Genomic DNA, 41319 nt, shown 5'->3' with positions numbered 1-41319 from the left:
TCAATCTCGAAAACGATCTGATGTTTAAAGGATAACGAATAGTCTTTTTGGGTACGCTTTTGGTAACCCGATTTGATAATGCTTCTCATAACGATTCTTTTTTGTATCGCTATTTCAGGACTAGACAGGCTAAAGATAAAAAAAGTCCTGCCAACTGCTGGCAAGACTTCTTTAGTTTATTTAGCTTGGAAATTCTTATTTAAAGGTAACCGAACCATATTCTGTTTTAATTGACACATTTGCCGAACCGCCATTGCCAACTTTTCCAGTGTATTTTTTGGTTTCATCATCTTTACTTACCTGGGTAGAAGATACATTAGAGCCGTATTTAAAACCTGCATAAGAAGTTGAAAGGTTAAAGTTGGCATTATAATTATTGGCAAAACCTAAACCAACACTTACATATTCGCCATTAAAAGTAAAGTTTTTGCAAGCTGGCGTAATCTCAGCAACAGATAGTCTGTTGTAATCCATATCGATATTTGCATCGCCATTTAAGTTGCCCAAACTAACATTGGTATATTCCGTTTTTAAGGCAAGTTTGCCCACATTCGCAATGGTTAAACTGCCATATCCCTGTTGAATTACCGTATTGCCCTTAATTGTATTGATGTTGATTTTCGCATATTCAGTATGTAATAACAAGTTGCCACCGATATTGCCAACCGTTAATCCCGATCCATATTCTACTTTAATATCCGCCGATTTTCTGATTGTATTAATATTTACCGGAACATATTCCGCAGAAATTTCGATTGTACCTACCGAACCAATGTTTACGCCACCACCATATTCGTGTTTTACTACCGCTGCGTTTAAATCCTGAACAGTAGTTTTACCATACTGAACATTAATATAATTGTTGGCATTACTTAGGTTGCCAGCGGTAAGGTTTCCATATTGAACCTTTAATGATGTCGGTCCTGAAAAATCGCCTAAATCAACATTGCCGTATTGTTGTAATACTGTTAGTGGATTAATTGCAGGCATATACAAAGTGTAACTTACCTTAACCTCTCTTCTCCATGTTGTTACCCCATTTTTAACACTGCGCCCATACCTACCGTTCTTTTCGCCCATATTTGTTTTAATGGAAACCACATCACCTGTTTTATTGGCGTCAATTGATACATCATCAATTAATTTTTGGGCATCGCTCTCTGAATTGCTATAAGCTTTGATATCAATATCAACACGCACCTCTTTTTTATCCCAGGTTTTAATTACAATAGCTCCATACTGATTGTTCAAATTAACTTTATCATTATTGTCTACGCTAAAGCTTTTACTGAAAGATTTGGATTTTTCCGCATCACTACCTGTCTGTACATCTTGTGTTACTTTAACCGATGTATTTACTGAAGCAACGGTTACCGTATTAACTGCATAACTTTCTGATGGATTATTAACCGCAGCTACTTGTTGGGCATAGGTTTTTACGGCGATGAAAGCCATTATGGCTAAAAATATTTTTATTGTTTTCATGTTTGTTAATTGTTAAATCACTTACCTAAAACCTGCCGGCTGGCTTAAGTATGTTGTGGGTGAGCGTAATTAATCTCGAGTCTTCAAGATATTCTGTATTCTTTATCTTTCTGCTTAATTTATATTTGGTTAACCCTTTTATAATCGTCAACCTGGTTTATAATCATTAGTTGTTGTTTCAACAGCTGAAGCTGGATCTCTCTATTTTTAACCATTGCTTTTACCACATAAAGTTGGTTTGGCGTAGTTGGTAGTTCAGCTTTCAAGCGTTCGTAATCTTCATCAAGCTTTCTTAAATCGGCTGTAAATTTTTTGTATAAATCTGGATTTGCAGAGGCAAAAATGGCTAAGCTATCTCTCTTTTCGGTGATTAAGCCAGCATAATGGCCTTCCTTCTGCGCATAAGCCGAGTTTACATCAGCGATTTCTAAATCTCTGTTTTGCATTCTTCCGGCGTGCAGCCAAACTAAACCGAAAACAACTACTATAGCTGCCGCAGCGCTCATCCATAAATATAGCTTTACTGGCTTTTTTTTCTTTTTTTTGTCTAATTCAAGCTCAATCTTTGCCCAAAGCCCTGCCGATGGTTCAAATGCATCAAACGACTTGCGATTTTCTTTAACAAAGGTTTCTAATCTATTATTCATCTCTCATCCCTTTCTGTTCTAAAATATTTTTTAACTTCTTTTTTGCCCGCATATATTGTGTGCGGCTTGTGTTTTCACTTATTTTTAAAATGTGCGCAATTTCTTCATGGTCGTAACCTTCCAGTAAATACAAACTTAAAACAACCCTATAGCCATCTGGCAATTCGGTAATTGCGTTTCTAATTTCATCGGCCTGCAACTTTACTTCATATTCATCGGCACTAATCTCATCAGGCATTTCCGAAATCTCATCTGTCCCTACGAATTCAAACTTGCGCTTGCGGAGGTAATTGATCGATTTATTAATCACAATCTGTTTCAGCCACAATCCGAAAGTGGTTTCCTGTCTAAAATCAACAATTCTGGTAAAAGCATCTAAAAACGATTCTTGCAAAACATCTTCGGCTTCTTCTTCATAATTTAAAATGCGCAGGGCAACATTATACATTGCCTTTGCATACAGCTTGTACAATTCAAACTGCGCAGCCCGGCTTCCCTGCATGCACTCTTTTACTAATTCTAGGTTTTTATCGATGTATACCGCTTCCAAAATTTTGATGATTCTGATTATAAGACAGGTAAGATTTTAAAACGTTGCATCAAGGTAGAAAAAAGTTTAAATTAATTTTAAAACGTTTCTACTTTTTGCTTTAGTGTAAACTTAAACCTTTCAAATGAAGAATCTGTTGTTATGGAAAATATCGGTACACTTCATCATAAATTTGAAAACCCTAATGCAAACAATTAACTTCACACTATGGAAATCGATTCAATAATTTCAACCGTAAACGAGGTACATAAAAAGGCAGATCGGGCTTTAGAAAACAGAGATGCCAACCTCTATATGCAGTATTTCGATGAAAGTTTGAAGTATGCTAATGCTGATGCATCAAGTTTTGATAAAAAAGAGTTTGCCCAAAATCTTGAAAAATATTTTAAAAGTATAAAGGATTATAAAACCAGCCATTATAGAATAAAATCCTCTTTTGAGAATGATATTTTTACCGAAAAAATAGCCCGAAAATCAGTTATTATAAAACCGAATTTACTCGTCTTCTCTAAAAAAGAAACCATCCAGACCGAAGAAGTTTATCATTGGAAAAATATAAACGGCGAATGGAAAATAGTTGCGGTTGAAGTGGTGTTGGAGGAGAAATATTAATTTAATTACCAGAAAAGCTGTTAAAGCTTAAACTTATTCATTTCTTCCACTTGCTTGCCGATGTGTTTTTGCCGTCTAAAGCATATTTTGGCATTCAACAAATTTCCCTGAATCTTCTTCTCTAAACTTTAAAACAAATTCGGTATTTTTGCCGCTTAATTTAGATTACTATATATGTTAAGAACAGTAACTTGTGGTGCATTAAGCCTTCAAAATTTAGGCGAAAGTGTTACGCTGTGTGGTTGGGTACAAAAATCAAGAGATTTAGGCGGTATGACTTTTATCGACATTCGCGATCGTTATGGTATTACACAACTTGTTTTTAATATGGATGATAATCGCGAACTTTGCGAAGCAGCACGTTTATTGGGTCGCGAGTATGTAATTAAAACAACAGGTACCGTTGTAGAGCGCAGCAACAAAAACCCGAAAATGTCTACAGGAGATATTGAGATAAAAGTTTCTGCCTTAGAAATTCTTAATGTGGCAAAGCTACCTCCATTCATGATTGATGATGAAACCGATGGGGGTGATGAGTTGCGCATGAAATATCGTTACTTAGATTTACGCCGTAACCCAGTTCGCAACAACTTGGTACTTCGTCATAAAATGGCACAATCGGTTCGCCGTTATCTTGATGCTCTAGACTTTATCGAAGTAGAAACACCGGTTTTAATAAAATCTACACCAGAAGGTGCAAGAGACTTTGTTGTGCCAAGCCGTATGAATGCAGGCGAGTTTTATGCTCTGCCACAATCGCCACAAACCTTTAAGCAATTGCTTATGGTTTCGGGTTTCGATCGGTATTTCCAAATTGTAAAATGCTTTAGAGATGAAGATTTAAGAGCCGATCGCCAGCCTGAGTTTACTCAGATTGATTGTGAAATGTCTTTTATCGAACAAGAAGATATCTTAAATACTTTTGAAGGATTAATTCGTACTTTATTTAAAGAAGTGCGCAATTACGATTTGCCGGAAGTACCGCGTATGCAATATGCAGATGCAATGCGTTTGTATGGTTCTGATAAACCAGATACCCGTTTTGCCATGGAATTTGTTGAGCTAAACGATTTGGTTAAAGGCAAGGGATTCCCTGTTTTTGACAATGCAGAACTCGTTGTCGGTATTAATGCAAAAGGAGCTGCAAGTTATACCCGTAAACAATTAGATGAATTAACGGATTTCATCAAGCGTCCTCAAATCGGTGCTACAGGATTAATTTATGCCCGCCATAATGATGACGAAACTATTAAATCTTCGGTAGATAAATTCTTCAACGAAGAAGATTTAAAACAATGGAGTGAAGCCTTCAAAACGGAAAAAGGAGATTTACTTTTAATCTTGGCAGGTTCTACAGATAAAGTTCGCAAGCAATTAAACGAACTTCGTTTGGAAATGGGTAACCGTTTGGGCTTACGTGATAAAAACCTATTCTCGGCACTTTGGGTTCTTGATTTTCCACTTTTAGAGTGGGATGAAGAAACTGAACGATACCATGCCATGCACCACCCATTTACTTCTCCAAAACCTGAAGATATTGCCTTGTTAGATACGGATCCGAAAAATGTTCGTGCCAACGCATACGACATGGTAATTAACGGAACTGAAATTGGTGGCGGGTCTATACGTATTCACGACAGAGAATTACAGGCCTTGATGTTTAAGCATTTAGGTTTTAGTGCCGAAGAAGCTCAGAAACAATTTGGTTTCTTAATGGATGCCTTTGAGTTTGGTGCACCTCCACATGGTGGTATTGCTTTCGGTTTCGATCGTTTAACTTCAATTTTTGCTGGCTTAGATTCTATACGTGATGTTATTGCTTTCCCTAAAAACAATTCGGGTAGAGACGTTATGATTGATAGTCCGAGTACAATTGATGATAAACAACTTAAAGAACTGAAAATCAAAACAGATTTATAATTCAATAGCTTATTTGCCCTTCATTACAAAAGGCAAATAATACGACATAAAAAAACCACTTGATGCATAATCAAGTGGTTTTTTTTATTTATTGGTTACTGCCTTGCTGAAAGAATCTTAAGAATCTGATTTATTCAACAGTTACAGATTTAGCCAAATTCCTAGGCTGATCTACATTGCAACCCCTCATTACCGCAATATGATAAGATAAAAGCTGTAATGGAATAGTTGCTAATAAAGGTAAAAATGCTTCATCAGAATCTGGAATCTCTATGCAATAATCGGCCATTTTCTTCACTTCAGTATCGCCTTGGGTTACAATTGCAATTACCTTTCCTTTTCTAGCTTTAACCTCTTGAATATTGCTTATTACTTTTTCATACGATGAGTTTTGTGTTGCAATAAATACAACAGGCATTTCCTCATCAATTAAAGCAATAGGGCCATGTTTCATTTCTGCCGCCGGATAACCCTCAGCGTGGATGTAAGAGATTTCCTTAAGCTTTAGTGCACCTTCTAATGCAACTGGGAAACCACTGCCTCTTCCTAAAAACAAACAATTTCTAGAGTCTTTAATCTTGGAAGCTACCTCTTTAATCAAATCGTTAGATTCTAGGGCAATTTGTATTTTATTTGGAATATTATCCAATTCGGTTAATAACCCTACTAATTTAGACTGCGTTATTGTTCCTTTTTGCTGAGCCATGTAGAAAGCCATCAAGGTAAGAACAGTTACCTGTGCTGTAAATGCTTTTGTAGATGCTACACCAATTTCTGGTCCGGCATGAGTATAAACGCCTGCATGGGTTAAACGAGGAATAGATGCTCCGGCAACATTACAGATTCCGAAAATGGTTGCACCACGTTCTTTAGCCATTTCTATCGCAGCCATTGTATCTGCAGTTTCGCCAGATTGTGAAATCGCAATTACCACATCTTTTTCGGTAATAATTGGATTGCGGTATCTAAATTCTGATGCATATTCCACTTCAACAGGAATTCGAGCGTATTCCTCAATTAAATATTCTCCAACTAAACCTGCATGCCACGATGTTCCGCAGGCTACAATAATTATACGGTCTATATTTTTTAGTTTTTCTACAAACTCTTTTATCCCACCCAATTGCACTTTACCTTCTTCCGGATAAATACGGCCACGCATACAATCTCTAATCGATCTTGGTTGTTCGTAAATTTCTTTCAGCATAAAATGATCGAAACCACCTTTTTCAAGCATTTCCAATTTCAATTCAAGCTCTTGGATTAATGGCGTTTGCACCAGGTTATCCAACCTTTTAACCAAAAGATCATCTTTGGTTACCAATGCAATTTCGTTATCATTTAGATAGATTACGTTTTTGGTATATTCAATAATTGGAGTTGCATCAGAAGCAATAAAATATTCGCCTTTTCCAACACCAATTACCATCGGACTTCCTTTACGGGCAGCAATCAAACGATCTGGATTTTCCCGATCCATAACAACAATGGCATAGGCACCAGTAACTTCTTTTAAAGCAAGTCTAACTGCTTCTAGTAAATCGATTTGTTCAATTTTCTGAATTTCTTCAATCAAGTGAATTAAAACTTCCGTATCGGTATCGCTTTTAAACTCATGGCCACGAGAAGAAAGTTCTTCTTTCAATGTCGCGTAATTTTCGATAATCCCGTTATGAATAATCGAAAGCTTATCGTTATTTGAAGTATGTGGATGCGAATTCCTATCTGATGGAACACCATGTGTAGCCCAGCGGGTATGCCCCATTGCAATAGTACCGGTTTTATCCTTATCTGCTGCAAATTCTTCTAACGCGGCAACCTTGCCAACTTTTTTATAAATATGTTGACCATCGGCATTCATTAATGCAATACCAGCACTATCATAGCCTCTGTATTCTAATCTTTTAAGACCTTTAAGTACTATCGGCCAAGCCTCTCTATAGCCTATATAACCTACAATTCCACACATAAAATTTATATAAATTAAAAACGCACGAATATACTAAACAAACGTTTGTTTAGCATGCCAATTAAAATTTTACGTAAAATAATTTTTACAAACCATCTTAAACGAAAAATTCACCTAAAGTATTAACAATAGGTGAATTTTATGATGAGTTTTTAGTGAAGATTAATTTATCTTACTGTAATAGATATTAAGCTTTACCTTATTTGTTGTATTTACACCTGTTCCAATAACTGATCTTTCTGCTGAAGTTGCAGTTGGAGATACCTGAAATACATCTAGAGATGTTGGACCGATAAAAGTTCCGTAATCTGTTAATTTTTTATCAATCAAATCCTGCACGTAACTGGTTACAATAAAAATATATCTGTTTTTTAATGAATCATAATAACCTCCAAAAATACCATCAGATAAACCTCTTTTATCGCCTCCAGTTGTTGTAAGTGGATCATGATCAGGAATATTTACAGGCTGTTCTGCAATATCCCAACGGTATAAAGAAAGTCTTTGTGCCGGTCCAAATGGATAAGCGTAAGTCCCAGCGCTAAGATCTACAACCAGCTCAGCCTTGTTTATGATTGATTTTCCATAAGTGCTGGTAAAGTTGGCAAGATTTGGAAATGAGATTTTGGTTCTCACACCAACTAAGCCCTGAGTATAAGTAACCGTATAAGGTGTTGGGTTTGCGGTAGTTGGTGGATTATCCAGCTGCGTTTTAATTGGTGTTCCTGTGTAGTCGTGTTTAATGTTCGCTGTAATTGCACCAGAACTTGTGTTTATCGGCCAATTAACTGATGTGGTATCAATGCCACTAGATGAATTTGTACTTTTGTACACCAGCTGTAAGTAAGAATTTACACTAGAAAAATCTATAAATGCGATACCACCTGTACCTGTTGATGTGCTTTTATTAATTTCTGCATAAAGTCCTTTAAAGTAATCTACGAATTTAGCATTAGTAGTTGTTCCTGTTGTAGGCAGGCTTAATATTGTGCTTTGAATAAAGGCTTTGTTCAAAGGAATTCTAATTTCTGCTTTTACAGTTCTTAAGGTATCTGTTTTGCCTTTAAGGATGTTAAAGGTTTTTATTGGTGTATTTGGATAAATCTTACTTCTAAAATTGCCTAACAATAACGAATTATGTGCCTGAACATCAGAGCTTTTGTAATTGGTAATTTTATTTGTTAGCTGATATACATCGATACTATAAATAGAATTAGTAGTATCTCCATAAAATTTAATTTTAGGACTTACCAGATTGGTATCAATTCTCAAAACCAAAACCGCTGAATCTAAAACAGGAGAAGTTCCAAAATCGTAACTTAATGAATATGGAACAACCGTCATGGCAACACTCGATTCCGTTTTACCGAAAACCGGATCAACCATATAACCTAAAGGATGACGCGTTAACCCAACAGTATTTACGGCGTTGTCAAGAACAGTTTGAGATCTAACATCGCTGTTAACCAACGTTCCTTGTATTGCTTGGCTTGGATCTACATCTAAACCAATACTATCGGGGTTTTTACAAGATGCAAAAAGAAAAAGACCTATCAACAGGGTTAATAAGTCTTGTTTTGTAAATTTCATATTTAAAAATAATAATACCTAATTAAGCAACAGAAACCAATTCATCATTTGAAATTTCTTCATAAAAAGTATAGAAGTTTTCAAAATTTTCGGTTAAGTTATAAGCTAAAGTTGGCTTATTGGAATCTTTAACAAATTTTAACACATCTTCGTTAAGGTTTTCATCTGCTAATACAACTGCATCTGAATGGGTTACAGCACCGATATGCATGCTATTGCAATCTGCCGCTTCGAAAGCTTTAGTATCTGCTTCAGTCATGTTTGCCATAACCGCTTTCTTAGAAAAGTTTGCATTTAATTGCTCACTGAAACAATCTTCATAAATAGAATAAACTACTTTAGAATTTTTGAAAGTTGGATCGTTTTTATAAGTTGTTTTAATGTAAGCTGGAACTAAAGAGCTCATCCAACCATGACAGTGAACGATATCTGGAGCCCACCCTAATTTTTTAACCGTTTCTAAAGCGCCTTTACAGAAAAAGATTGTACGTTCATCATTGTCATCAAAGAATTTTCCGCTAGCATCTCTAAATACTTGCTTGCGTTGGAAATATTCTTCGTTATCCAAGAAATAAACCTGCATGCGGGCAGCTGGGATGGAAGCTACTTTAATAATTAAAGGGTTATCGTTGTCATCGATAATGATATTCATTCCAGACAAGCGGATTACTTCGTGTAAACGATTTCTTCTCTCGTTGATGTTACCAAATTTAGGCATCAAAATGCGGATCTCGAATCCTTTATCTTGCATTGCTTGTGGTAATTGACGAGTGATTTCAGAAATTTTAGTAAGCTCGAGGAAAGGCGACATCTCGTGGGTAACAATCAGCAGCTTCGTTTTTGCCATCTCCATATTTTAAGAAAATATTTAAGTTAAATAAAAGATAATGAGCTGCAAAGATACTAATAATAATACTATTTATCAATATCGCAAGCATTTGTTTGGTTTCGTTTAGATTAATTTACACCTTTACGGCTTTAATTTAAATTGTCCGAATTGGAAATATTTAAAACGAAAACAGCGCTTAGAGCTTTTTTAGAACCTTTAAAAGCCTCAGGACTTAAAATTGCACTTGTACCTACAATGGGTGCTTTGCACAATGGTCATATTTCATTAATTAAACTGGCGCAACAAAATGCAGATGTTATTATATGCAGTATTTTTGTTAATCCGACCCAATTTACCGATCCAAAAGACTTAGAAAAGTATCCGCGACCGATAGAGCACGATCTTGCCATGCTTGAAGAAGCAGGTTGCAATGGTGTTTTTATGCCTGATGTTAAAGAGATGTATCCCGAAAAGGAAGATTGGCATATTGATTTGGGGAAAGCCGAATTTCTATTGGAAGGCGAATTTCGCAGAGGGCATTACCAAGGTGTAACCCAAATTGTAAATAAGCTTTTTGATGCCGTTAAGCCTGATGTGGCGATGTTCGGACAAAAAGATTTTCAGCAGGTGCTGATGATTAAAAATATGCTCAAGCATTTTAATCTACCAATAACCATCATTACCTGCCCAATTATAAGAGAGGAAGATGGGCTGGCAATGAGCAGCCGAAATATTCATCTTTCCGAAAAAGACCGTAAAAATGCTTTAGTGTTAAGTAAGTCACTTCAATTTGTAATCGATCATTTTAATGAGTACTCGCTTTCCCAACTGGAAGAAAAAGCTGAAGCATTATATGCTGGTATTGAAGGCGTAGAACTTGATTATTTTACAATAGCCAATGGCGAGACGCTAGAACCTGCCAAATCAAAAGAAGAGGGTAACTTAGTTGCACTTGTTGCGGCCAAAGTTGGTACAACTCGGCTAATCGATAACATGATCATTAAATAAATGAATTTTGACTGAGTGAATGATATAATTTTACTATTCTCTTATTTCAACGATCAATCATTCTCTAATTCATTATAACTTTATTACTAACTTTGCCAAATGATTATCACGATATTAAAATCGAAAATACACCGTGTTAAGGTTACACAAGCCGAATTAAATTATGTTGGCAGTATTACCATTGATGAAGATTTAATGGATGCAGCCAACATTATCGCAAATGAAAAGGTGCAAATCGTTAATAATAATAATGGCGCACGCTTCGAAACCTATGTAATTAAGGGCGAACGTGGAACTGGAACAATCTGCTTAAACGGTGCTACCGCACGTCTCGCACAACTTGGTGATATATTAATCATTATGTCTTACGGTTCTTTACCGATAGATGAAGCCAAAAAATATAATCCAATACTTGTTTTTCCTGATGACAATAACCATTTGTTAAAATAGCAATTTGACATTCGACCTCAAAACGGCTCTTAAATACATCATCCTATTGCTAATTGGGGTGGGGGTTTTATACTTAGCATTTAAAGGTCAGGACGTAGGAAGAATTTGGTTAGAAATTAAAACCGCCAACTTCTTTTGGGTTATTTTTTCTTCGATAATTGTTTGGCTTGCTCATGTTTTAAGAGCTTTGCGATGGCAAATGCTTTACAAATCAATTCAATATAAAGTAAGTTTTTGGAATGCCTACCATGCCGTTATGATCGGTTACCTTGCTAACTTGGCATTGCCCAGATTCGGCGAAATTGGAAGATGTTCAGTAATTCATAAAGCAGAAAAAGTTCCAATGTTTGCCTCGATTGGTACCGTAATTACCGAAAGACTATTTGATGTGTTGGTCTTGTTAATAACAGCACTGGCTTTGCTGATATTTCAATATGATGTCGTTTCCGATTTTCTTTACAACACTATTTATCTAAGCCTTGCAAATAAAATACAATCACTAAACTATTTCTGGATAATAGGTATTGTCTTACTGTTTCTTTTGGCGGTTGGCATTTCGGTTCACTTTCTTCGAAAAAAACTAAATAAGAAGTTCTTAAGAATTTTTGTGAGTTTGCGTCAGGGATTTGGATCTTACAGTAAACTCAAAAACAAGCCCCTCTTTTTATTATATACATTTGGCATCTGGCTATTCTACTTTTTGTCTATGTATGTGGCATTTTATTCGATAGAATCTACCTCATCTTTAGGTTTAAGCGCTGCTTTTGCTGCAATTGTGTTTTCCGGTTTTGCAATGGTTGCTCCAGTACAAGGTGGAATCGGCGTTTTTCATTGGATGGTTGGCCAGTCTCTGGTTTTGTATGGTTTAGCTTTTAAAGATGGATTGGCCTATGCAACCATCATTCATTCTTCACAAGTATTGCTTATTTTAATTCTAGGCAGTTTGAGTTTATTTTTTGTGCTGACGAAAAAGAAAAGACATTAATTAAATATTACTTAAGCGTTTTTTACATGCTTTCTGTTATATCTTTTTGATAAAAAATACTAAAAAAGACGTTGCTTCCGTCGTTAGCGCATTTGCCAGCAAACCATAATTAGATAAGGCCTCAAAATAAATTACTATGCAACCATAGCAATTTCAATCTATAATGCTACATTTGAATAACTAACCTTTTATACATAAATGTTATGCATTTTGAATTAAGTGAAGAACAAATAATGATTCAACAGGCTGCTCGTGATTTTGCACAGCAAGAATTAAAGCCTGGCGTAATTGAAAGAGACGAACATCAAAAATTTCCGGCAGAGCAGGTAAAAAAACTTGGCGAACTTGGCTTCTTGGGGATGATGGTTGATCCAAAATATAATGGCAGCGGTTTAGATGCCATATCTTATGTGCTGGTTATGGAAGAACTTTCCAAAATCGATGCATCGGCTTCAGTGGTGGTATCTGTGAACAACTCTTTGGTGTGTTATGGCTTAGAGCACTATGGCAGCGAGGCACAAAAAGAAAAATATTTAAAGCCGTTAGCATCAGGAGAGAAGATTGGCGCATTCTGTCTGTCTGAGCCAGAAGCAGGTTCAGATGCCACTTCGCAAAGAACTACAGCAGAAGATAAAGGCGACTATTATCTGCTTAACGGAACTAAAAACTGGATTACCAATGGCAGTACGGCATCAACCTACTTAGTTATTGCTCAAACCCATCCAGAATTAAGGCATAAAGGAATTAACGCCTTCATTGTAGAAAAAGGTACTGAAGGTTTTACAATTGGCCCTAAAGAAAATAAGCTCGGTATCAGGGGATCAGATACACATTCTTTAATGTTTAACGATGTTAAGGTACCTAAAGAAAATAGAATTGGCGATGATGGGTTTGGTTTTTCATTCGCGATGAAAACCCTTGAAGGCGGTCGGATAGGAATTGCTGCACAGGCATTGGGCATTGCACAAGGCGCTTTCGAACTTGCAACCCAGTATGCAAAAGAGCGTAAATCATTTGGGAAACCTATTTCAGAACATCAGGCTATTGCTTTTAAATTGGCCGATATGGCAACTCAAATTGAGGCTGCCCGTTTATTGGTTTATAAAGCTGCTTGGTTAAAAGATCAAGGCTTGCCTTATACACAAGCCGGATCAATGGCTAAACTTTTTGCTTCAAAAGTAGCTATGGATGTTACTATTGAGGCCGTTCAGGTTCATGGCGGCTACGGATTTGTAAAAGAGTATCACGTAGAACGTTTAATGCGTGATGCAAAAATCACTCAAATTTATGAGGGAACTTCGGAGATACAAAAAATGGTGATTTCTAGGGAAGTGATCAGATAGTCTTGAGTCGATTTAGTCATCGGATGAATATAGGCATGATGCAGATATTCATCCGATGACTGGATTAGTCGTCGAAGTAAATCGTCTGAAGTCCATTTCGCTCATTACTTCGGACTTCGGGGTCCTGACTAAGAAAACTATTCTTTCTCTCCGACAATTGCGCCGAATATTGCTTTGATCAAAGCCACAACAATTGCCAAAAATGCAGCGGCTAAAAAGCCCGATGTATTAAAAGAAGTCATCATGCTGTCTACCAATAAAATCATTAAAACGGTAATAATGAATGAAACCAACCCTAAGGTTAAAAAATTTACCGGAAAGGTTAATAATCTTAAAATAAAACCAATGGTAGAGTTTGCCAAAGCAATTAATACTGCTGCAATAATTGCGCTTCCGTAGCCCGCAACCTCAACGCCCGGAACAAGTTTGGCGCCGATAAAAAACGCTAATCCCATTAAAAGGATTTCGATAATAAATCTCATAATTGTTTAGTTTTGTAAATGATTAAATGTGTTGTTAAATACTTGTTTATTGTTGTTGTCGCCATACTTGCGATTTCTTGCTCAAATACAAACAGCAAGCCAGTAATAAAGTTTTCGGGAGATAGTTCATCAATAATAATTAAAAATATTGATCAGGCAAGTTTCTTTCAGGTCAAAAATGCCATTAAGGCAAATCCCGATTCGCTAAACCTAATTTCTGTTCTGTTAACACCTGGCGATAAGGATAGTTTACAAGTTGAAGAAGAAATTAATGGAAAATTCAGTGTTACTGGAGACTCAATAGTTTTTAAGCCAAAAACCCCATTTCTAAACGGTAAAAGTTATTTGGTTGAAAGTTATGTTGGAGTTAATTATGCAGATGCTAAAAAACTCCTTACAAACGGCATTAAGCACAACTTACAGCCACAACAACAAATACTTACGCGTTGATTTGTACGATAATAATTGATTCAACTGTTTGATTTTTTAGAAAAATTTAGTACATTTGCATCGTAATCGAAGAAAAGAGAAGGGGACAGTGTCCCCTTTTTCTATGAAATCAGGTTAAAATATGCAGGTAGAAAAGAGAGTTGCAACCCTTGTAGAGGAAAAAATTGCAGACAGACCAGAGCTTTTTTTGGTTGAAGTGAAAATGTTGCCAAACAACAGGTTGATTATTCATGTTGATGGAGACGAAGGAATAAGCATACAGGATTGTGTGGCCATTAGCAGGCATGTTGGTTTTTATCTAGAAGAAGAAAATACAATTGAGCAAGCCTACAATTTAGAAGTTTCTTCGCCTGGCGTTGGAGAGCCTTTAAAACTTATTCGCCAGTATAATAAAAATATTGGACGTACGGTAAGTATTAAGCTCGCTGGCGGACAAAAGAAAGAAGGAAAGCTTTTAGAGGTTACCGAAAATAATTTACTGATCGAAGAATCGGTTAAAGAAAAAGGAAAAAAAGCAACTACAATACAAACAGAGGTAGCTTTTAATGATATATTAGAAACAAGTGTATTAATAAGTTTTAAGTAATACGATTAATGAGCGAAGGCTACTAATCTATTTAATCATGGTAAAAAATGAGTACTACAACAATTAATTTAATCGACTCTTTCCAAGAGTTTAAAGATTTCAAAAATATAGATCGCCCAACGGTGATTAGTGTGTTGGAAGAAGTTTTCCGTAGCATGTTGCGTAAAAAATACGGAACAGATGAAAACTGTGATGTAATTGTGAATCCTGACAACGGGGATTTAGAGATCTGGAGAACAAGAAAAGTAATGGAAGATGGATTTTCTGAGGATGACGATTTGGAGATCGAACTTGCTGAAGTGTCTAAATTAGACAGCACTTTAGAAGTTGGTGATGACTATATCGAACAAATTACTTTAGAAAGTTTTGGTCGTAGAGCAATTTTAGCCGCTCGCCAAACTTTGGTTTCTAAAGTATTGGAATTAGAGAAAGACGAAATCTTCAAAAAATATAAAGATAGAGTAGGTGAAGTTGTAACAGGCGAGGTTTACCAAGTTTGGAAAAAAGAAACTTTGGTTTTAGATGATGAAGGTAACGAACTTTTGATGCCTAAAACTGAACAGATTCCTGCTGATTATTTCAAAAAAGGAGATTCTGTAAGAGCGGTAATCTCAAAGGTTGAGATGATTAACGCTAATCCAAAAATTATCATTTCAAGAACAGCACCAGAGTTTTTACAACGTTTGTTTGAACAGGAAGTTCCTGAGATTTTTGATGGATTAATTACCATTAAGAAAATCGTTCGCGAACCGGGAGAACGTGCTAAAGTAGCTGTAGAATCTTACGATGACCGTATTGATCCAGTAGGAGCATGTGTGGGTATGAAAGGATCTCGTATTCATGGTATCGTTCGCGAATTGAAAAACGAAAATATTGATGTGATTAACTTCACAAATAACATTTCATTATACATTACACGTGCTTTAAGCCCGGCAAAAATTACCTCTATTAAATTAGATGACGAAACTAAACATGCTTCGGTTTACTTAAAACCAGATCAGGTTTCGTTAGCAATTGGCCGTGGCGGACACAACATTAAACTAGCTGGTAAACTAACCGGTTATGAAATTGATGTGTACCGTGAAGCTGGTGAAGAAACAGATGAAGATGTGGATCTAGAAGAATTCTCAGATGAGATTGATAGCTGGATTATCGACGAATTAAAGGCTATCGGTTGCGATACTGCTAAGAGTGTTTTAGCACTTACAGTAGAAGATTTGGTAAAACGCACCGACCTTGAAGAAGAAACCATTAAAGAAGTGGTTCAAATTTTGAAGTCAGAATTTGAATAAGTGGTGTAATTGCCAAATAAACACTACTTTTGTATTAAATAAAAAACAATAACAGGAGCTAAATGTCAGACGACAAACCAATCATTTTAATTAAAGCTATTAAAGAACTTAATATAGGCATGGGTACGGCCGTTGAGTTTTTAAACAAAAAGGGATTCTCTGCCGAGAAGAGCCCTATGTTTAAACTTACGGGAGACATGTATAATGCCTTGTTAAAAGAGTATCAGGGAGATAAGATCGTAAGAGAAGAAGCCAAACAAATAGTGATTGGTAAAATACGTCGTGACGAGCCTGAAACTGAAAAGCCAGTAGAAGCGCCGAAGAAGAATACCGATTTTGAGAAAGAAGAGATTTTAATAAAAAATGCTCAATCGTTCGCACCTCCGGTAGAGAAACCAAAGGTAGTTGAGGCACCAAAAGTAGAAACACAAGCTCCAGCGGCAGCAGAGCCAGTGGCGGAAACTAAGGCAGAAGATAAAGCTGAAGACAATGGAAGACCGGGTGTTAAAATTGTAGGAAAGATCGATTTAAATGATCTTAATTCAAAAACTCGTCCTGCTAGGAAAGAAGATGCACCAGTTGCACCGCAAGCTGTAACTCCGAGTGTAAAAGCCGAAGAGCCAGCTAAACCAGTAATTGAACAGCCAAAAGCTGAAGAAAAACCTGTGGAAGTAAAAAAAGAGGAAACTCCAGTTGCACCACAAGTTACAACTCCAGTTATAAAAGCCGAAGAGCCTGCTAAACCAGCAGTTGAACAACCAAAAGCTGAAGAAAAACCAGCTGAGGTGAAACCAGTTGCTCCAGCTAGTAACGAACCTGAAGTTATAAAAGCACGTACAGTTAAACTTACTGGCCCTAATATTATTGGTAAAATTGTTTTGCCTACTACTCCAGATAGAAGAAATGGTCCAGTAGCATCATCTAGCGATAGTGAAGCGGCAAAACGTAAGCGTAAACGTAAAAAAACGCCTGGTACACCAGGACAGCCAGGTCAACATAGTGGACAAGGTCAGCAAGGCCAAAACCCTCAGGCTGGTCAAGGTCAAGGAGCACCAGGACAACCTCGTACACCTTACCAAGGTAACAGACCTGCCGGTGGTGGTACTCCATACCAAGGTAATAGACCCGCTGGTGGTGGTGGAACTCCTTATCAAGGCAATAGAAATAACAACAACAATAACAGACCAGGTTTCCAAAATAGAAATGCTACACCAAGCGGACCGAAAGAAGAACCTACTGAAAAGGAAATTCAAGATCAGATTAAAGCAACACTTGCTCGTTTAAGTGGAGCAGGTAAATCTGGTAAATTTGCTCAACGTGCTAAATTACGCCGTCAAAAACGCGATGATGTAGCAACTTCGGCAGAAGAAGCAGCAAACGAACTTGAATCTCAATCAAAAATATTAAAAGTAACAGAGTTTGTTACGGCTAACGAATTGGCGAGCATGATGGATGTACCAGTTACCAAAATTATTGGTACTTGTATGAGTCTTGGCATGTTCGTTTCAATTAATCAGCGTTTAGATGCTGAAACCTTAACCATTGTTGCTGATGAGTTTGGTTACGAAATTCAATTCGTTAAACCAGATGAAGATGAAGAAAATGTAATTGAAGAAGAAGATGATGAGGCAGATTTAATCGAAAGAGCTCCGGTTGTTACGATTATGGGTCACGTCGATCACGGTAAAACATCATTGCTGGATTATATCCGTAAAGCAAATGTAGTTGCTGGTGAAGCAGGCGGTATTACACAGCACATAGGTGCATATATGGTAACTACACCAACAGGCAAAAAAGTAACTTTCTTAGATACTCCTGGTCACGAAGCCTTTACGGCGATGCGTGCTCGTGGTGCCAAAGCTGCGGATATTGCCATTATTGTAATTGCTGCGGATGATGCGGTGATGCCTCAAACAAAAGAGGCCATTAACCATGCACAGGCTGCAGGTGTACCATTGGTGTTTGCTTTTACGAAGGTGGATAAACCAGGTGCTAATGCAGATAAAGTACGTGAGCAGTTATCAGTAATGAATATCTTGGTTGAAGATTGGGGTGGTAAATATCAATCACAGGAAATCTCAAGCAAAAGTGGCTTAAATGTAGATTTACTTTTAGATAAAGTATTATTAGAAGCTGAATTATTAGAACTTAAAGCGAATCCAAATAAGAGAGCAACAGGTACTGTAATTGAATCAGCATTAGATAAAGGCCGTGGTATTGTAACTACTGTATTGGTTCAGGCTGGTACGTTAAGAGTGGGAGATCCAATCTTGGCGGGTAGTTATAGCGGTCGTGTTAAAGCTTTAACCAATGAACGTGGTGCAAAGGTAGAATCAGCAGGTCCATCGCAACCGGTACAGGTTTTGGGTATGCAGGGAGCGCCAACAGCAGGTGACCGTTTTAACGCTTTGGAAAGTGAAACTGAAGCACGTGATATTGCAAACAAACGTATGCAGTTACAGCGTGAACAAGGTTTACGTACTCAAAAACACATTACCCTTGATGAGATTGGCCGTCGTTTAGCGATTGGTAACTTTAAAGAACTTAACATTATTGTTAAAGGTGATGTGGATGGTTCGATCGAAGCATTGGCCGATTCATTATTGAAACTATCAACTGAGCAGATCCAAATCAACATTATTAGTAAAGGTGTTGGTCAGATTTCCGAATCAGATGTATTGTTAGCTTCGGCTTCTGATGCGATTATTATTGGTTTCCAGGTTCGTCCATCAACTGGTGCACGTAAATTGGCTGAGCAAGAGCAAATAGATATCCGTTTATATTCGATCATTTACGATGCAATCAATGAGATTAAGTCGGCAATGGAAGGTATGTTGGATCCAGAATTTGAAGAGAAAATCGTGGCTAACGTTGAAATCCGCGAAACTTTCAAAATCACAAAAGTGGGTACCATTGCAGGTTGTATGGTATTGGATGGTAAAATTACCCGTAACAGCAAAATCCGTATCGTTAGAGATGGTGTAGTTGTTTACACAGGTGAATTGGCTTCGTTAAAACGCTTTAAGGATGATGTTAAGGAAGTCAATAAAGGTTACGAGTGTGGTTTAAACATTCAGAACTTTAACAACATCGAAGTTGGCGATATCGTAGAAGCTTACGAACAGGTAGAAGTAGCAAGAAAACTTTAATCGTTTTCTAACTTATAAATGGAAAGGGTCTCAATTAATTGAGACCCTTTTTTGTTGCTTCTATTTTATCGATCATAAAAAAAGGGAACAGATTACATCTATTCCCTTGGGATATTTTAAATGGTCTATTAAACCGTCATTACATCTTTTTCTTTAGCCTCAGCATGCTTATCCACTTTAATGATATACGCATCTGTAAGTTTCTGAACTTCACCTTCTCCAGTTTTTATTTCATCATCAGAAACACCGTCACCTTTTAACTTTTGAATTTTAGTGTTTGCATCCTTACGGATATTACGAACAGTTATTCTGCCACGTTCAGCTTCTTCTTTAACTTTTTTTACCAAATCTTTTCTGCGTTCTTCTGTTAAAGGCGGTACTACCAAACGGATTACAATACCATCATTTTGTGGATTGATACCAATGTTTGCAACCTGAATTGCTTTTTCGATGGGTACTAAAAGTGATTTTTCCCAAGGCTGAATAACAATTGTTCTTGCATCAGGTGTATTTATGCTCGAAACCTGAGATAACGCGGTAGAAGCGCCATAATAATCTACAAAAATACCATCTAACATTCCTGCTGATGCTTTTCCAGCTCTAATTTTCGTTAATTCAGATTCACAATGATCGATTGCCCTATCCATTGCAGATTGAGCATCCATTAATTGTAATTGTATGAGGTCGTTCATAATTGTGTGTATTTCTACAAAAATAATAAATTTTTTTATGGTTATTTAACCAAGGTTCCGATAGGTTCGCCGTTTGCAATTTTCATAAAATTACCGTGCTTGTTCATATCAAACACAATAATTGGAACTTGGTTTTCTTCGCAAAGTGTAAAGGCTGTCATATCCATTACGTTTAAGCCTTTAGCGTAAACTTCTTTGAAGGAGATTTCTTCGTATTTAGTGGCTAAGGGATCTTTTTCAGGATCTGCAGTATATATTCCATCTACGCGTGTTCCTTTTAATACAGCATCAGCTTTAATTTCAATTGCCCTTAATGCAGCTGCAGAATCTGTTGTAAAGTATGGATTTCCGGTGCCAGCACCAAAAATAACTACTCTTCCTTTTTCTAAATGGCGAACAGCTCTTCTGCGTATAAATGGTTCACAAATCTGTTCCATTTTAATCGCAGTGAGTAAACGGGTTTTAATGCCCACTTTTTCTAACGCATCTTGTAAAGCCATTGAATTTATAACAGTTGCCAACATGCCCATATAATCGGCCTGCGCTCTGTCCATCCCACTTTTTTCGGCACTTAAACCTCTAAAAATATTTCCACCGCCAATAACGATTGCTATTTCTAACCCTTTATCGTGAACATCTTTTATGTCTAAGGCATATTGCCTAACACGTTCATTATCAATACCGTACTGTTTTTCGCCCATTAGCGATTCACCGCTGAGCTTTAATAGGATGCGTTTGTATTTCATGACCTCAAAAATATTAACAATTTTTTACTTACGGGCTATCCATTTTAACAATTGATGTAAATATTTAGTTTGATATTAAATCGCCCTTAAATATTGTATCGGTAATATTGAGTTTATCATCCAGCACGAGTAAATTGGCCTGCGTTCCAAGTGCTACTTTTCCGAAAATTTTATCTTTACCGATTAATTTTGCAGGGTACTCAGTAGCCATTTTCAAAGCATCAATTAAACTAATATTGCAATGCTCAACACAGTTTTTTACAGCCATTAACATTGTTAATGATGAGCCCGATAAAGTGCCGTCAGGCATTACATACTTATCTCCTACAAGTTTGTGTTGATATGGGCCAGTTGAACACTCGGTAACGGCATCGGTAATTAAAAATATCCTTTCTTTTAATAATTTCTGACTAAATTTTACCACGTCAAAACTTACATGCCGATTATCTACAATAATACTGGCCATAGCTTTATTGTGATTAAAAACTGCTGTAGGAATACCTGGTTCTCGATGATGAATTGGATTCATGGCATTGAAAAGATGTGTGGTTGTTTGAATGCCTTTGTTGTAAGCGGAAATTGCCTCATCAAACGTTGCATTGCTGTGTCCAAGAGAAACAACAACATTGTGGTCTAAAAGATATTGAATCACATCATCATCTTGAAGTTCTGGGGCGATTGTCATCATTTTAATTACACCATCTCCGAAATCCAATAAAGCCTTAATCTCATCTAAAGAAGCTTTTCTGACAAACTCTGGAACGTGTGCCCCTAAACGTTTAGGATTTAAAAATGGACCTTCTAGATGGAGACCTAAACAGTTTTTTGCATAAGGCCGATGTTCTTTGGCGGTCTTTATGCACTCATTAAAAACTTGTGGCGTATTCGTTGCAATGCAAGCTAAAAAACCTGTAGTGCCTTTTTTTAATAAATCATCTTCAATTATAGATAATGATTCTACAGTTGGTTCAGCTGAAAATAATTTTCCCCCTGCACCATAAATTTGAAGATCTATAAAGCCTGGAACAACAAGCCTTTCAGCTTTTTTATTCGATTTTATTGAAGGCTGAGCTGAAGTAATTATACCATCCTCAATGGTAAGATCATGATTTTCAATTAATATATCATCTTGATAGAAATTGATATTTTCTATTTTTAGCATTTTTTTATTTTTATGATTTGGCTAAAGTACAATCGAAGTTTTAAAAAAAGGATATAATTTTTCAATTTACTATATAAAATACCGGACAAAAAAAAATCCCGATTCTCATCGGGATTTTTGATATGATTTATAAATGCTTATGCACCTAATTGAACACGTTTGAAAGCTGTTACAGTTAATCCTTTAACAGTATTGTCTAAGAATTTACGAACATCTAAAGAACCGTCTTTAACAAACTCTTGGTTTAATAAAGTACTGTCTTTGTAGAATTTATTCAATTTACCAGCAGCAATTTTCTCAACCATTTCTTCTGGTTTGCCTTCCTGACGGATTACATCTTTAGCAATTTCGATTTCACGCTCAATAGTAGCAGGATCAACACCTTCTTTATCAACAGCAACTGGGTTCATTGCAGCAATCTGCATGGCAACATCTTTACCAGCTTCAGTAATATCTACACCGTTAGTGCCTTCAAATACTACTAAAACACCCATTTTTCCATTAGAGTGAATATAAGAAACGATTTTTTCACCAGATATATTTGCGTAATCTTGAATAACGATTTTCTCACCGATTTTACCTGTTAATTCAGTTATGGTTTCGGCAACTGTACGTCCATCTTCTAAAGTAATTGCTGATAATTCTTCTGTAGAAGCAGGATTATTGGCAACTGCTGCAGCTAAAACAGCCTGAGCTAGATTACGGAAATCTTCAACTTTAGAAACTGGCTCAGTTTCACAAGCTAAAGCAACTAATTTACCATTAGTACCGTCTGCTGAAACATTGATTGATACTAGACCTTCAGAAGTAGCATTACCAGAGCGAGCGGCAGATACTTTTTGACCTTTTTTGCGCAATAAATCAACAGCTGCTTCGAAATCGCCATTTGCTTCAACTAAAGCTTTTTTGCAATCCATCATTCCAGCGCCAGTTTGTTGACGTAGTTTATTTACATCTGCGGCAGTAATTTGTACTGTAGACATTTTATTTCCTTTTTTAAAGTTTACAATCTTGTTATAACAATTACAGGTTACAAGTTACAAGCCAAAAGTTAAACTCATGTTAAGCCAACTTAAAACCTGAAACCAGTAACCTGCAATTAAAAAATATTAACTATTCTTCTGTTTTAGTTTCCTCTGATGAAGGTGCTTCAACTTCTGCTTCAGCCGTTACCTTTTTAGTAGTTGGTCTTTTTTCACCAGCTGCTCTAGGTTCTTTAACTTCAGGAGCATCAGCTGCAACTTTCGCTGCTACTGCTTCTTTTTCAGCCTCATCATCTTTTTCGCGTTTACGCTCATCTAAACCTTCTTCAATAGCTTTGATAATTACATCAGTAATTAAAGAGATTGATTTTGTAGCATCATCATTCGCTGGGATAGGGAAATCGATGTTAGAAGGATCAGAGTTTGTATCAACCATCGCAAAAGTTGGGATGTTTAATTTTAACGCTTCAGTTACTGCAATGTGCTCTTTCTTAACATCAATTAAGAATAAAGCTGCAGGCAAACGGTTTAAATCAGCAATACCACCTAAAAGTGATTCTAATTTAATACGCTCACGCTGAATCATCAAACGCTCTTTTTTAGATAAGATAGCATAAGTACCGTCTTTAGTCATTTTATCGATGTTAGACATCTTTTTGATTGACTTACGAACTGTAGCAAAGTTAGTTAACATACCACCTAACCAACGTTCGGTTACGAAAGGCATGTTTACTTTTTTAGCTTGCTCAGCTACGATTCCTTTTGCTTGTTTTTTTGTTGAAACAAATAATACTTTACGTCCTGATTTTACGATTTGTTTAATCGCAGCCGCAGCTTCTTCAGTTTTGGTTAAAGTTTTATTTAAATCTATAATGTGAATTCCATTACGCTCCATGAAAATGTAAGGAGCCATTTTTGGATTCCATTTACGGGTAAGGTGACCAAAGTGTACACCTGCATCCAATAAGTCTTGATAAGTTGTTCTTGCCATTGTCTTTGCCTCCTGTGATTAACGTTTACTGAATTGGAATTTCTTACGAGCTTTAGCACGTCCTGGTTTCTTACGCTCAACCATACGCATATCACGCGTCATTAGGCCTTTAGCACGTAATGCAGGTTTTTTCTCCGCATCTAGTTCAACAATCGCTTTAGCAATAGCTAAACGAACAGCTTCTGCTTGTCCTTTTACTCCACCACCTTGAACATTTACAGTAATATCATAACGACCTGTAAGCTCAGAAACCTCTAAACTTTGGTTTACGATATATTGCAAAGGTAATGTTGGGAAATAAACTTTGTGATCTTTACCGTTAACGGTAATTGCTCCAGCACCATCTTTTAAGTAGATACGTGCAACAGCTGTTTTTCTTCTTCCTGAAGTGTTAGTAACTGACATTTCTTAAAGTTTAATGGTTTTTGGAGATTGAGCTGCATGAGGGTGAGTTTCACCAGCATACACAAAAAGATTGGTGTAAAGTTTTTTACCCAATTTAGTTTTCGGTAACATACCACGTACCGCTTTCTCGATTACACGTTGAGGGTGTTTCGCCATTAACTCCTTAGGAGAAATAAAACGTTGACCACCTGGATAACCAGTATAAGAAACATATTGCTTTTCGCTGAATTTGTTTCCTGTCAATTTAACCTTGTCTGCATTGATAACAATAACGTTATCTCCGCAATCTACGTGTGGGGTGTACTCAGGCTTGTTTTTACCACGGATGATCATAGCGATCTTCGATGACAAGCGCCCCAAAATCTCGCCTTGTGCATCAACAACAATCCACTGTTTGTTAACAGTTTTCGCATTGGCAGAGACAGTTTTGTAACTTAACGTATTCACTTGCTTGTATTTAATTTATTAAACAATTATTTATTCCCATTAAATTTGGGACTGCAAAGATAGATAGAAAAGTTTTATTATCAAATAGTTGATGCGAAAAAAGTTGAAGGTTATAAGTTAAAGGTTGAAAGTCATGGCATCGTGAAGGGCAATTTCCCTTTTAGAGGGGTGCCTATAAGGCGGGGTGTTCTTAAAGTATTTTGGAAAGCAAAATCAGTGGTTCTTCGGCTAGGTTCGGTCGGGCTTTGCGCTAAATCTTTTGAATAACTTCTGTCATGCTGAAGCGAAGTTTCTGCTATACAAAAGGATACCGCTACAATCCCGTTTAAAAAACTTGGATAGGTACTGCTATGATCCTTATGCAACTTTTAAATAGCCTTTATATTCCTTTATCCAATGCCATAAAGCAAAGCCTGCAATTATGGTAAAGATAAAATATTCTATTCCGAAAAAGTTGGCGCCTTTTAAAAAGTAAAGATAAGTTGCAACGATATCAATAATAAGCCAGATAATCCAGCACTCTATTCTTTTTTGGATCATTAGAAAAGTAGTAATTACGCTCATAACCAGAATAAAAGAATCTACGAAAGGGTAAGCACTGGGTAAGTTAAACAATAACGGTAGCCAGCTGTGGAGTTTGCTGGCCAATGTTCCGATAAAAAGAGTTCCTAATATCCCTACACCCAATAAAATCAAAAATTGTTTAATTGGCATAAAACTGATTTTTAATTCCTTCTTTTTATCTTCTTCCTCTGGCTTAGGATTTGCCCATCTATACCAGCCCATAATATTGGTAACGAAGAAGAAAACCATTAAGAACATATCGGGATAGAGCTGAATCTGATAGTAGAAAAAAGCTGATAAGAATACATTTACAATCCCAACTGGCCAGCTCCAAATATTGGCCTTAGCCGAAAGTATAACTGAAATTATGCCGGTAATTACAGCAAAGAATTCCAGGTAACTCATTTTATAATCAAGCACCGTGAAAAAAATACTGTGGCTGTTAAAGAAATCCATTCTACTGATTTATGATTTTACTTGATTGTTTAATATCCGAATGTATTGAATTTATTATTGCCGTAAATTATCTAAACAAACAAAAAACAAAATTTTATTGTTATTTATTTTATTACCAGGGTATTTCGCCCGTTTTATTAACCAACAGATTTCTTATGCAGTATTTAAACCATTTTTTCGGTTATCCAATTCCTTTATTTTTTAAAAATTTAATTGTTGGAATTGTGGCTGTATTACTTGGAATGTTGGTCAAATTTATCATACATAAAATCTTTTTACTGCTATCACGCTGGTGGGATTCTGTTGTAATCAAATCTACCATAAAGCATTTGAGGCATCCTGTTGGCGTGTTCATTCCGATTCTGTTTCTAAATTTTTCTTTATCGTTAATGGAAATGGATGCTGTTTACCGATTGCCCATAACGAAAGTATTAGAAGTAGCCTTAACCATCGTATTTGCGTTAATACTAGTTCGCATTATCGATGTACTCGAAGATTATTTTTTCCTTAAATATGATTTAAACAAAGAAAACAATTTAAAGGAGCGGAAAATTAGAACTCAGCTTCAGTTTGTTAGAAAATTTATTGTTTCGCTAATTATCTTAATAACAGCTGCAATTATATTGTTAAGCTTCGAAAGCATGCGCAAAATAGGAGCGGGATTATTAACAGGTGTAGGAATTGGAGGAATCATCATTGGCTTCGCCGCTCAAAAATCACTTGGAAATTTATTGGCTGGTTTCCAAATTGCCTTTACGCAACCCATTCGGATAGATGATGTTTTAGTGGTAGAAGGTGAGTGGGGAAGAGTTGAAGAAATTACGCTCACTTATGTGGTTGTTAGTATATGGGATCAGCGTCGGTTAATTTTGCCCATTACATATTTTATTGAAAAACCTTTTCAAAACTGGACTCGTGTTTCGGCTGATTTGTTGGGAACTGTATTTCTGTATATGGATTATTCCATCCCTATTGAGCCTCTACGTCAAGAATTAACTAAACTTTTAACCATCAACCCCCTTTGGGATAAAAGAGTAAATGTGGTTCAGGTTACCGATACCAATAAAGATGGCTCAATTGAGATTCGTTTTTTAATGAGTGCTTCTAGTTCCTCTAGAGCGTTCGATTTACGGTGCATGGTTCGCGAAGCGATGATCACCTTCATTCAAACCAATTATCCTGAAAGTTTACCGAAAAAAAGATTGGAATTTAAGGATAAGTTTGATGGGATATGATTAAATTATATTAAATGCAAAAACAATACAAAACGACGTTTAGGGTTTTCTAATTAGAATGCCCTCTATTAGAGGGGTGTTCGCAGGGCGGGGTATTGTATTTGTCTTAGCCAGACGGGCTCTTTTCTTTTGACAGCAAAAGAAACAAAACTGTCGGCTTAAAATTTTTGTATTAAAGTTAGTGCTTTGGCTTAGACAACTTAGCCCCAAAAATTTGTTAGGCCTATTTAAGTAGAACGGAGAAATATTGCTAGGGCCTAGCTAGATGCAAATTATAAGAGTGGAGAAATTTTTGAATTTGGCTTATTGTAAGTACAAAGATTTCTCCACTTCGGTCGAATTGACGAGTAACTTTACTTAAACATGCCTTTCAATTTTGCCAATTTCTCCTGCAAATCGCCGTCAGCATCTTTGGGTTGAGCTTGAGGACGCGATTGAGCTTTAGGCTGAGAACGAGATTGGACATTCTTTGTATTCTGTTCTTTAATCCTTGCTCCCTGTTCTTTGTTCTTTGAACCAACTTCAGTCTTCATCGACAGTGAAATTCTCTTACGGGCAACATCAACTTCCATAACCGTAACCTCTACCTTTTGATGAACCTTTACTATATCATTCGGGTTTGCTACAAAACGGCTAGCCAATTGACTGGTATGAACCAAACCATCTTGATGCACACCAATATCTACAAAGGCACCAAAATTGGTGATGTTGGTCACAATTCCAGGCAACTTCATGCCAATTCTTAGATCGGCAATTTCATTTACACCGTCTGTAAAACTAAAAGCCTCAAACTGCTCACGCGGGTCGCGGCCAGGTTTTGCCAATTCTTTTAAAATATCATTTAAAGTAGGCAATCCGATATCATCCGTAACATATTGTAGAGGCTTGATCTGTTTCTGTAGTTGAGGATCTTTCATTAAAGCCGAAACCGTCGTACCTAAATCTTTTGCCATTTTATCAACTAAAGCATAACGTTCTGGGTGTACACCACTTGTATCCAAAACATTTTCGGCATTGCGGATGCGCAAGAAACCTGCAGCCTGTTCATAAGCTTTATCGCCTAAGCGAGGTACTTTTTTCAAGCTTTCACGGTTTTTAAAAGCACCATTTGTGTTTCTGTAATCGACAATGTTTTGAGCTAAAGTTGGTCCCAAGCCAGAAACATAGGCTAAAATTTGTTTTGAAGCCGTGTTTAATTCAACGCCAACAGCATTTACGGCGCTAATTACGGTATCATCTAAACTGGCCTGTAATTTATTTTGATCAACATCATGCTGGTATTGCCCAACCCCGATGGATTTTGGATCGATTTTTACCAATTCTGCCAACGGGTCCATCAATCTGCGACCAATAGAAACCGCACCGCGAACGGTAATATCCTGTGTTGGGAATTCTTCTCTTGCTACTTCCGAAGCTGAATAAATTGAAGCACCACTTTCATTTACCATTACAATTGTAACATGTGGCAAATTTAAACTTCGAACAAAAGCTTCTGTTTCTCTACCTGCGGTTCCGTTGCCAATCGCAATGGCTTCAATATCATATTTTTCGCAAAGTTGCTGAATGGTAAACTCAGCATTTTTTACATTTCCCTGTCCAGTATGGGGGTAAATTGCTGTGTTTTCTAACAACTGACCTTGTTTATCTAAACAAACAACTTTACATCCTGTGCGGAAACCAGGGTCGATGGCCAAAACATTTTTCTGTCCCATTGGGGCTGCCAACAACAGCTGGCGGGCATTTTCTGCGAAAACACGAATGGCCTCTTCATCGGCTTTTTGTTTTGTCGATACGCGAAGTTCGGTTTCCATTGCAGGTTCTAGCAAACGTTTATAACCATCTTCCAAAGCTTGCTGAACTTGTTTAGAGGCCGCATTATTGCCTAACACAAATTGATTCTCAAGAATAGCCAACGCATCCTCGGCGGGTGGCAAGGCATCCAATCTTAAAATCAGTTCTTTTTCTCCACGTCGCATGGCTAAAACACGATGAGACGCGGCAGTTTTAACGGGTTCATTCCATTCAAAATAATCCTTATATTTTATGCCCTCTTCTTCCTTTCCTTTAATTACTTCCGCTTTAAAAACGGCCTTTTCCTGAAAGTAAGTACGCATTTTGGTGCGTGCCTCAGCATTTTCCGAAATCATTTCGGCAATAATGTCTCTAGCTCCTGCCAGCGCTTCCTCTAAAGTACTAACTCCTTTTTCGGTATCAATAAATTTGTCAGCTTCTGCTTCCAAATCGAAATTTTTCTGATCGAAAATCTGCAACGCCAAAGGCTCTAAACCCTTTTCTTTTGCAACCGAAGCACGGGTTTTGCGTTTAGGTTTATAGGGTAAATAAATATCTTCTAAAAGCGAAATGGTTTCGGCTTCGTTAATTTGTTTTTCAAGCTCGGGTGTTAGCTTGCCGAGTTCGTTCATCGATTTTAAAATCGCTTCGCGGCGTTTGTCTAAATCGCGTAATTGCAAAACCCGATCGCGGATTGCAGCAACCTGAACTTCATCCAAACTTCCCGTTAATTCTTTACGGTACCGCGAAATAAATGGTACAGTTGCCCCCTCGTCTAATAAGTTTATGGTGGCTGTAACTTGTTTTTCTGCAACCTTCAATTCGGTTGCAATTATTTTATGGTGAGCTAACATATTCAAAAATTAAAGTGGCAAAGCTAATCAGGATTTGCGGGATTTAAGGATTTTTAAGATGATTTTTCCACCAAATTTGTACGTAGTTAATCGCTACGCGTAGCGGGATTTGAATGATTAAATGATTTTATAATCTCCTTTTTTGAAAAGCAAAGGCAGAGGCTTTGTTTTTTGTTAGTCGGGCTTTGCGCTAAATCTTTTAAAAACTACTTCTGTCATGCTGAGGCACGAAGCATCTGTTTCATCGTTTGCAGATGCTTCGTGCCTCAGCATGACAATATATTCAGGGTTGCTGCTATTTTAAAAGTATACCGCTTCAATCCCGTTTAGGTAAATGGGATATTGCTGCTATTTTTAGTTGCATAGTGCAGAGAAAGGTAGAAGTTATGGAAAAGCCAAATAATCGCATCATATTTATAAAATGAAAAATGTAATCGTTATTCTGTTGGTATTTTGTTTCGGGTGTACAAATAAAGCACCTGAGAAAAAAGAGAATGTTAATGAAGAAGTTCAGGTAATACTTAACACTTTTGCAAATGGAATCTATTGGGTGTCGGAAAATGACTTTAAAGACATGCAAGCTGAAGTACATCATCTTCCATTAAAAATAACAAAAAGATTAAGGAAATATACGGTAACAGACTCACTTTTATCTATGGGTGAATTTAGATTTGCACATAGCGATACGGCAGGAAAATTGATTAAAAAAACTGTGCCTTTCCAATTTGAAACCTTTAAAAATTTTAAAGATATAGTCGGATTCGAAATTATAAAAGCGTCTAAAAATGTTGCAGAATTAGATTCGAATTACAACGGCAATTTAACTTTTAGTCGTGTAATTTTTAATTATCAAAGAAATCGTGCCCAATACTATTTTGAACAAAGCAAAACGGTTGGCGTAGGAAGAGGCTGGGGAATGGGTACTTACATCTATGCTAAGAAAATTAAAGGAATTTGGACTTTTGATAAGAAAGAAGAACTCTGGATAACTTAAGACTTCTTCTTCGCAACTTTCTCCAAATCCCTTTCTGCCTTAAACTTGGTAATTCTCGTAATTAAATCTAGGGGCATTGGTTTATCAATTGGAAACTGCACGGCTCCCTTGCTCCATTTGTAATTGCCAAATTCATGTTGAAAGGCATCGATGCCCGAGCCTGTTGGATAAAAACCAATATGTTTCGCATAACCAGCAAAATAAACCAAAATTCCTTGCTGTTTAAAAGCTGGCATTTTATAGCTGATTACTTCTGTAGCGTTTGGTACTGCCTGTTGAATGGTTTCTCTAACTTCTTGTAAAATCTTTTGCGTTTTTGCTGGGAAGTGAGCAATATACTCGTCGATGGTTTTTGGTTCAGGTTTTTCCATAATCTTGTTATGAAATTACAAAAAATCTGAAATATTTATTCGCTGATTGAAATATCGTATTTATGCAGAAGGCCAGCCAATCCAGATTTTGAAAACCTTGCTTTTTAATTCGGTTGTTATCGGGATCAATAGAATAGTTGTAAGCGGTTCTAAATCGGCTTTTTCAAGAATTGTTCTATCGAAGGCTATACCAAATAGGTCGCAGTATAACGCAAAAATCCCCCAAATTGCTTTGGAGGATTTATATATTCTAGGTCTTCGACAAGCTCAGACCGACATTTTAATTATTTTGTTGCGTACATTACTTCTTTTACCGCTTTAACAACGCGTTCTGCATTTGGTAAGCTGGCAGCAATTAAAGTAGGCGAGTATGGAAGTGGAACATCGGCGCAAGTAATACGTAAAACCGGTGCATCTAAATAATCGAATGCATGTTTTTGAACCATAAAAGCAATTTCGCCCGATAGAGAGGCCAAAGGCCAAGCTTCTTCTACTACAACTAAACGGTTGGTTTTTTTAACCGAAGCGATGATGGTGTCGTAATCGATAGGGCGAACAGTGCGTAAATCGATTACTTCTACGTTGATACCTTCTTTGGTTAATTCTTCTACAGCTGGGTTTACAACGCGGGTTAACATTTTACCAAAAGTTACAATGGTTACATCTGTACCTTCTTTTGTTATGTTTGCTTTGCCTAGTTCGATGTAATATTCTTCTGCAGGAACATCTCCTTTATCACCGTACATTACCTCAGATTCCATAAAGATAACTGGATCTTGATCGATAATTGATTGTTTTAATAATCCTTTTGCATCGTAAGGGGTAGATGGAACTACAACTTTTAAGCCTGGAGTGTTTGCAAACCAGTTTTCGAAGTTTTGAGAGTGTTGTGCACCCAATTGACCAGCATTACCTGTAGGGCCGCGGAAAACCATAGGGCAAGAGAACTGACCACCACTCATTGATAATATTTTAGCAGCACCGTTAATAATTTGATCGATTGCGACTAATGAGAAGTTGAATGTCATAAACTCTACAATTGGAACAAGGCCAGCTGTTGCGGCTCCTGTTGCAATACCTGCAAAACCTAATTCGGCAATTGGGGTATCAATAATGCGTTTCGCACCAAATTCTTCAAGCATGCCTTGACTTACTTTGTACGCTCCGTTATATTCTGCTACTTCTTCACCTAATAAAAAAACGCGGTCATCTTTACGCATTTCTTCGCTCATGGCTTCGCGTAGTGCTTCTCTAAATTGGATTTCTCTCATTGTAAATTTTAATAACGGTGGCAAATATAATTATTAATAGCATTGAAACCAAAGGCAAAAATGCCTGTATTTTGTAATAATTATGGTTGATTAGGCCTATTTTTTCAGTCAAATCTTTGAGCGTTTGTTTCGATTAACCAATATTTAAAAATAATATTGCGAATATTTTTAGGTGAGGTGTAATTGTATTATATTTTAATCTTTTTCCGAAATATCTTCTCCAAAATGGATGATGTTGCCACTATTATCTAGAATAGAAAACTGACGCATGCCCCAAGGCATATTTTTTAGCTTTCCGTTTGGGTGTATAACGTTTTGTTTGGTGTATTCTTCATATAGCTGATCAACTTCTGTTACATAAATGTAGCAGCCTGTGTTTTTCGGAATACTTTCATCATCCGTTGGCCAAAGGTGAATACTGATTGCATCTTTACTAAAAATTACATAGCCATCCCAATTGTTGTGGAAGGTGAAGCCAAGTTTTTCGGTATAGAATTTTATGGTTTCTTCTGCATTTAAAGATGCTAGAATTGGAGTTGCAGTTTTAAGCATATTATAAATTTTCTAAATCATTAAGGTCTTTTGCTCTTGCAGATGCTTTCTTTGCTAACATGTCAAAAACAGGCATTCCAAATTGGTAAAAGGCATGAAAAATTTTTTTGTAATTTTCTTCGCTTTCTTTCCATCCAAATATCCATATCTACTGTTGTTCTTGGATATCATGAAGAATTACTGAATATACTCCAACTAAAATATATTTTACACCATTGTTGTTTAGTGCCTGGATAAATTCTCTAAAGTCATCATTGAAAATGTTGCCCATTATTTTCTACTCCGCACTGTAAATGCAGATTTATCCATTTTTGGAAGATTGTTTACCGGATAATTATAAGCAACGCTATTTAAATAGTTCGCAATTTTTAAACGTTCCTGCCAAGTTAAATTTTTATAATAAATCTGATCAGCTTTACTTGCTTCTTCTGCTGTCTGTGCCTTAAATGCTGTTCTATCTAAACGATACATACTCAAATATAAAAATTTTATGGTTTGATTTAATGATTAGGATTCAATAACCCATATATCTCACTATCTAAAAATTGTCCTCTAAAGTAATAATCCTGTCTAAAATGTGCTTCCTTAACGAAACCATGTTTAATGAGCATTTGTCTGGATGCATCGTTTCCTGTATTAATATTTGCCTTAATGGTATGCAGATTCATATCTTCAAAACCAAAGTCGATTGTTCTTTTTAGTGCTTCTGAAATAATCCCTTTACGCCAATAATCTTGATGCAGCATGTAGCCAATCTCAGCCCTATGGTTAGCGTAATCTGTTCGCCAATAACCAATTGAGCCAATCATTTGATTAGGGTTTTCTTTCAGCGCAATTACCCAAGCCAAGTTATCGCCATTTTCGAAACCCTCGTTAAATGTGGTGATGAAGGTTTTAATTTCAAGTAAGTCTTTTGGCCTTTCCCTATCAATGTATTTCATTACCGTTTCGTTAGTGCGCATGGCGAATAAGGTTTCGGCATCAGAAAGCGCATGTTCGCGAAGAATTAATCTTTCGGTTTCGAGGTTTGGAAATTTAGTGAAGTTGAGGGTAAGCATTTTATTCTTTTCTTAATTCAAATTTATATTTATCGGAGAACTCTTTTACTTCTTCATCAAAAGATTTTTTACTGTGATGGTTTTCCTGGTTTTTAATGTAACTACAAACAACCTCTAAATTGGATTCACTAACGGAAACTGCAAAATAATCATCTTGCCAAACAAATGTTTCATCTGTTAAATTGTTTTTGTTTATCCAATATGCCGACTCTCCTTTTATAAGTTGTGCAATTTTGGCTATTGATTGTTCTTTTCCAATCGATATTAAGCAATGTAAATGTTCTGTATAACCATTAATGGCTTTCAGAAAAATTGATTTTTCCTTACAATTTTCAATAATGTGATTTTGAAGTTTGTAGCGGATATTTCTTGTTAAATAGGGATGTCGGTTTTTAGTTGAGAACACCAAGTGAACCCAAATTTTTACATACGACATAATTTATGTTTTGGCTAAAGCCAATGTAAGAATTTTTTTTATTCCGTCGGCTAAAGCCAGACGGCAAAGAAAAATATAATGCCAATTACCAATTTTATAGAGATTTTTGATATTCATTGCCGTTGGTTTCAACCAACGGCTTTTGTTTTTAATCCAAAGCCAAAAGCAAGGAAATAGATAATGCCAATAGCAATTTTGCAATGGCGACTGCTGATATTCATTGCCGTTGGTTTCAACCAACGACATAATTTATTTTTTGGCTAAAGCCAATGTAAGAATTTTTTTGTTCCGTCGGCTAAAGCCAGACGGCAAAGAAATGAATGTTTTATATCAATTTTAGGTATTCATTGCCGTTGGTTTCAACCAACGGATAATAATGAGAAAACAAACTGGCTTTAGCCAAATCACCTCCCAAACAGCGTTTTATAAATAGAATACTTATAGTTATCAGGAACTTCGCTGGCTTTGAAATATGGCGCACCAAACAACTCGGCAAGTTTTTCTCTAAGCTTGGCTAAAAACAATGGCTTAATTTCTTCAAGGAAATCGCCACGTAAAACCTGGCGGTTAGATTTAAACCAAACCCCACCATAAATTGGGTCATTCATGGTTTTTACGATGTACAAATTCGGTTCTACACAGGTTTTGCCTGCAGACTGCTCGTAAGCGTAAGTGTATAGCAAGGTTTGTATTAAAGCTTTGTTAATGTGTTTTCCATCCGAATTGAAAAGCTCATCAACATCTTTGAAAGCCAGTTTATCACTTCCTGTTTTGTAATCGACGATTTTTGTAACACCATCTTTAACATCAACCCGATCAATATAACCAAAGATTTTAACGCTTTCTTCTTTTCCATTTAACTGGAAACTGATTTCGGCTTCTACTTTTTGCTCTAGACTAATAATTGTGAAAGGCGTTTGTGAAATATCCTGATTCAAAATAATGTTCACGTAAGCATCAACTATAGCTAAGATAACTTTTTGCATGCCTTTATATTCCATTACCTTATCTGGATGATTAAACATTACGGCATTAAAGGCTTTCTGAATAAGTTGTGGTACTACTTTTCTACGTTCTTTGATGCGTACATCGGTAATTTCTGCGCTTCTTAAATCTTCATAAAAATACTCCATTACCTTGTGCAAAATTGACCCAATTTCGTTGGCTTCTACAACAGCGCTAATTTCTTTCGGTTCTTTAATTCCAGCAACATAATTGAAGAAGAAATCTATCGGATTGGATATGTACTGCGTTAAAGCGGATGGAGAAAGAATTTTCTTTTTATCAAGATACTTTTGCAATGTTTCCTGAATAAATGCATTATCTTTTTTCTCGATCTGAACATCTTTAAATTGTTCCGTTTTTACCTCGAGATTTAGTTCGTTATAAGTAAAATTGAAACCACTTTCATATTCCAGTTGCTTTAAAATCCTACTTGCTTCGCCCGATGTAGATTCATCTGTTAGGCTGTTGTAAACAAAGTTGATGTTTTTTGCCCGTTGCATCAATCGGTAAACCATGTAAGACGAAATGGCATCGAGATTTTCTAAAACAGGTAAACCATAAACCCTGCGAATGGAATCTGGAATGAAACTATTTCCAATAGAAGATTTCGGGATAATACCTTCATTAAAGCCCAAAATTACAACTTTATCGAAGTTCAGGTTTCGGGTTTCAAGCAGTCCCATTACCTGAATGCCATTTAGTATATCGCCAGAAAGTGGAACCGCAATAGCCTGCAACGATTTTTGAACCAGATAAATTACAAATGGAATTTCCTCTTTACCGATGTGATTATTGAACGTATCGTGCAGTCGATTTAGCTCCTGAATCGTTTTTACAAAAAGTTCGGCATCAATTTTTTTAAGTGTTTTCGCGTTCGATAATCGTGTTAATACAAACTCTAAAACTTCTAACAAATTGGTGACCACCGATTGTGGGGTTTCAATTTTTCTATAAAAAACTTCGAACAAACCACTTTGTCTAAGCAGGCGCTTATGATCAATTTCAACTTGGTTTTCATCCAGTAAGGCAGTCAGGATTTTATCACGCATTTTTTGGGATAAGCCCGAAAGTGGATGCGTTAAAAATGCTTCAACATTTTTGTAGGTAACTTTATCAGACTGTAAAATTTCCAGTTGACTGGTTAGCCACAAATCGACCAAGCCAAAAATACTTGAGGTAGATAAAGCAAAGCCCATCGTTACGTTAAGATCTATTGCTGAACCATTGTAACTTGTTGGAATGGTTTGTAAAGTAGGGATAAGCAAACTTTCATCAGCCAAAACTACAACCGTTTTGCCTACGGTTTCAGTATTAGTGTAATCCTGCTCTAAAATATTATTCAATATTTTGGCCTGAGCAGATTGCCCCTGTATCTTGAAAACATTAACAGAGTGTTCACCAGTTTTCATCAGGCTTTCCCGCTCGGAAAACTCATTTTTTAAACCGATCTGATTGAGGTTTTTTCTTAAAAACAAACCTGCTTCCTGAGCAACATCGTCTAAATAATAACTATCTGCATCAAAATAAAACAAAGCTTTTTCAGCCTCTTGTAATTGTGTAAATATTTTAGCTTCGGCACTGCTTAGTGCATTAAAACCCACAAAAATAATTTTGCCTTTGTCAAAATTCGAGATAAACTCTTGATGACTTGTTATATCATCAGCCAAGTGGCGATAAACTGAACCATTGGTTAAATAACCTTGTTCTTTTAATGCAGAATGGAATTTATTATACAGTTTTGGCATTCTACGCCACATTTTAATAAATAACTCCTGTTGCTTTTTATGCTTGCCTTCAGAATATGAGGTCCAGAATTGAGATAGAAACTGGTACTGTTCTGGACTTAAATAATCGAAATCCTGATTAATAACCGAAATGTCTTCCAAATCTCGGTATAACTTTCCTGCATCTACTAAATCAGCATCTATCTGGTTAAAATCGCTGAGAATAATTTTGGCTAATGGAAAAAACTTATGACTGGAAATGGTTTCCAGTTTTTCCTCTGCCAAAAGTTGATTGTATATTCGGTGAAGCGTAAAAAACTGTAAATAGAAATCGGCTATTTTATAACTTGTAGAGCAAGCAAAAAATTCCTGTATAGTAAAAAAAGCAGGACTAAAGAAAGGCTTTCCAATAATATCTGCAAAGTGTTTTTGCAAATAAGCAGATGGTCGTTTATTATTGAAAACAATGGCGCAATTTTCCAGCTCATTTCCAAACCTAACAACTAAATCTTCCGCAACTTCTTGTAAAAATGGTTTCATCTGCATCTTCATTATACTAATTTCAACTTGCCCTTAACTGCGTAAAAAAGATAGGTTTTAATATTTCTATAACCCATTTCTGATAATAAGTTCCGATAGTTATCTACCTGCTGAATGTGTTTCTCGCTTTCTTCTAAGGTAAACTTATAATCCAGAATGATTACTTCATCGGCATTGATTAATACCCTATCCGGTCGGTGGAGTTTACCATTTGCATCGATGATGTTTTTCTCTGTGATACTTTCATTTGCTTTAGCCAAAATTTCTTTTAACTCAGGATGGTTCAAAACTTCCAAAGCCGAATCGATTAATTTTTGCTTTTCCTCTTCTTTTATTATGCCTTGTAAAACCAGGTTTGTTGTATAATCATTAACACCTTTTTCAGTGCCGGCACTCGCCAGGATATCATGAAGTAAAGAACCTTTTCGCCCCGATTTTTCGATGTTGACCAAATGCTTTAAGTGCTTTTCTTCTGATGGAATGTAAAGTTCGGATAATCGGGTAGTGGTTGGATAACTTTTTAAATTAATGAAGTTCGATTCATTGATTTTGCTTTCATTCGGCACGTAATCTACAATCTCATAAATGCCGTTTTCATCAAATTCATTATCAAATGTAAGGTTGATTACATCGCCCATATTGGATAAATTAACTTCTTTATTTCCTTTCGGTTCCGCTTTACCCATTGTAGCAATGTAGAGGTAATCTTTTGAACGTGTTGTAGCCACATAAAGCATGTTCAAGGCATCCATGTTATTGTAAAGTAATTCTTCATAATACGCTTTCGCGATTGAAGAATCAGCTAAGTCTTTGTTGTACTTCAATGGAATTCCGCGAAGCTCTTTGTAAACCGTATCTTCTGATGAAACCCAAAAAGTCGAGTTTGTTTTTCCTTTCACTTCCCAGTTACAAAACGGAACAAAAACAGCTCTAAAAGCCAATCCTTTAGATTTGTGGATGGTAATAATTTGAATTGCATCTGCTCCCTCGGGCGATGGAAGCGATTTTTTAACCCCATCTTCATCCCACCAGGTTAAAAACGCGATGATGCCTTTTTCGCCCAACTTGCCAGCATTGGCCGTTAAATCTCTAAAAGCAAGCAAATAAGGCAGATGCTGGGTCAGGTTATTTAAATTGTAAGCTTCAACCAAAATCTCAACCAACTCCGGCAAAGGAAGTTGTAGCCAGGATTGCCAATTTTCGCAAAGCGATTGAGGCAAAACTTTTGTTAATGAACTTAAAGAAACATTATTTAAGTTTAGGTAATGGTTGGCATTTGCCTCTTTTTCATGCAAAGCGTGATAGAGTGCGATGCAATTCGCTTTGTATAATGCCGTTTGCGAATCCAAACCAATCAACGCTTTTAAGGTATTAATGATGAGTTGAACCGCCGAATTATTCGAAATCAATAGGGCATCGCCAGATAATACAGGCAGTTTTTGCTCCATCAATTTTTGAACGGTAAGCATAGCTTCACTGTTAGAACGGACTAGAATTGCTATGTCTTTTAAAGCATAATGCTGTTCGTTTTTTAAATGGAAAATTTCATCAATAACATCATTTAAGGCGATATCGCGGAAAACGGTTTCTGTAAAACGAGCCTCATCTGGCGCATGATCCTTGCCGAATTTTTTTATTTTAATGGTTCCGCCTTTTAGCGTATTTGTGGCGAAATTCTGTGTAGAACCGGCATAGATATCGGTAATAATTGAGTCGTAATTTTGAGTATTCCACCAAGTTAGAATGCTTTCGGGTTTACTTTCTAAATTTTGGTTCAACTCATTCTGTAAGGTTAAAGGAATGAATTTATAAAGGAAATTATTAAACGTAATGATGTTCTCCGCACTGCGATAATTTTCTTCTAAACTTTCTTCGATTACATTATGTACACCAACATCGAGTTTGGCATGCTTGTGCAAAATGTTCCAATCGCCATTTCGCCAACGATAGATGGATTGCTTGGTGTCGCCAACAATTAGGTGGTCGGTCAAATCTAAACTTGGGGTGGCAATTGCATTGGTTAAAAGTGATTTAAAGCTTCCCCACTGACTGGTAGAAGTATCTTGAAATTCATCAAATAAAAAGTTGCGATATCGGTTGCCTACTTTTTCCCAAATAAAGGATGGATTGTCGCCGGCATCTTCGGTAATCCCCGAGATTAGTTTTTGGGCATCGCTGATTAAAAGATTATCATTTTCTGCCCGATATTCTTTCAACAACACAGCGATTTCCTGCATTAACCGCAAATAATAAAGGTTCTTATTAAAAGCAATGGCCAATTGATAGTTTGGCAAATGTGTTAAATAGTGCGATTTTATCTTTCGCAAGATTGGATTTACGGTTTCATAAACTTCTGCTATAGTGGCATTTTTTTGAAACCAATCATCAGGCTCATCAATAAGGCTGAAAATAGGCTCAATTTTCGAAAAATCGCCACGTGCTACAGTAATCAATTTCGTTAACGGGCTTCTCGATTTTCCTTTTAACTGATCGTTTTCTACTCCTAAAACCTCAAGCGCCTCATGTGCATCGGTTGCCAGTTGAATAATTTCACTTTCAAAGTTTTTGATTTCCTCTTTGGTAACACTAATGTATTTCTTGAAAAGTTCATCAATATTTTCTAACCCCAATTCTTCAACGGCAGATTCAAAAATTTGAAAGCGTTCGGAGAAAATTTCTCCGATAAGATTATATAGCTCGATTTTGTAGTTCCAGCTTTTATTATCGCTGATGCGCTCAATAGCCAGATCGATAATCCATTGCAGAAGCTGTTTGTTATCATTTAAAGCGTCATCGAGTTTGTTTACCAAATCATCTTTAACCTTATCATAATTCATTTCTAAATTATAATCGGCGTTTAAACCAAGCTCAAAAGCAAAACCACGAATTACTTTCTGAACGAAACCATCGATGGTACTCACCGAAAATCGACTATAATCATGCAGGATTTTTCGGTAGATTTTGTCGGCCTTAACTTGTAATTCTTGAGCGCTTAACAGCGGATAAGCTACTATAATAAGCTTCCGGTAATCATCTATTTTCTTTGATGGATTTCCTTGTGCCAAGCCTACCAAAACCTCTAAAATCCTCGATTTCATTTCTTCGGTAGCCTTATTGGTAAAGGTTACAGCCAAAATTTCACGGTACTTGTTTTCTCCACTGAAAAGCAAGGTAAGGTAATGTGCGGTCAGACTGAAGGTTTTACCTGAACCTGCGGAGGCTTGAAGAATTTTGAGTGGTTGGGGCATGTTGTTATCTTTTTAAACACCCCGCCCTGCGGGCACCCTCTAAAAGAGGGGAATTTTGGGTGCAGAAAATTTCTTATCTAATCTTTCTTTGTCGTTTGTAATTATGGCGCTTGTAATTCCCCTCCTCTGGAGTGGGTGCCTGGTAAGGCGGGGTGGTTATTTAATGTTTAATTCTATCTTTTAACACCCCGTCCTGCGGACACCCCTCTGTAAGAGGGGAATGTTAGGCGCATAAAACCAGCTATTTTTTAAGCTCTGGGTTTTATTCCCCTCCCGTGGAGGGGTGCCTGTAAGGCGGGGTGGTTCTTTTTTCTCAATGAGCATTTTACGCATATTCATTGATAATATATTCTTCCAGCCCCATAAGTGCAAATTCCATATTTTTCATTACATCATCAACTGTAATTCTGTAAACCTTTAACCCTAAGGAAAAAAAATATTCTTCTC

General features: G+C 36.6%; 39 protein-coding genes (1 of these 39 cut by a window edge). 12 read left to right on the top strand and 27 right to left on the bottom strand.

Annotated features, from left to right (window positions below):
- Nucleotides 1-195 precede the first annotated feature (195 nt).
- From DF947_RS11145 to DF947_RS11135, 3 genes are all read right to left on the bottom strand, one after another.
- Nucleotides 196-1485: a hypothetical protein gene (locus DF947_RS11145; RefSeq protein ID WP_240615366.1), complete on the bottom strand. Its 1290-nt coding sequence runs from the start codon at nt 1483-1485 to the stop codon at nt 196-198.
- Nucleotides 1486-1604: 119 nt separating this feature from the next.
- A complete protein-coding gene (locus DF947_RS11140) occupies nt 1605-2132 on the bottom strand; it encodes a hypothetical protein (RefSeq protein ID WP_240615365.1) in 528 nt (175 codons plus the stop codon).
- Nucleotides 2125-2634: an RNA polymerase sigma factor gene (locus tag DF947_RS11135; RefSeq protein ID WP_394341491.1), complete on the bottom strand. Its 510-nt coding sequence runs from the start codon at nt 2632-2634 to the stop codon at nt 2125-2127. Before DF947_RS11135 ends, DF947_RS11140 begins: the two co-directional genes overlap by 8 nt.
- 255 nt (nt 2635-2889) lie before the next feature.
- Here DF947_RS11135 and DF947_RS11130 point away from each other — a divergent pair, with 255 nt between their 5' ends.
- Nucleotides 2890-3294: a hypothetical protein gene (locus DF947_RS11130; protein WP_109929754.1), complete on the top strand. Its 405-nt coding sequence runs from the start codon at nt 2890-2892 to the stop codon at nt 3292-3294.
- Between the two features lie 174 nt (nt 3295-3468).
- Entirely contained in the window at nt 3469-5214 is a 1746-nt protein-coding gene (aspS, locus tag DF947_RS11125) for an aspartate--tRNA ligase (RefSeq protein ID WP_109929753.1), read from the top strand.
- Nucleotides 5215-5344: 130 nt separating this feature from the next.
- Here the strand turns inward: aspS and glmS are convergent, their stop codons facing one another.
- The 3 genes from glmS to DF947_RS11110 form a co-directional block, all read right to left on the bottom strand.
- The gene (gene glmS, locus DF947_RS11120) at nt 5345-7183 is read right to left on the bottom strand and encodes a glutamine--fructose-6-phosphate transaminase (isomerizing) (RefSeq protein ID WP_109929752.1); all 1839 of its coding nucleotides are present in this window, start codon (nt 7181-7183) and stop codon (nt 5345-5347) included.
- 162 nt (nt 7184-7345) lie between these two features.
- Nucleotides 7346-8773 (bottom strand): DUF4270 domain-containing protein, encoded by a 1428-nt coding sequence (locus DF947_RS11115; protein ID WP_109929751.1) that lies wholly within the window; start codon nt 8771-8773, stop codon nt 7346-7348.
- Between the two features lie 22 nt (nt 8774-8795).
- A complete protein-coding gene (locus DF947_RS11110; protein ID WP_240615364.1) occupies nt 8796-9620 on the bottom strand; it encodes a glycogen/starch synthase in 825 nt (274 codons plus the stop codon).
- A gap of 150 nt (nt 9621-9770) precedes the next feature.
- Between DF947_RS11110 and panC the strand changes: the two genes are divergently transcribed.
- The 4 genes from panC (at nt 9771) to DF947_RS11090 (ending at nt 13388) form a co-directional block, all read left to right on the top strand.
- Nucleotides 9771-10610, top strand: a complete 840-nt coding sequence (gene panC, locus DF947_RS11105; protein ID WP_109929793.1) for a pantoate--beta-alanine ligase — start codon at nt 9771-9773, stop codon at nt 10608-10610.
- Nucleotides 10611-10709: 99 nt separating this feature from the next.
- Nucleotides 10710-11060 (top strand): aspartate 1-decarboxylase, encoded by a 351-nt coding sequence (panD, locus tag DF947_RS11100; protein WP_109929749.1) that lies wholly within the window; start codon nt 10710-10712, stop codon nt 11058-11060.
- 4 nt (nt 11061-11064) lie between these two features.
- Nucleotides 11065-12045: a lysylphosphatidylglycerol synthase transmembrane domain-containing protein gene (locus DF947_RS11095; protein ID WP_109929748.1), complete on the top strand. Its 981-nt coding sequence runs from the start codon at nt 11065-11067 to the stop codon at nt 12043-12045.
- Nucleotides 12046-12248: 203 nt separating this feature from the next.
- Nucleotides 12249-13388, top strand: coding sequence for an acyl-CoA dehydrogenase (locus DF947_RS11090; protein ID WP_109929747.1), 1140 nt, complete (start codon nt 12249-12251; stop codon nt 13386-13388).
- Nucleotides 13389-13525: 137 nt separating this feature from the next.
- Here DF947_RS11090 and DF947_RS11085 read toward each other — a convergent pair whose 3' ends face one another.
- Nucleotides 13526-13870 carry a phage holin family protein gene (locus DF947_RS11085; protein WP_109929746.1) on the bottom strand — a complete coding sequence of 115 codons (345 nt, stop codon included), beginning with the start codon at nt 13868-13870 and terminating at the stop codon, nt 13526-13528.
- Nucleotides 13871-13888: 18 nt separating this feature from the next.
- Between DF947_RS11085 and DF947_RS11080 the strand changes: the two genes are divergently transcribed.
- The 4 genes from DF947_RS11080 (at nt 13889) to infB (ending at nt 19347) form a co-directional block, all read left to right on the top strand.
- On the top strand, nt 13889-14320 hold the full coding sequence (locus tag DF947_RS11080) for a hypothetical protein (protein WP_109929745.1): 432 nt from the start codon (nt 13889-13891) through the stop codon (nt 14318-14320).
- Between the two features lie 121 nt (nt 14321-14441).
- Entirely contained in the window at nt 14442-14906 is a 465-nt protein-coding gene (gene rimP / locus DF947_RS11075; protein ID WP_109929744.1) for a ribosome assembly cofactor RimP, read from the top strand.
- 47 nt (nt 14907-14953) lie between these two features.
- Nucleotides 14954-16198 (top strand): transcription termination factor NusA, encoded by a 1245-nt coding sequence (gene nusA, locus DF947_RS11070; RefSeq protein ID WP_109925376.1) that lies wholly within the window; start codon nt 14954-14956, stop codon nt 16196-16198.
- A 62-nt stretch (nt 16199-16260) separates the two neighbouring features.
- Complete coding sequence (gene infB, locus DF947_RS11065; protein WP_109929743.1) at nt 16261-19347, top strand: translation initiation factor IF-2; 3087 nt, start codon at nt 16261-16263, stop codon at nt 19345-19347.
- A gap of 128 nt (nt 19348-19475) precedes the next feature.
- On the opposite strand, the gene frr is transcribed toward infB, so the two are convergent.
- The 8 genes from frr to pnuC form a co-directional block, all read right to left on the bottom strand.
- Nucleotides 19476-20039, bottom strand: a complete 564-nt coding sequence (gene frr / locus DF947_RS11060) for a ribosome recycling factor (protein ID WP_109929742.1) — start codon at nt 20037-20039, stop codon at nt 19476-19478.
- A gap of 41 nt (nt 20040-20080) precedes the next feature.
- The gene (pyrH, locus tag DF947_RS11055; RefSeq protein WP_109929741.1) at nt 20081-20785 is read right to left on the bottom strand and encodes a UMP kinase; all 705 of its coding nucleotides are present in this window, start codon (nt 20783-20785) and stop codon (nt 20081-20083) included.
- Between the two features lie 64 nt (nt 20786-20849).
- Nucleotides 20850-21947, bottom strand: a complete 1098-nt coding sequence (gene nagA / locus DF947_RS11050; RefSeq protein ID WP_109929740.1) for an N-acetylglucosamine-6-phosphate deacetylase — start codon at nt 21945-21947, stop codon at nt 20850-20852.
- A 137-nt stretch (nt 21948-22084) separates the two neighbouring features.
- Nucleotides 22085-22930, bottom strand: a complete 846-nt coding sequence (gene tsf, locus DF947_RS11045) for a translation elongation factor Ts (RefSeq protein ID WP_109929739.1) — start codon at nt 22928-22930, stop codon at nt 22085-22087.
- Between the two features lie 130 nt (nt 22931-23060).
- The gene (gene rpsB, locus DF947_RS11040; protein WP_109925370.1) at nt 23061-23921 is read right to left on the bottom strand and encodes a 30S ribosomal protein S2; all 861 of its coding nucleotides are present in this window, start codon (nt 23919-23921) and stop codon (nt 23061-23063) included.
- 18 nt (nt 23922-23939) lie between these two features.
- Nucleotides 23940-24326, bottom strand: coding sequence for a 30S ribosomal protein S9 (gene rpsI / locus DF947_RS11035; protein ID WP_055913282.1), 387 nt, complete (start codon nt 24324-24326; stop codon nt 23940-23942).
- Between the two features lie 3 nt (nt 24327-24329).
- Nucleotides 24330-24773 carry a 50S ribosomal protein L13 gene (gene rplM, locus DF947_RS11030; RefSeq protein WP_010602007.1) on the bottom strand — a complete coding sequence of 148 codons (444 nt, stop codon included), beginning with the start codon at nt 24771-24773 and terminating at the stop codon, nt 24330-24332.
- Between the two features lie 357 nt (nt 24774-25130).
- The gene (pnuC, locus tag DF947_RS11020) at nt 25131-25793 is read right to left on the bottom strand and encodes a nicotinamide riboside transporter PnuC (protein WP_109929737.1); all 663 of its coding nucleotides are present in this window, start codon (nt 25791-25793) and stop codon (nt 25131-25133) included.
- Between the two features lie 155 nt (nt 25794-25948).
- Between pnuC and DF947_RS11015 the strand changes: the two genes are divergently transcribed.
- The gene (locus tag DF947_RS11015) at nt 25949-27028 is read left to right on the top strand and encodes a mechanosensitive ion channel family protein (RefSeq protein WP_109929792.1); all 1080 of its coding nucleotides are present in this window, start codon (nt 25949-25951) and stop codon (nt 27026-27028) included.
- Between the two features lie 353 nt (nt 27029-27381).
- On the opposite strand, the gene DF947_RS11010 is transcribed toward DF947_RS11015, so the two are convergent.
- A complete protein-coding gene (locus DF947_RS11010; protein ID WP_109929736.1) occupies nt 27382-29673 on the bottom strand; it encodes a Tex family protein in 2292 nt (763 codons plus the stop codon).
- A 421-nt stretch (nt 29674-30094) separates the two neighbouring features.
- On the opposite strand from DF947_RS11010, the gene DF947_RS11005 reads away from it, so the two are divergent.
- A complete protein-coding gene (locus DF947_RS11005; protein ID WP_109929735.1) occupies nt 30095-30667 on the top strand; it encodes a hypothetical protein in 573 nt (190 codons plus the stop codon).
- Here the strand turns inward: DF947_RS11005 and DF947_RS11000 are convergent.
- The 11 genes from DF947_RS11000 to DF947_RS10950 form a co-directional block, all read right to left on the bottom strand.
- Entirely contained in the window at nt 30664-31038 is a 375-nt protein-coding gene (locus DF947_RS11000) for an iron chaperone (RefSeq protein WP_109929734.1), read from the bottom strand. The two genes, DF947_RS11005 and DF947_RS11000, sit on opposite strands and share 4 nt — an antisense overlap.
- Before the next feature lie 284 nt (nt 31039-31322).
- Nucleotides 31323-32309 (bottom strand): pyruvate dehydrogenase complex E1 component subunit beta, encoded by a 987-nt coding sequence (locus DF947_RS10995; protein ID WP_109929733.1) that lies wholly within the window; start codon nt 32307-32309, stop codon nt 31323-31325.
- Between the two features lie 195 nt (nt 32310-32504).
- On the bottom strand, nt 32505-32861 hold the full coding sequence (locus DF947_RS10990; RefSeq protein ID WP_109929732.1) for a bleomycin resistance protein: 357 nt from the start codon (nt 32859-32861) through the stop codon (nt 32505-32507).
- A gap of 148 nt (nt 32862-33009) precedes the next feature.
- A complete protein-coding gene (locus tag DF947_RS22605; protein ID WP_262510080.1) occupies nt 33010-33132 on the bottom strand; it encodes a hypothetical protein in 123 nt (40 codons plus the stop codon).
- A complete protein-coding gene (locus DF947_RS10980; protein WP_109929731.1) occupies nt 33132-33332 on the bottom strand; it encodes a hypothetical protein in 201 nt (66 codons plus the stop codon). The genes DF947_RS22605 and DF947_RS10980 overlap by 1 nt, the downstream gene beginning before the upstream one ends.
- 29 nt (nt 33333-33361) lie before the next feature.
- Nucleotides 33362-33919, bottom strand: coding sequence for a GNAT family N-acetyltransferase (locus tag DF947_RS10975; protein WP_109929730.1), 558 nt, complete (start codon nt 33917-33919; stop codon nt 33362-33364).
- 1 nt (nt 33920) lies between these two features.
- The gene (gene tnpA, locus DF947_RS10970; RefSeq protein WP_109929729.1) at nt 33921-34355 is read right to left on the bottom strand and encodes an IS200/IS605 family transposase; all 435 of its coding nucleotides are present in this window, start codon (nt 34353-34355) and stop codon (nt 33921-33923) included.
- Between the two features lie 3 nt (nt 34356-34358).
- Nucleotides 34359-34601 (bottom strand): hypothetical protein, encoded by a 243-nt coding sequence (locus DF947_RS10965; RefSeq protein WP_109929728.1) that lies wholly within the window; start codon nt 34599-34601, stop codon nt 34359-34361.
- A 158-nt stretch (nt 34602-34759) separates the two neighbouring features.
- Entirely contained in the window at nt 34760-37624 is a 2865-nt protein-coding gene (locus tag DF947_RS10960) for a PD-(D/E)XK nuclease family protein (protein WP_109929791.1), read from the bottom strand.
- An 11-nt stretch (nt 37625-37635) separates the two neighbouring features.
- Complete coding sequence (locus DF947_RS10955) at nt 37636-40872, bottom strand: UvrD-helicase domain-containing protein (protein WP_109929727.1); 3237 nt, start codon at nt 40870-40872, stop codon at nt 37636-37638.
- Nucleotides 40873-41197: 325 nt separating this feature from the next.
- Nucleotides 41198-41319: the final stretch of an endonuclease domain-containing protein gene (locus DF947_RS10950; protein ID WP_109929726.1), read on the bottom strand. The gene runs 385 nt beyond the window's last position; the window shows 122 of its 507 coding nt (coding positions 386-507); the start codon falls outside the window, past its right edge — the gene reads right to left on this strand; the stop codon is at nt 41198-41200.

Origin of the sequence: Pedobacter paludis (genome assembly GCF_003173575.1) — a bacterium.
Lineage (GTDB): Bacteria > Bacteroidota > Bacteroidia > Sphingobacteriales > Sphingobacteriaceae > Pedobacter > Pedobacter paludis.
This window is presented reverse-complemented; position numbering and strand designations above follow the sequence as displayed.

Bases quoted from the DNA above. Each gene is read 5' to 3' on its own strand.
- DF947_RS11135 (WP_394341491.1), bottom strand. From the start codon at position 2,634: ATGCAGGGAAGCCGGGCTGCGCAGTTTGAATTGTACAAGCTGTATGCA.
- DF947_RS11005 (WP_109929735.1), top strand. From the start codon at position 30,095: ATGAAAAATGTAATCGTTATTCTGTTGGTATTTTGTTTCGGGTGTACA.
- panD (WP_109929749.1), top strand. From the start codon at position 10,710: ATGATTATCACGATATTAAAATCGAAAATACACCGTGTTAAGGTTACA.
- DF947_RS11145 (WP_240615366.1), bottom strand. From the start codon at position 1,485: ATGAAAACAATAAAAATATTTTTAGCCATAATGGCTTTCATCGCCGTA.
- pnuC (WP_109929737.1), bottom strand. From the start codon at position 25,793: ATGGATTTCTTTAACAGCCACAGTATTTTTTTCACGGTGCTTGATTAT.
- rpsB (WP_109925370.1), bottom strand. From the start codon at position 23,921: ATGGCAAGAACAACTTATCAAGACTTATTGGATGCAGGTGTACACTTT.
- DF947_RS10960 (WP_109929791.1), bottom strand. From the start codon at position 37,624: ATGAAACCATTTTTACAAGAAGTTGCGGAAGATTTAGTTGTTAGGTTT.
- DF947_RS22605 (WP_262510080.1), bottom strand. From the start codon at position 33,132: ATGGGCAACATTTTCAATGATGACTTTAGAGAATTTATCCAGGCACTA.
- DF947_RS10955 (WP_109929727.1), bottom strand. From the start codon at position 40,872: ATGCCCCAACCACTCAAAATTCTTCAAGCCTCCGCAGGTTCAGGTAAA.
- glmS (WP_109929752.1), bottom strand. From the start codon at position 7,183: ATGTGTGGAATTGTAGGTTATATAGGCTATAGAGAGGCTTGGCCGATA.
- nagA (WP_109929740.1), bottom strand. From the start codon at position 21,947: ATGCTAAAAATAGAAAATATCAATTTCTATCAAGATGATATATTAATT.
- DF947_RS11015 (WP_109929792.1), top strand. From the start codon at position 25,949: ATGCAGTATTTAAACCATTTTTTCGGTTATCCAATTCCTTTATTTTTT.
- DF947_RS10995 (WP_109929733.1), bottom strand. From the start codon at position 32,309: ATGAGAGAAATCCAATTTAGAGAAGCACTACGCGAAGCCATGAGCGAA.
- nusA (WP_109925376.1), top strand. From the start codon at position 14,954: ATGAGTACTACAACAATTAATTTAATCGACTCTTTCCAAGAGTTTAAA.
- tnpA (WP_109929729.1), bottom strand. From the start codon at position 34,355: ATGTCGTATGTAAAAATTTGGGTTCACTTGGTGTTCTCAACTAAAAAC.
- DF947_RS10990 (WP_109929732.1), bottom strand. From the start codon at position 32,861: ATGCTTAAAACTGCAACTCCAATTCTAGCATCTTTAAATGCAGAAGAA.
- DF947_RS10975 (WP_109929730.1), bottom strand. From the start codon at position 33,919: ATGCTTACCCTCAACTTCACTAAATTTCCAAACCTCGAAACCGAAAGA.
- DF947_RS11140 (WP_240615365.1), bottom strand. From the start codon at position 2,132: ATGAATAATAGATTAGAAACCTTTGTTAAAGAAAATCGCAAGTCGTTT.
- DF947_RS11110 (WP_240615364.1), bottom strand. From the start codon at position 9,620: ATGGCAAAAACGAAGCTGCTGATTGTTACCCACGAGATGTCGCCTTTC.
- frr (WP_109929742.1), bottom strand. From the start codon at position 20,039: ATGAACGACCTCATACAATTACAATTAATGGATGCTCAATCTGCAATG.
- rimP (WP_109929744.1), top strand. From the start codon at position 14,442: ATGCAGGTAGAAAAGAGAGTTGCAACCCTTGTAGAGGAAAAAATTGCA.
- rpsI (WP_055913282.1), bottom strand. From the start codon at position 24,326: ATGTCAGTTACTAACACTTCAGGAAGAAGAAAAACAGCTGTTGCACGT.
- infB (WP_109929743.1), top strand. From the start codon at position 16,261: ATGTCAGACGACAAACCAATCATTTTAATTAAAGCTATTAAAGAACTT.
- DF947_RS11090 (WP_109929747.1), top strand. From the start codon at position 12,249: ATGCATTTTGAATTAAGTGAAGAACAAATAATGATTCAACAGGCTGCT.
- DF947_RS11010 (WP_109929736.1), bottom strand. From the start codon at position 29,673: ATGTTAGCTCACCATAAAATAATTGCAACCGAATTGAAGGTTGCAGAA.
- aspS (WP_109929753.1), top strand. From the start codon at position 3,469: ATGTTAAGAACAGTAACTTGTGGTGCATTAAGCCTTCAAAATTTAGGC.
- DF947_RS11000 (WP_109929734.1), bottom strand. From the start codon at position 31,038: ATGGAAAAACCTGAACCAAAAACCATCGACGAGTATATTGCTCACTTC.
- DF947_RS11080 (WP_109929745.1), top strand. From the start codon at position 13,889: ATGATTAAATGTGTTGTTAAATACTTGTTTATTGTTGTTGTCGCCATA.
- DF947_RS11115 (WP_109929751.1), bottom strand. From the start codon at position 8,773: ATGAAATTTACAAAACAAGACTTATTAACCCTGTTGATAGGTCTTTTT.
- pyrH (WP_109929741.1), bottom strand. From the start codon at position 20,785: ATGAAATACAAACGCATCCTATTAAAGCTCAGCGGTGAATCGCTAATG.
- DF947_RS11085 (WP_109929746.1), bottom strand. From the start codon at position 13,870: ATGAGATTTATTATCGAAATCCTTTTAATGGGATTAGCGTTTTTTATC.
- DF947_RS10965 (WP_109929728.1), bottom strand. From the start codon at position 34,601: ATGTCGTTGGTTGAAACCAACGGCAATGAATATCAGCAGTCGCCATTG.
- tsf (WP_109929739.1), bottom strand. From the start codon at position 22,930: ATGTCTACAGTACAAATTACTGCCGCAGATGTAAATAAACTACGTCAA.
- DF947_RS10980 (WP_109929731.1), bottom strand. From the start codon at position 33,332: ATGTATCGTTTAGATAGAACAGCATTTAAGGCACAGACAGCAGAAGAA.
- DF947_RS11130 (WP_109929754.1), top strand. From the start codon at position 2,890: ATGGAAATCGATTCAATAATTTCAACCGTAAACGAGGTACATAAAAAG.